At 65.1% G+C, this 57,671-nt stretch carries 46 protein-coding genes and 3 tRNA genes (1 of these 49 running past the window's edge); 39 read left to right on the top strand and 10 right to left on the bottom strand.

Going from position 1 to position 57,671, the window contains the following annotated elements; all coding sequences use genetic code 11:
- The 3 genes from NH448_RS04905 to NH448_RS04895 form a co-directional block, all read right to left on the bottom strand.
- Window positions 1-401, bottom strand: partial view of an SPOR domain-containing protein gene (locus NH448_RS04905; protein ID WP_253028466.1) — the 5' portion only. Its footprint begins 334 nt before the window's first position; the window shows 401 of its 735 coding nt (coding positions 1-401); the start codon lies at window positions 399-401; its stop codon lies beyond the left edge, outside the window.
- 3 nt (window positions 402-404) lie between these two features.
- Window positions 405-2,090, bottom strand: a complete 1,686-nt coding sequence (gene argS, locus NH448_RS04900; RefSeq protein WP_253028465.1) for an arginine--tRNA ligase — start codon at window positions 2,088-2,090, stop codon at window positions 405-407.
- A 139-nt stretch (window positions 2,091-2,229) separates the two neighbouring features.
- On the bottom strand, window positions 2,230-4,455 hold the full coding sequence (locus tag NH448_RS04895) for a primosomal protein N' (RefSeq protein WP_108449763.1): 2,226 nt from the start codon (window positions 4,453-4,455) through the stop codon (window positions 2,230-2,232).
- Between the two features lie 169 nt (window positions 4,456-4,624).
- On the opposite strand from NH448_RS04895, the gene rpmE reads away from it, so the two are divergent.
- A complete protein-coding gene (rpmE, locus tag NH448_RS04890; RefSeq protein ID WP_045991147.1) occupies window positions 4,625-4,837 on the top strand; it encodes a 50S ribosomal protein L31 in 213 nt (70 codons plus the stop codon).
- Between the two features lie 502 nt (window positions 4,838-5,339).
- Complete coding sequence (locus NH448_RS04885; RefSeq protein WP_045991146.1) at window positions 5,340-6,611, top strand: malic enzyme-like NAD(P)-binding protein; 1,272 nt, start codon at window positions 5,340-5,342, stop codon at window positions 6,609-6,611.
- Between the two features lie 219 nt (window positions 6,612-6,830).
- Here NH448_RS04885 and NH448_RS04880 read toward each other — a convergent pair whose 3' ends face one another.
- Together NH448_RS04880 and NH448_RS04875 are read right to left on the bottom strand one after the other, a co-directional pair.
- Window positions 6,831-7,535 (bottom strand): DUF481 domain-containing protein, encoded by a 705-nt coding sequence (locus NH448_RS04880; protein ID WP_231498599.1) that lies wholly within the window; start codon window positions 7,533-7,535, stop codon window positions 6,831-6,833.
- A 147-nt stretch (window positions 7,536-7,682) separates the two neighbouring features.
- Entirely contained in the window at window positions 7,683-10,211 is a 2,529-nt protein-coding gene (locus tag NH448_RS04875) for a penicillin-binding protein 1A (RefSeq protein WP_253028464.1), read from the bottom strand.
- 239 nt (window positions 10,212-10,450) lie between these two features.
- Here NH448_RS04875 and pilM point away from each other — a divergent pair, with 239 nt between their 5' ends.
- From pilM to eno, 12 genes are all read left to right on the top strand, one after another.
- Entirely contained in the window at window positions 10,451-11,503 is a 1,053-nt protein-coding gene (pilM, locus tag NH448_RS04870; RefSeq protein ID WP_253028463.1) for a type IV pilus assembly protein PilM, read from the top strand.
- Window positions 11,500-12,072, top strand: a complete 573-nt coding sequence (locus NH448_RS04865) for a PilN domain-containing protein (protein ID WP_108132309.1) — start codon at window positions 11,500-11,502, stop codon at window positions 12,070-12,072. Before pilM ends, NH448_RS04865 begins: the two co-directional genes overlap by 4 nt.
- The gene (gene pilO / locus NH448_RS04860; RefSeq protein ID WP_045991141.1) at window positions 12,069-12,737 is read left to right on the top strand and encodes a type 4a pilus biogenesis protein PilO; all 669 of its coding nucleotides are present in this window, start codon (window positions 12,069-12,071) and stop codon (window positions 12,735-12,737) included. Before NH448_RS04865 ends, pilO begins: the two co-directional genes overlap by 4 nt.
- Window positions 12,734-13,225, top strand: a complete 492-nt coding sequence (locus NH448_RS04855; protein WP_222570018.1) for a pilus assembly protein PilP — start codon at window positions 12,734-12,736, stop codon at window positions 13,223-13,225. The genes pilO and NH448_RS04855 overlap by 4 nt, the downstream gene beginning before the upstream one ends.
- Entirely contained in the window at window positions 13,222-14,637 is a 1,416-nt protein-coding gene (gene pilQ / locus NH448_RS04850) for a type IV pilus secretin PilQ (RefSeq protein WP_345840324.1), read from the top strand. The genes NH448_RS04855 and pilQ overlap by 4 nt, the downstream gene beginning before the upstream one ends.
- Window positions 14,637-15,185 (top strand): shikimate kinase AroK, encoded by a 549-nt coding sequence (aroK, locus tag NH448_RS04845; protein ID WP_045991139.1) that lies wholly within the window; start codon window positions 14,637-14,639, stop codon window positions 15,183-15,185. The genes pilQ and aroK overlap by 1 nt, the downstream gene beginning before the upstream one ends.
- Window positions 15,182-16,300, top strand: a complete 1,119-nt coding sequence (aroB, locus tag NH448_RS04840; RefSeq protein WP_253028462.1) for a 3-dehydroquinate synthase — start codon at window positions 15,182-15,184, stop codon at window positions 16,298-16,300. Before aroK ends, aroB begins: the two co-directional genes overlap by 4 nt.
- Before the next feature lie 554 nt (window positions 16,301-16,854).
- Entirely contained in the window at window positions 16,855-21,300 is a 4,446-nt protein-coding gene (gltB, locus tag NH448_RS04835) for a glutamate synthase large subunit (protein ID WP_108449771.1), read from the top strand.
- A 34-nt stretch (window positions 21,301-21,334) separates the two neighbouring features.
- Window positions 21,335-22,753, top strand: a complete 1,419-nt coding sequence (locus tag NH448_RS04830; protein WP_045991136.1) for an FAD-dependent oxidoreductase — start codon at window positions 21,335-21,337, stop codon at window positions 22,751-22,753.
- A 175-nt stretch (window positions 22,754-22,928) separates the two neighbouring features.
- Window positions 22,929-24,584: a CTP synthase gene (locus NH448_RS04825; RefSeq protein WP_045991135.1), complete on the top strand. Its 1,656-nt coding sequence runs from the start codon at window positions 22,929-22,931 to the stop codon at window positions 24,582-24,584.
- A gap of 5 nt (window positions 24,585-24,589) precedes the next feature.
- Entirely contained in the window at window positions 24,590-25,441 is an 852-nt protein-coding gene (gene kdsA / locus NH448_RS04820; RefSeq protein ID WP_108449773.1) for a 3-deoxy-8-phosphooctulonate synthase, read from the top strand.
- 103 nt (window positions 25,442-25,544) lie between these two features.
- The gene (gene eno, locus NH448_RS04815) at window positions 25,545-26,840 is read left to right on the top strand and encodes a phosphopyruvate hydratase (RefSeq protein WP_108132316.1); all 1,296 of its coding nucleotides are present in this window, start codon (window positions 25,545-25,547) and stop codon (window positions 26,838-26,840) included.
- A 760-nt stretch (window positions 26,841-27,600) separates the two neighbouring features.
- Here eno and fdxA read toward each other — a convergent pair.
- Window positions 27,601-27,924, bottom strand: coding sequence for a ferredoxin FdxA (gene fdxA, locus NH448_RS04810; protein ID WP_045991132.1), 324 nt, complete (start codon window positions 27,922-27,924; stop codon window positions 27,601-27,603).
- 251 nt (window positions 27,925-28,175) lie between these two features.
- A complete protein-coding gene (gene mutS, locus NH448_RS04805) occupies window positions 28,176-30,767 on the bottom strand; it encodes a DNA mismatch repair protein MutS (protein WP_253028491.1) in 2,592 nt (863 codons plus the stop codon).
- Window positions 30,768-31,118: 351 nt separating this feature from the next.
- Between mutS and NH448_RS04800 the strand changes: the two genes are divergently transcribed.
- From NH448_RS04800 to NH448_RS04750, 11 genes are all read left to right on the top strand, one after another.
- A complete protein-coding gene (locus tag NH448_RS04800; protein ID WP_045991131.1) occupies window positions 31,119-31,277 on the top strand; it encodes a YqaE/Pmp3 family membrane protein in 159 nt (52 codons plus the stop codon).
- Window positions 31,278-31,467: 190 nt separating this feature from the next.
- Window positions 31,468-31,968, top strand: a complete 501-nt coding sequence (locus NH448_RS04795) for a CinA family protein (protein ID WP_045991130.1) — start codon at window positions 31,468-31,470, stop codon at window positions 31,966-31,968.
- A gap of 293 nt (window positions 31,969-32,261) precedes the next feature.
- The gene (recA, locus tag NH448_RS04790; RefSeq protein ID WP_045991129.1) at window positions 32,262-33,332 is read left to right on the top strand and encodes a recombinase RecA; all 1,071 of its coding nucleotides are present in this window, start codon (window positions 32,262-32,264) and stop codon (window positions 33,330-33,332) included.
- Between the two features lie 145 nt (window positions 33,333-33,477).
- Window positions 33,478-33,951 carry a regulatory protein RecX gene (locus NH448_RS04785; protein ID WP_108449774.1) on the top strand — a complete coding sequence of 158 codons (474 nt, stop codon included), beginning with the start codon at window positions 33,478-33,480 and terminating at the stop codon, window positions 33,949-33,951.
- Between the two features lie 183 nt (window positions 33,952-34,134).
- Window positions 34,135-36,741: an alanine--tRNA ligase gene (gene alaS, locus NH448_RS04780; RefSeq protein ID WP_253028461.1), complete on the top strand. Its 2,607-nt coding sequence runs from the start codon at window positions 34,135-34,137 to the stop codon at window positions 36,739-36,741.
- 113 nt (window positions 36,742-36,854) lie between these two features.
- Complete coding sequence (locus NH448_RS04775) at window positions 36,855-38,105, top strand: aspartate kinase (RefSeq protein ID WP_045991126.1); 1,251 nt, start codon at window positions 36,855-36,857, stop codon at window positions 38,103-38,105.
- Between the two features lie 188 nt (window positions 38,106-38,293).
- The gene (gene csrA, locus NH448_RS04770) at window positions 38,294-38,488 is read left to right on the top strand and encodes a carbon storage regulator CsrA (protein ID WP_045991125.1); all 195 of its coding nucleotides are present in this window, start codon (window positions 38,294-38,296) and stop codon (window positions 38,486-38,488) included.
- A gap of 85 nt (window positions 38,489-38,573) precedes the next feature.
- Window positions 38,574-38,666, top strand: a tRNA-Ser gene (locus NH448_RS04765).
- Window positions 38,667-38,749: 83 nt separating this feature from the next.
- Window positions 38,750-38,826 (top strand) — tRNA-Arg (locus NH448_RS04760).
- A 66-nt stretch (window positions 38,827-38,892) separates the two neighbouring features.
- Window positions 38,893-38,969, top strand: a tRNA-Arg gene (locus NH448_RS04755).
- A 315-nt stretch (window positions 38,970-39,284) separates the two neighbouring features.
- On the top strand, window positions 39,285-40,151 hold the full coding sequence (locus NH448_RS04750; RefSeq protein ID WP_253028460.1) for a DUF1989 domain-containing protein: 867 nt from the start codon (window positions 39,285-39,287) through the stop codon (window positions 40,149-40,151).
- A 52-nt stretch (window positions 40,152-40,203) separates the two neighbouring features.
- Here NH448_RS04750 and NH448_RS04745 read toward each other — a convergent pair whose 3' ends face one another.
- A complete protein-coding gene (locus NH448_RS04745; protein WP_253028459.1) occupies window positions 40,204-41,235 on the bottom strand; it encodes a tRNA-dihydrouridine synthase family protein in 1,032 nt (343 codons plus the stop codon).
- Window positions 41,236-41,422: 187 nt separating this feature from the next.
- Between NH448_RS04745 and NH448_RS04740 the strand changes: the two genes are divergently transcribed.
- The 4 genes from NH448_RS04740 (at window position 41,423) to NH448_RS04725 (ending at window position 46,979) form a co-directional block, all read left to right on the top strand.
- Entirely contained in the window at window positions 41,423-41,671 is a 249-nt protein-coding gene (locus tag NH448_RS04740) for an OadG family transporter subunit (protein ID WP_045991122.1), read from the top strand.
- A gap of 72 nt (window positions 41,672-41,743) precedes the next feature.
- Window positions 41,744-43,555, top strand: coding sequence for a sodium-extruding oxaloacetate decarboxylase subunit alpha (gene oadA, locus NH448_RS04735; protein WP_253028458.1), 1,812 nt, complete (start codon window positions 41,744-41,746; stop codon window positions 43,553-43,555).
- Window positions 43,556-43,564: 9 nt separating this feature from the next.
- On the top strand, window positions 43,565-44,887 hold the full coding sequence (locus NH448_RS04730) for a sodium ion-translocating decarboxylase subunit beta (protein WP_108449929.1): 1,323 nt from the start codon (window positions 43,565-43,567) through the stop codon (window positions 44,885-44,887).
- A gap of 313 nt (window positions 44,888-45,200) precedes the next feature.
- A complete protein-coding gene (locus NH448_RS04725) occupies window positions 45,201-46,979 on the top strand; it encodes a lysophospholipid acyltransferase family protein (protein ID WP_213228544.1) in 1,779 nt (592 codons plus the stop codon).
- Between the two features lie 95 nt (window positions 46,980-47,074).
- Here NH448_RS04725 and NH448_RS04720 read toward each other — a convergent pair whose 3' ends face one another.
- Together NH448_RS04720 and lexA are read right to left on the bottom strand one after the other, a co-directional pair.
- Window positions 47,075-47,701 (bottom strand): YigZ family protein, encoded by a 627-nt coding sequence (locus NH448_RS04720; protein WP_253028457.1) that lies wholly within the window; start codon window positions 47,699-47,701, stop codon window positions 47,075-47,077.
- Window positions 47,701-48,177, bottom strand: a complete 477-nt coding sequence (gene lexA / locus NH448_RS04715) for a transcriptional repressor LexA (protein ID WP_045991117.1) — start codon at window positions 48,175-48,177, stop codon at window positions 47,701-47,703. The genes NH448_RS04720 and lexA overlap by 1 nt, the downstream gene beginning before the upstream one ends.
- A gap of 276 nt (window positions 48,178-48,453) precedes the next feature.
- On the opposite strand from lexA, the gene ccmA reads away from it, so the two are divergent.
- The 10 genes from ccmA to smc form a co-directional block, all read left to right on the top strand.
- Complete coding sequence (gene ccmA, locus NH448_RS04710; protein WP_045991116.1) at window positions 48,454-49,095, top strand: cytochrome c biogenesis heme-transporting ATPase CcmA; 642 nt, start codon at window positions 48,454-48,456, stop codon at window positions 49,093-49,095.
- Entirely contained in the window at window positions 49,092-49,826 is a 735-nt protein-coding gene (gene ccmB / locus NH448_RS04705) for a heme exporter protein CcmB (protein ID WP_108449932.1), read from the top strand. Before ccmA ends, ccmB begins: the two co-directional genes overlap by 4 nt.
- 51 nt (window positions 49,827-49,877) lie before the next feature.
- On the top strand, window positions 49,878-50,618 hold the full coding sequence (locus NH448_RS04700; protein WP_045991114.1) for a heme ABC transporter permease: 741 nt from the start codon (window positions 49,878-49,880) through the stop codon (window positions 50,616-50,618).
- Entirely contained in the window at window positions 50,615-50,827 is a 213-nt protein-coding gene (gene ccmD / locus NH448_RS04695; RefSeq protein WP_231498600.1) for a heme exporter protein CcmD, read from the top strand. The genes NH448_RS04700 and ccmD overlap by 4 nt, the downstream gene beginning before the upstream one ends.
- Window positions 50,817-51,287, top strand: a complete 471-nt coding sequence (gene ccmE / locus NH448_RS04690) for a cytochrome c maturation protein CcmE (protein ID WP_045991113.1) — start codon at window positions 50,817-50,819, stop codon at window positions 51,285-51,287. Before ccmD ends, ccmE begins: the two co-directional genes overlap by 11 nt.
- Before the next feature lie 221 nt (window positions 51,288-51,508).
- Complete coding sequence (locus NH448_RS04685; protein WP_124803422.1) at window positions 51,509-53,509, top strand: heme lyase CcmF/NrfE family subunit; 2,001 nt, start codon at window positions 51,509-51,511, stop codon at window positions 53,507-53,509.
- Window positions 53,510-53,570: 61 nt separating this feature from the next.
- Window positions 53,571-54,119 (top strand): DsbE family thiol:disulfide interchange protein, encoded by a 549-nt coding sequence (locus NH448_RS04680; protein ID WP_045991111.1) that lies wholly within the window; start codon window positions 53,571-53,573, stop codon window positions 54,117-54,119.
- Window positions 54,120-54,202: 83 nt separating this feature from the next.
- Entirely contained in the window at window positions 54,203-54,658 is a 456-nt protein-coding gene (locus NH448_RS04675; protein ID WP_108132542.1) for a cytochrome c-type biogenesis protein, read from the top strand.
- Complete coding sequence (gene ccmI, locus NH448_RS04670) at window positions 54,655-55,875, top strand: c-type cytochrome biogenesis protein CcmI (RefSeq protein WP_253028456.1); 1,221 nt, start codon at window positions 54,655-54,657, stop codon at window positions 55,873-55,875. The genes NH448_RS04675 and ccmI overlap by 4 nt, the downstream gene beginning before the upstream one ends.
- 3 nt (window positions 55,876-55,878) lie before the next feature.
- On the top strand, window positions 55,879-57,671 hold a 1,793-nt coding region (smc, locus tag NH448_RS04665; RefSeq protein WP_253028455.1), incomplete at its 3' end, for a chromosome segregation protein SMC.

Below are 57,671 nucleotides of genomic sequence, written 5' to 3'. Positions count from 1 at the left end.
TCGTCCTCGCTCGGCTGGGCCGCCTCGGGGCGCTTGGCGGTGGACGCCGGCATCTCCTCGTCGGAGGCGATGACTTCGGACTCCGGCAGCAGGGTATAGAACTCGAACGTCGGCATCGGCGGCTCGCTTTCGCTGGCCTGTCCGCCTTGTGCACTGCCACTCGCATTGGAGCCCTGCTGCTCGCCGCTGGAGGGCTTGGGCAGTACCGCCGCCACCGGTGAACGGGGATCCTGCCAGGGGGCGGTGCCGTTCTGGTGGTGAGCCAGCAGGAAGCCTGCGGCCACGCCGACGGCGGCCCACAGCCAGCCGGGGATACCCCCGCGGGCCTGCTTGGGCGCTTGCCTGCGCTTCTGGCTGGTGGTTGCTCCGCGCTTGCGCGGGGGCGCCTTGCGAGTGGCCATGGCTTACATCTCCTCCGGTGCGCCGACGCCCATCAGGTCGAGTCCATTGCGCAGCACCTGACGCGCGGCCAGGCCCAGCGCCAGGCGCGCATTGCGCAGGGCGTCGTCGTCGACCATGACTTTGCAGGCGTTGTAGCAGCTATGGAAGTCGGCTGCCAGATCCTGCAAATATTGGGCGATCTGCTGCGGCTCGCGGGCCTTGGCGGCGTGCTCGACCACCTCGGGATAGCGCGCCAGGCGATTGAGCAGGGCCTTTTCCTGGCCTGCCTCAAGCAGGCCCAGGTTGGCCATGGCGGTGGCGTGGTCGAAGGCCAGGCCTTCGCTCTCGGCCTTGCGCAGCACGCTGCACACCCGGGCGTGGGCGTATTGTACGTAGTACACCGGGTTGTCATTGGACTGCGAGCGCGCCAGATCGATGTCGAAGGTCAGCTGGGAATCGGCGCGACGGGCGGCGAGGAAGAAGCGGGTGGCGTCGCGGCCGACCTCGTCGATCAGGTCGCGCAGGGTGACGTAGCTGCCGGCCCGCTTGGACAGCTTGACCTCGACCCCGGAACGGGTGACCAGCACCATCTGGTGCAGCACATAGTCCGGCCAGCCCTGGGGGATACCGACATCCAGCGCCTGCAGGCCGGCGCGTACCCGGGTCACGGTGGAGTGGTGGTCGGCACCCTGCTCGTTGATCACGCTGGTGAAGCCGCGCTGCCACTTGTCGAGGTGGTAGGCCACGTCGGGCAGGAAGTAGGTGTAACCGCCTTCGCTCTTGCGCATCACCCGATCCTTGTCGTCGCCGAAGTCGGTGGTGCGCAGCCACAGGGCGCCGTCCTGCTCGTAGGTGTGGCCGTTATCGGTCAGGCGACGGGCGGTCTCCTCGACCTTGCCCTGCTGGTACAGCGAGGACTCGAGGAAGTAGACATCGAAGCCGACGCCGAAGGCGCGCAGGTCCAGGTCCTGTTCGCGACGCAGGTAGGCCACGGCGAACTCGCGGATGGCGTCGAGATCCTCCGGGTCACCCTTGGCGGTGACGTGGCGGTCGTCGGCGTGGATGGTCTCGCCGGCCAGGTAGGCCTTGGCCACGTCCTCGATGTAGCCACCGCGGTAGCCGTCCTCCGGCCAGCCGTCGCTGTCCGGGCCCAGCCCCTTGGCGCGGGCCTGCACCGACAGCGCCAGATTGGTGATCTGGGCGCCGGCGTCGTTGTAGTAGAACTCGCGGGTGACGTCGTAGCCGGTGGCCTCGAGCAGGCGACACAGGCAGTCGCCCACCGCGGCGCCTCGGCCGTGGCCGACATGAAGGGGGCCGGTGGGGTTGGCGGAAACGAACTCCACCTGCACCTTTTCGCCAGCGCCGGCCAGGCTGCGGCCGAAGGCGTCGCCGGCTTCCAGCACCTGGCGCACCACCTGGGCCGCAGCGTCGGTGGCGGCAAAGAAGTTGATGAAGCCGGGGCCGGCGATCTCGACCTTGGACACGGCGGCGCTTTCGGGCAGGGCCGCGACCAGTTTTTCCGCCACCTGGCGCGGTGCGGCCTTGGCCGGCTTGGCCAGCATCAGGGCGAGGTTGGTGGCGTAGTCGCCGTGGGCCTTGTCCTTGGTCGGGTCGACCTTGTAGGCCGGGGAAAGCTCCTGGGGAACGACTTCCTGCTGCTTGAGCTCGGCAAGAGCGGCATCCAGCAGCGCAACGATGGTGTCTTTCATGAGGCGTCTATGTCCTGTGGCACGGTGGCCGAGCGTGGCGAATCCTGGGGGGAGCACCTGTCGGCGGGCAGACCGCGTATTATCGATGATTGCGCCTGGCCTTTAAAGGCCGGGGCGGCAAAGCTCAGCGTATCGGACCTCAGCTCAGGGTCTGCGGATCGACGTCAATGGACCAGCGGATACGCCGCGCCTCGGGCCAGGCTTCCAGACGGTGGGCCAGCCATTCGAGCGCGGGATGCAGTTGGCTGCGTCGCTCCGCCATCAGCGCGATCTGCAGGTGGTAGCGGTTCTGACGGCGCTCCATGGGGGCCGGTACCGGGCCGAGGCAGTCGAGATCCAGGGCCAGGCTACGTACCTGCTCGCGCAATTCGCCGGCGATCTCCCGGGCGAGTGCCGTCAGGGCGTCTTCCCGGGGGCCTTCCAGGCGGACCAGGGCCATGAAGCGCAGTGGCGGCAGGGCGGCGATGCGGCGTTCTTCCAGCAGCGACTCGGCCAGGGCGTCGTAGCCGCGCTCGGCCAATAGACGCAGGCTGGGGTCGTCCGGGTGCATGGTCTGCACCAGCACTCGGCCAGGGTGGGCGGCGCGGCCGGCGCGCCCGGCCACCTGCTCAAGCAACTGGGCCGAGTGCTCCAGCGCGCGAAAGTCGCTGGCGTAGAGGCCAGCGTCGGCGTTGACCACCACGACCAGGGTGACGTGGGGCAGATGGTGGCCCTTGGCCAGCATCTGGGTCCCGACCAGGATCGCTGGTTCACCACGCCGGACCTCGGTGAGCATCTTCTCGAGCGCGTCCTTGGCCCGGGTGCTGTCGCGGTCGATGCGGTGGACCGGGGTCTCGGCAAAGGTTTCGGCCAGGCTCTCCTCCGTACGCTCGGTGCCGCTACCCAGCGGACGCAGGTCGGCGCTGCCGCAGTCCGGGCATGCGTCGGGAATGACCCGGCGGCGGTCGCAGTGGTGGCAGGCCAGCATCGGCGGCTGGCGGTGCCAGGTCATGCGTGCGTCACAGTGGTCGCACTCGGCCATCCAGCCGCAGGCGTGACAGGCCAGGGTGGGGGCGAAACCGCGGCGATTGATGAACACCAGCACCTGGTGGCCGGCATCCAGCGTTGCCTTGATGGCGTCGATGACCGGCGGAATCAGACCGCCGCGTCGAGGGCGCCCCTTGAGGTCGACCAGCTCCAGTCGAGCGGGAGCGTGGCGAGTGGCCCGCCGGGTCAGCCGCAGGTGAGCGTAGTCACCGGTGCGCGCGCGGTGCAGGCTCTCCAGCGACGGCGTGGCGCTCCCCAGCAGCAGCGGAATGCCATGGCGCTTGGCGCGCACCACCGCCAGGTCGCGGGCGTGGTAGCGTAGCCCGTCCTGCTGCTTGAACGAACCATCGTGCTCTTCGTCGACGATGATCAGGCCTGGGCGAGCCAGCGGGGTGAAGATGGCCGAGCGGGTGCCGATGACAATCGGCGCCCTCCCGCTGGCCGCCGCCTCCCAGGCGTCCAGGCGCTCGTGGTCGGTCAGCCCCGAGTGCAGTGCCACCACCGGGACCCGGAAGCGCTGGCGAAAGCGCCCCAGGGTCTGCGGAGTCAGGCCGATTTCGGGAATCAGCACCAGCGCCTGGCGCTTCTTGGCCACCACCGCCTCGATCAACTGCAGGTAGACCTCGGTCTTGCCGCTGCCGGTCACCCCGTGCAGCAGGCAAGGGTGAAAGCGATCGAGCCCCTGGTGGAGCTGGTTCAGCGCCTTGGCCTGCTCGTCGTTCAGGGCCAGCGCCGGGCTCGCCAGCAGGCCCTGGCTGTCGTCGGGGGTGGGGCCGGTGAGGGTTTCCTCGTGGCAGCTCACCAGCCCCTTGGCTTCCAGCGCCTTGAGCTGGTCGCGGGTGAAGGATTGCGCCTGGATCACCTGGGTGGTGAGGCCCTGGGGATGCTGGCGCAGCATCTCCAGCAGTTCGGCCTGGCGCGGAGCTCGGCCCAGGCGGGCAGGATCGCCGTTCAAAGCGACCTGCCAGCGTTCGCGTACCCGCGCCTCCAGCGGGCGTCCCTGACGCAGCAACACCGGCATGGCATGGGCCAGGGTGTCGCCGAGGGCGTGCTGGTAGTAGCGCGAGGTGAATCGACATAACCACAGCCAATCGCCTGGCAGCGGCGCCTTGTCCAGACAGGCCTGGATCGGCTTCAGCTTGGCCAGCGGCAGGTCGCTGTCGTCACGACAGTCGACGATGACGCCCACCACCTGGCGGCGGCCGAACTCGACGCGCACGCGCAGTCCCGGCGACCAGCCCCCTGGCGGGGGCGCCCCCTGGGGGAGGTAGTCGAACAGGCGGCGAAGGGGGGATGGAATGGCGATCCGCAGCACGCGCGGGGCAGGAGAGTCAGCCAATTGGCCTCCACAATGAAGTCTGCTAGAATACTCCGCCGCTTCCTTGATGGGAGCGGATCACCGGCCGGCACAGGGGCTTGACGACGCACCAACGAGTGCCCGTGCCATTACCCGTATGCGGTGCCTGGCAATGGATCAGGTGGCGGCATACCGAAAAGTGAGGTTCACGATGAAACAAGGTATCCACCCGGATTACAAGACGGTCAATGCGACCTGTTCCTGCGGCGCCACCTTCGAGGTCGGTTCCACCGCTGGCCACGACCTGAGCCTGGACGTCTGCTCTCAGTGCCACCCGTTCTACACCGGCAAGCAGAAGCAGGCCACCACCGGTGGTCGCGTCGAGCGCTTCAACAAGCGTTTCGGTGCCGCGCTCAAGCGTTGATCGTACGGAGCTGAACGCGCCAGCGAGAAACGCTGGTCGACGATGCTCGGGCAATGTCCCCTTCGAACCCGCCTTCATGGCGGGTTCGTTGCGTCTGGGGTTGCGCAGAGGAACGTGGGGAAAGGACAGGGGGCAAAGGACAGGGCCCGCGACCGCGTGAGCGATCCCGTTATTGCGTTGCATCAATGCGCAACGCGCGGCGGGCGACTAGGCTTCAAGCAGCAAAGGGAGGCGATGGTCGGGCCTCATCGTTGTCACGGGGCGAACTCGCGCTTGCCCGAGCGGTGAGCTTCCAGCGTCACCCTTGGCCCATCTCTGCGCTCACCTTCCTTGCATCTTTCTTCATGACAAGGGTTGGTGCAATGCAGCAAAAGTTGTCGACATTGTCAGCGAAAATCCTGAAACGGGCGTATAACTGACGCTTTTCTCAATCATGTTGAGAAATGGAATATTTTTCTATATTGTGTTGCCACCGTTCCACAAGGACATCCGGACACCAAGCATGACGGACGCAAAGAAGCAGGCTGCGCTGGACTATCACGCTCTCCCCATTCCCGGAAAGCTGTCGGTCGAACTGACCAAGCCGACCGCCACGGCCAAGGACCTGGCGCTGGCCTACAGTCCCGGCGTGGCGGAGCCGGTGCGAGAGATCGCGCGGGACCCGGAAAACGCCTATCGCTATACCGGCAAGGGCAACACCGTTGCGGTGATCTCCGACGGCACCGCCATCCTTGGCCTCGGTAACCTGGGGCCGCTGGCGAGCAAGCCGGTGATGGAAGGCAAGGGTGTGCTGTTCAAGTGCTTCGCCGGCATCAACTCTGTGGATATCGAGGTCGACGCCGAGAGTCCCCAGGCATTCATCGATACCGTGGCGCGGATTGCCGACAGCTGGGGCGGCATCAACCTCGAGGACATCAAGGCACCGGAGTGTTTCGAGATCGAGCAGGCGCTGGTCGAGCGCTGCAAGATCCCGGTGTTTCACGATGATCAGCATGGCACCGCCATCGTCACGGCGGCGGGCATGCTCAATGCGCTGGAAATTGCCGGCAAGTCCCTCGATCAGGCGCGTATCGTGTGCATGGGCGCCGGCGCCGCGGCGATCGCCTGCATGAAGCTGCTGGTGGCCTGTGGTGCTCGCCCCGAGAACCTGGTGATGCTCGACCGCAAGGGCGTTATCCATACAGGTCGTGAGGACCTCAACCAGTACAAGGCGATGTTTGCGGTGGACACCGACAAGCGCACCCTGGATGACGCCATCGATGGAGCCGATGTGTTCATCGGTCTGTCCGGCCCTGGCCTGATGACCGCCGATCATATTCGCAAGATGGCCAAAGACCCGATCGTCTTCGCCTGCACCAATCCGGATCCGGAGATCCATCCCGACCTGGCGCGGGAGACCCGCCCGGACGTGATCATGGCCACCGGACGTTCGGACTATCCGAACCAGGTCAACAACGTGCTCGGTTTTCCCTTTATCTTCCGCGGTGCCCTGGACGTGCGCGCCACCCGCATCAACGAAGAGATGAAGGTCGCCGCCGTCCACGCGCTCAAGGACCTGGCGCGGGAGCCGGTGCCCCAGGCGGTGCTGGAAGCCTACGAGCAGGACGCCATGAGCTTCGGCCGTGAGTACATCATTCCGACCCCGGTGGACGTGCGTCTGCTGGAGCGGGTGACCTCGGCGGTGGCCCAGGCGGCGGTGGACTCCGGCGTGGCCAGAAAGCCCTACCCGTCGCACTATCCGCTCAAGACCATCGACGACGTCTACGGCGGCTGAGCCAGGCGCCGATAGATCCAGGCGCCGCTAGATCCAGACGTCTCGACAGCAACGACAAGGCCCTCCAGTGGAGGGCCTTGTCGCGTCTGGTGGCCGTAATCCGATCGGTCCTGGTCGCTAGAACTCGTAGCGCAGTGACGCCGAGGTGATGCGGTCGGTCTTGGCCTCAGCGTCCTCGGGGGGATCCCAAGGGATGGGAGCTGCTTGAGACCTCGCAGCTTAGAACTCGTAGCGCAGCGAGGCCGAGGTGATGCGGTCGGTCTTGGCCTCGGCGTCCTCGGGGGGATCCGAGTTGTGCTTGATCTCGTGGGACAGGCGCAGCGACATATGGGCGTTGATGCGGGTATCCAGGGCGGTATAGGAGCGCACCGTCGAGTTCTTGCGGGTGGTCTCCAGCGACAGTTCCTGTTCGAGGGTGGCGCTATCGCTCAGCGCATAGCCGGCCTCCAGGGCGCCGTAGGCCACCGCCAGACGCTGGTCGTTCTCGCCGGGCAGGATGTCGGCACGATAGCCGGGGCCTGCCTCCAGCGCCAGGTGGGCGCGATCGTCGTCGATCAGCTGGCGGCCGTAGCCGGTGATGGCGGTGAACTGGTGGTCGTAGCCGCTGAAGCGATCCTTCTCCCAGCGGCCGAAGCCGAACAGATAGTGCGGGCCGACCAGTTCGCGGCGTTGGCGAAAGGACACCAGATACTGCTCCGCACTGGTCTCGCTGTCCTCGCTGGCGTGGCGGGCCTCGCCGCGCAGGCGTGACAGCCAGGCCCCCTGCAGCCAGGTCAGCTGAGCCTTGCCGAGAAAGGTCTCGCTGTTGGAGTTGCCCGACAGATGGGTGTAGCCGAACTCGACATGGCCGAGAAAGTCCGGCGAGTCGTCATGGACGGGGATCGGGGCGTAGAAGGCGTCCGCCAGCGCGGCTTTTATCGGCACAAAAAGCCCGAAAATGCATAGTGCCGTCGCGGGCAAATAAAAACGGGAAATCACCATAAGGTGGTCTCTAGGAAGGTTCAAGGCGTGGTGGGTAGCGCGAAGTGACAAGGGACCCCTCCTTCCCGACGGGAAGGAGGGGTAATGGCCTTAGAAGATGGCTTCGTAGGCGCCGGTACCCTGGGAGCCGCTGTGGCGCTCGACGGCGCTTTCGACACGGCGGGGCTGTACGGTGGGCATGTGGTCTTCGTCGAACAGTTCCTCTACGCCGCCACCCTGGCCGTCGCGCAGCAGGCGACCGCTGTTGGCGTCGACCCTGGCGGTGATGATGCCGGGCGGCTGTTCGGGGATGTTCTCCGGCTTGCCGGCCAGCGCCTGGCCCATGAAGTCGACCCAGATCGGCAAGGCGGCCTGGGCGCCGTACTCGGCGGTGGGGGTGTTGTCGTCCTTGCCCACCCACACGGTAGTAGCGTAGTCGCCGTTGAAGCCGGCAAACCAGGCATCACGCTGGTCGTTGGTGGTGCCGGTCTTGCCGACGATGTCGGTGCGCTCGAGTGCCAGGGCGCGGCGGGCGGTGCCGCGCTCGACCACGTCGCGCAGCATGTCGCGCAGCAGGTAGACGGCACGCTCGTTGGCGACCCTGGGCGCCACCTCGTAGGTCTTGCCGTCGATTTCTGTGGTGGTCTGGCCTTCGCTGCATTCGCGGCAGGCCACGCGGGGGCTTGCCTCTTCCACCAGGGTCTGCTGCTCACCCTGGGTGATCTTCTCGATGAACCAGGGCGATACCCGGAAGCCGCCGTTGGCCAGCACCGCGTAGGCGTTGGTCATCTCCAGCGGGGTCAGGCTGGCGCTGCCCAGTGCCAGCGACAGGCCGTTGGGTAGACGATCACGGGAGAAGCCGAAGTCCACCAGGAAGTCGATGGTGCGACTCAGCCCGATGTTCTGCAGAAGGCGAATGGTGACCAGGTTGCGCGAGCGGGCAAGGCCGACCCGCAGTCGGGTCGGGCCGAGGAAGTCACTGCTGGAGTTAGACGGGCGCCACAGTTCGTTGCTGCCGTCGTTGAGCACCACCGGGGCGTCGTTGATGACGGTGGCGGGGGTCACCTCGCCACTGTTCAGGCCCGCCAGGTAGATGAACGGCTTGAAGATGGAGCCGGCCTGGCGACGGGCCTGAATCGCGCGGTTGAACTTGCTGGCGTCGAAGTCGAAGCCGGCCTGGAGTGCGAGGATCGCGCCGGTCTGCGGGTCCATCACCACCAGTGAGCCCTCGGCACCGGGCTGCTGGGACAGGCGCCAGCTGCCGTCCTCGCGCTGGAGGATGCGCACCAGGTCACCCCGGCTGGCGATCTCTGAGGCCGAGGACGGTGAGGCGCCACGATAGCGGGCACTCTTGTAGGGCGCGGCCCAGTCCAGCCCGTCCCAGGACAGGGTGATCAGCTCGCCCTCATGGGCCAGCACCTGCATCTCGCGGCCTTCGCTCTTCACCACGATGGCGGGTTCCAGCGGGCCGTAGGTCGGGGTGCGCTCCAGCACCTGCAGCCAGTTGCTGACGTCGCCGTCGACGCCCTCGACGCTGGTCTGACTGCGCTCGGCCGCGCGACGGGCGGTTTCCATGACCTCGGGAGACTCGGACAGCTCTTCCTCCAGGCCGGTGCGCTCGGTCTTTTCCTGGGCTTCGGCCAGACTCTGAGGAATCTCGGTGTCCTCAGGCCCGCGCCAGCCATGGCGGGTGTCGTAGGCGATCAGGCCATTGGCCAGCGCCTGGCGAGCCATGGGCTGGAGCTCGCTGTCGATGGTGGTGGTGATGCGATAGCTGCCGGTATAGGCCTCGTCACCGAAGCGATCGGTGGCGAACTGACGGGCCATCTCGGCGACATAGTCGGCCTGAACCTCGGCCTTGGCCACGTGGCGACTGGCGGTGATCGGCGCCTGAACCGCTTCGTCATAGGCGCTCCGGTCGATGTAGCCCAGCTCGCGCATGCGAAACAGGATCCAGTTGCGGCGAATCAGCGCGCGCTCGGCGTTGGCCAGGGGGTTGAAGGCCGAAGGCGCCTTGGGCAGGCCTGCGATCATCGCGTGCTGGGCCAGCGTCAGCTCGTCGAGCGGCTTGTCATAGTAGACCTCGGCGGCGGCGGCGATGCCGTAGGCACGGTGCCCCAGGAAGATCTTGTTGACATAGAGCTCCATGATTTCCTGTTTGCTCAGGATCTGTTCCATCTGCAGCGACAACAGGATCTCACGCAGCTTGCGGGTAAAGGTACGATCCAGCGTCAGCAGATAGTTGCGCGCCACCTGCATGGTGATGGTCGAACCGCCCGACTGGATATCGCCACCGCTGGACACCAGTTCCACTGCGGCCCGGGCCAGGCCCTTGGGGTCGACGCCGGGGTGTTCGAAGAACGCCGAATCCTCTGCTGCCATCAGTGCCTGGAGCATTGGTTCTGGAATGTCCTCGAAGTCGACCGGCATGCGGCGTTCCTCGCCGAATTCGCCGATCAGCTGACCGTCGCGGGTATAGATGCGCAGTGGTGTCTGCAGCTCGAAGTCCTGCAGTTGACGGACATCGGGAAGCCCAGGAGCGAAGTAGAGGGCGGCACCGACGACGCCCAGGGCCGCGGCGGCGCCAAGCGATATCACCAGCCACACGGCGGAGAAAATGAGCGTTCTGAGATACTTCATGAAATCGCGGTGTCCATGCTGAGAACGAAAAACGGCGGGGCGAAGAGATGGGGTAAGGCAGTCCTTTGCGTCGGCCATTATAGGAACTGGGAGGGCCTGTCACCACCATTGTGACGAATTGCCCGTCTTGTTGCACAAAGTGCCGTCATGGATCAGTAAGGCCCGGCCCGGTTTTGGCTAGGCTGGCGCCACAGCGTCGTGCATCGGGCGCGGTGCCATGGTGGCAGTGTGATGGGCTCATGTGGTTTTCCTCGAAGGACAAGGGTCTGGTCGGTGTCGATATCACCTCTGCCTCGGTCAAGTTGATCGAGCTGGTGGAGGACGACGCCGGCCACCGCGTGGCCGGCTACGCGGTCAGACCGCTGCGTCAAGGGGCCGTGGTGGAGCGCCGCATACGTGATATGGGCGAGGTCATCGAGGTGCTGTCGCGGGTGGTCGAGCTGGCCTCTCCAGGGAGTCGAAAGGCCGCCGTGGCGGTGCCATCCCGCGCGGCGATAACCCGGGTACTGCGCTATCCGGCAGCGCTCGATGATGAAGAGATCGAGGCCCGTATCGAATGGGAGTCAGACAAGCACATACCGTTTCCGTTCCGTGAGGTGGCCTTTGACTTCTATCGCCTGGGGCGCTGCTGCGACGATCCGCAGTGGCAGGAGGTACTGCTGGTGGCCTGTCGTCGCCAGGACGTCGAGCAGTTGACCCAGGCGCTGGAGGCCAGCGGGCTCATGCCTGCGGCGGTGGATGTCGAGAGCTTCGCCATCGAGCGGGCCATCGCTGGCCTTTGCCGTCGTCGCCGACTGGGGGACGGCGCCCTGGCCCTGGTGGACGTGGGCGCCTACCTCAACACGCTGCACGTGGTGGTGGCCGGGCGCATCGTCTACAGCCATGACAGCCTGTTCGGCGGCATGCAGCTCACCGAAGCGATCCAGCGTCACTACGGTATCGGCATGGATGAGGCCGGCTTTGGCAAGAAGCGGGGCGGTTTGCCGGACGACTATTCGCACACGGTGCTGGGGCCCTTCGTCGAGATCCTGGTGGAGCACATCCAGCGATCGTTGCAGCTGTATCAGGTGTCGGACCATGTGCGTCCGCTCGAGCGACTGCTGTTGACCGGAGGTGGCAGCCTGGTCGCGGGGCTTGCCGATCGTCTGAGCCAGGCCCTCGGCCTGCCGGTCAGCCAGGTGGACCCGCTGGAGGGGATGGCGCTCAAGCCATCGCTGGACGCGGCGGCACTGCGCGGCGAAGCGCCGGCCCTGCTGACCGCCTGCGGCCTGGCCATGCGAGGACGACCATGAAAGATGTGACGATCAACGAGGTCCAGGTCAATCTGCTTGACTGGCGCGAGGCCGCTCGCGCCAGGCGCACGCGACGCTTCTGGCTGGCGGTGGCGCTGTCGGCGTTGGCGGGTGTCGGGCTCGCGTTGATGGCGACGCTGTGGCTGCAGTGGGGGTTGAGGCAGATGGAGGCCCGCCAGCGACATGTCGCCGCTGCCGTCGAGCGTCTGGAAGAAAAGTCCGCCGAGATGGTTGATCTCGAACGCCAGCTCTCATTGCTGGATCAGGAACAGGCGTTGCTCGAGCGGCTGCAGGACGAGCGGCGCCAGACGCTTGCGGTGGTCAACGCCCTGGCAGCCACCCTGGCTCCGGGGGTTCGCTACCAGCGTGTCGAGCGCATCGGCGACAGATTGATGCTCGAGGGCGAGGCCGTCGACAGTGCCAGGCTGGTCGAGCAGCTGCGCTCCCTCGAGCGTGCGCAGGTCTTTGCCGAACCGCTGTTGTCGCGGGTGGGGGCCGAGCAGGGCTATCAGCATTTTGCGCTGGAGATGACCCTCGCGGCATTGCCGGCGCTGGAGGCCTTGCCATGAATTCAGAGCAGGGCGGTGACGTCAGCTGGCGTGAGCGCTGGCTCGATGAGTGGCGCCGGCTCAAGGCGCTGGACTGGCGTCGGCTGGAGCTGAGTGAGGCCGGGCGCTGGCCGATGTCGCTGCGGACCCTGGTGGCGATCCTGGCTTTCGTGCTCGCCCTGGTGGCCATGGTGGTGGGCTATCTGCATCCCCTGTCACAGCGTCTGGTGGAGCTGCAGCGTCAGGAGCGAGAGGTGGTCGCCGACTTCGAAGGCCGCGCACGCGAGTTGGCGGAGCTTGATCGCCTCAAGCGGCTGTTGGTGGATCTCGATCAGCGTGTCAGCGAGCGGAGGCGCATGTTGCCGGATGGTGCCGCCATCCCATCGCTGTTGGAAGGCATCGGCCAGGTGGCCAAGCGTCGCGGGCTATCGCTGGAGGAGCTCGAACTGAGGCCGGCGCGCCCCCTGGAGCTTTATGTCGAGCGGCCTTTTGATCTGCGGGTGCGGGGCGACTACCACGCCATCGGTGGTTTCGTGGCTGATCTGGCCAACCTGCCTCGACTGGTGACGTTGCACGATTTCAGCCTGTCGCCGGTCGAGGGAGGGCTTGAGCTGCACGCGCTGGCGCAGACCTACAGTATTGGTGACGGGGCGCGCGTCGCCGATGCGCTGGTGGAGGGTTCATGAGGCGGCGCCGGCTGGTGGGCGTGCTGATGGGCGCCTTGTTGGGTGTGGCCCTGACGGGTTGCCAGCAGGCGGACCTCGACGCCCTGGATCGGCGTCTGGCCGAGGCGCTGGCGCCGGAGCTCGATCGGCGGCCGGTAGCGTTGCCCGAGGTAGTGAGCCTGCCGGTGCTGCAGTATCGCTACGCCAACGCGAGAAGCCCCTTTCGCTTCGAGGGCCAGGGCTTCGGCGGTCAGCGGTTTGTGCAAGGCAGCGGTCTTGCTGCCTTTTCCCTGGACGAACTTGAACTGGTGGGAGTGCTGGGTCGAGGGCAGCGGCATTGGGCGCTGTTCGAGGCGCCCGATGGTCATCTCTATCGGGTGGCGCAAGGGGAGATGCTGGCCAATCCGCCCGCCAGGGTCGCGGCGATCAGCGCTGAGGCCGTCAGGCTGGAGGCGGTTGCAGGCAAGGACTATCGCTGGAAGGAGCGTGTCATGAGGGTAGGCGAGTGAGCAGGCGACCTGATATCGGTTCATGTCGGACAGGCGAGTCGGCGTTTTCGCCTGGGCAGGCGATCGCGCGGTGGCTGGTGGGGCTGGTGGTCGGTGTGCTGCTGGTGTCGCCGGGCTGGGCGCAGGGCGAGGGCTATCAGGGCGCGCCGATCACTCTGAACTTTCAGGATGTCGAGGTGCGCTCGGTGCTGTCGGTGTTGAGTGACTTCACCGGCCTCAATATCGTCGCCAGTGACAGCGTCGCTGGGCGGGTGACCCTGAACCTGGAGGCGGTGCCCTGGGACCAGGCGCTGGACATGGTGCTGGAGAGCCAGGGGCTTGATAGTCGTCGGCAGGGCGACATCCTGCTGGTGGCGCCGGCCTCGGAACTGGCCGAGCGTGATCGCCTCAAGCTCGAGGCAGCCTCGCGGCTGGACGAGCTTGAGCCCCTGGTGACCGAGCATATCGAAGTGCGGTATGCCAAGGCGGCGGAGCTCGCCGCCTTGCTGCGTGGCGAGAACGGTTTCGGGCTGTTGTCCGATCGCGGGCGCGTGGCCACCGATCCGCGCACCAATACCCTGCTGGTCCAGGACGTGGCCAGTCAGCTTGACGAGATTCGCTGGACCCTGGCGCGCCTGGATGTGCCGGTACGCCAGGTGCAGATTTCGGCGCGCATCGTGGTGGCCCGAGACAACACCGCCGAGGAGATTGGCGTCAACTGGGGGGCACGCAGCCGCCACGACAAGTTGCCTGTGGGGAGCGGGGACGGTGCCCTGTCCGGGGCGCTGGGTGAATCGGTACAGATCGGTGATGGGGTCTTCGGCAATCGAGGGGATGCCTACGGTGGCCTGGGGGTGGATCTGGGCGATGCCCTGGATCCGGGTAGCTCTTTCAAGTTCGGCTATCTGGCCGGGGATGTGCTGCTGGATCTGGAGTTGCATGCGCTGGAGAGCGAGGGCAAGAGCCAGACCATCTCCGAGCCGCGGGTGATTACCGCCAATCAGCACACCGCCCTGATCAAGCAGGGCAAGGAGATCCCCTACCAGGAGTCCACCTCCAGCGGTGCCACCAACGTGGAGTTCAAGGAGGCGGTGCTGGCGCTTGAGGTCACCCCGCAGATTACCAGCGATGACCGCATCGTCATGGATCTGACCATCAACAATGACACCCTGGCCGAGCAGAGCTTCGACGGCGAGCCGGCCATCGATACCAACGAGATCCAGACCCAGGTGCTGGTCGAGGACGGCGAGACCGTGGTGCTGGGGGGGATTCTCACCACCCAGCAGCTGCATACGCTGTACAAGACGCCCTGGCTTGGCGATATCCCCTGGCTGGGAAAGCTGTTTCGCTATACCGAGGACGTCAACGATAAGGTAGAGTTGTTGGTATTCATCACTCCCCGGATACTCGACGACGGCCTGGCGACTCACTGATGCAGGAAGTACCCAACCTGATTCTGATAGGCCCCATGGGGGCGGGAAAGAGCACCATCGGCCGCCTGCTGGCGGCCGAATTGTCACGTCCGTTCTACGACAGTGACCACGAGATTCAGTCACGCTGTGGCGCGGATATCCCCTGGATATTCGATGTCGAGGGCGAGAGCGGCTTTCGTGACAGGGAAAGCGCCATGATCAGCGAGCTGGTGGACTACGACAAGGTAGTGATCGCCACTGGCGGCGGCGCGGTGCTGCGCGAGGAAAATCGCCAGCGTATCCGCGAGGGCGGTACCGTCATCTATCTGTTCACTACCGTGGAGCAGCAGTTGAAGCGCACCGCCAAGGATCGCAACCGGCCGCTTCTGCAGCGCGGCGATCGCGAGCAACTGCTGCGCGACATGTTCGCCCTGCGTGACCCCTTGTATCGCGCCACCGCGGACCTGGTGATCCGCACCGACCGCCGCGGGCCGCGCTCGGTGGTCAACGATATCGTTCGTCGCGTCCATCGCCTCCTCGACCCTCTCACCTGCAAGGCCTCATCATGAGCACACCCACGTCCGTGAATCCCTTGACCCTGACCGTCGCCCTGGGCGATCGCAGCTACCCCATCCATATCGGACCGGGGCTCGTCGATGACGGTGAGCGTCTGGCCTCCTATCTCAGCGGTCGCCAGGTGATGGTGGTGACCAACGACACCGTCGCCGCGCACTATCTCGAGCGGCTGACCTCGGCGCTGGCAGCGGCCGACGACCGCCTCAGGATCGAGACCCTGGTGCTGCCGGATGGTGAAGCCCACAAGAATGTCGAAGGCGTCTCGCGCATCTGGAACGCCCTGCTGGAGGCCGGCTTCAACCGCAAGGCCACGCTGGTGGCGCTGGGCGGCGGGGTGATTGGCGATATGGTCGGCTTCGCCGCGGCGTCCTATCAGCGCGGCATCTCCTTTATCCAGGTGCCCACCACCCTGCTGTCCCAGGTGGATTCTTCGGTAGGGGGCAAGACCGGGGTCAATCATCCGCTGGGCAAGAACATGATTGGCGCCTTCTGGCAGCCCCGCGCAGTGCTGATCGATACCGCCACGCTCTCGACCCTGCCCGAGCGGGAGCTGTCCGCGGGTCTTGCCGAGGTGATCAAGTACGGACTGATCCATGACAGTGACTTTCTCGGCTGGCTGGAAGATGAGATGGCTGCGCTGCGTGACCTCGACGATGTTGTGCTCGCCAAGGCCATCGAACGTAGTTGCGCGATCAAGGCCGAGATCGTCGCCCTCGACGAGACCGAGCAGGACGTGCGGGCGCTTTTGAATCTGGGGCACACCTTCGGGCACGCCATCGAGGCCTACATGGGTTATGGCACCTGGCTGCACGGCGAGGCGGTGGGTGTGGGCATGCTGATGGCGGCGGACCTGTCGATGCGCCAGGGCTTTATCGAGCAGGCCGATGTGACGCGCACCCGTCGAGTGATCGAGCGGGCGGGTCTGCCGGTGGCGGCTCCCAGGGAAATGACGGTTGAGGATTTCGTGTCGCGCATGAAGCTCGACAAGAAAAATACCGATGACCGCATGCGCCTGGTGCTGATGCGCGCGCTCGGTGAGGCCTGCGTCTACGATCAGACCCCGCCGGCGCTGCTCGGCGAATGCATCGAGGCCTACCCGCGGGCCTGATGATGTCAGTCTCCAGCGTATCGACTGCGACGCCCGCCTTGCGCGGGCGTTGTCGTGTCTGGGGCATGCCGAGCGGCAAGGTTGGCTTCGGCACGGGTGGCTTTGGCGTGGCAAGAGGCAGGCGCTGGTATCGCCTGAGCACGGCTTTACGGAGTGCGCTACGAGGTGCTGTCGACGGCTTCGGGATAGGGGGAATAGGCGCCGCTCATGCGTGGATCTGTATGTCGTATGCCTGATCGGCATGGGGTGTCGACAGTTTTTGCGACTAAAGTCTAGTGGCGAAAGGCGTACAGCAAGACTTGCTGGAAACGGCTTCCAAGTCGTTGACCTGATAAGGTTTTTTTTCGAAGCCTTGGTGCAAGCATCAGATTTACGGTGTTTTTTTATCGGGCGTGCGCGGCGGGGAGATTGCGCGAGGGCGGGGGGCTGGCTATGCTGGGTACCCATTTTTCGTGCAGTTAGCGAAAGCCCTTAAGGGCTTAAAATCAAAAGAAAAACCGATAATAATATCGCGATTATGCTGTGACTACAACCCTTTCACCTGAGGCGCGCCCATGAACAGAGGTCTTCACCAGCCCGGCGAGTTCCGTGACAACTGCGGGTTTGGCCTGATCGCCCACATGGAAGGGCAGGCTAGCCATGAACTGCTCAGTACTGCCATCGAATCCCTGACCTGCATGACCCACCGTGGCGGTATCGCTGCCGACGGCAAGACCGGTGACGGCTGTGGCCTGCTGTTGAAGATGCCCGACGGCTTCATGCGCCACGCCGCCAAGGAAAGCCTGGGTATCGAACTGGGCGACAGCTATGCCGTGGGCGTGATCTTCCTGCCCGACGACGACCAGCGTGAGGAGCGCGCCCGCCAGGTGCTCGAGGCGAGCCTGACAGAGCGTGGTGTCAAGGTGCTCGGCTGGCGCGAGGTGCCGGTGGACCCCAGCGTGTGCGGCCCGATGGCGCTGGAGTGCCTGCCGCGTATCCGTCAACTGTTCGTCGAGCCCGGTGACGCCGAGGAAGCCTTTGACGTCTCGCTGTTCATGGCCCGCCGACTGGCCGAGCAGGCGCTGATCGACGAGCCGGACTTCTACGTCAGCTCGCTGTCCAGCGACGTCGTCTCCTACAAGGGACTGGTGATGCCGGTGGACCTGCCGGCTTTCTATCAGGACCTGGGTGACGAGCGCCTGGAAACCGCCATCTGCGTGTTCCACCAGCGTTTCTCCACCAACACCGCGCCGCGCTGGCCGCTGGCTCAGCCGTTCCGTCTGCTGGCCCACAACGGCGAGATCAACACCATCGAGGCCAACCGTGGCTGGGCCAACTCGCGCAAGGAGAACTTCGTCTCCGAGCGGCTGCCCGACATCGCCAGCCTCGACCAGATCGTCAATACCACCGGTTCCGACTCCTCGAGCATGGACAACATGCTCGAGGTGCTGCTGACCGGCGGCATGGAGCTGCATCGGGCGGTGCGCATGATGGTGCCGCCGGCCTGGCAGAACGTGGAGATCATGGACGGCGATCTGCGTGCCTTCTATGAGTACAATTCCATGCACGTGGAGCCCTGGGATGGACCCGCCGGTGTGGTCATGACCGATGGCCGTCAGGCCCTGTGCATGCTCGACCGCAACGGCCTGCGCCCGGCGCGCTGGGTGATCACCCGCAACGGCTTCATCACCCTGGCTTCCGAGATCGGTACCTACGACTACAAGCCCGAGGACGTGGTGGCCAAGGGCCGTGTCGGCCCCGGTCAGGTCCTCGCCGTGGACACCGCGACCGGCGAAGTGCTGCACACCAGCGACATCGACGAGCGGCTGAAGTCGGCCTATCCCTACAAGCGCTGGCTCAAGCAGGAGGCTCAGTTCCTGGAGTCCGCGCTGACCGAGCTCGCCGCCTTCAAGAACATGGACTCCGACACCCTTCAGGTGCAGCAGAAGATGTTCCAGGTCAGCTTCGAGGAGCGTGACCAGGTGCTGCGTCCGCTGGGCGAGAGCGGCCAGGAAGCGGTGGGCTCCATGGGTGACGACACCCCCATGGCGGTGCTCTCCGGCAAGCACCGGATGCTGTCGGACTACTTCCGTCAGAAGTTCGCCCAGGTCACCAACCCGGCCATCGATCCGCTGCGCGAAGCCATCGTGATGTCGCTGGAGACCTGCATCGGTGCCGAGCGCAACGTGTTCAAGGCGACCCCGGAGCATGCCCACCGTATCGTGCTGACGACCCCGATCCTGTCGCCGCGCAAGTTCACCGCTCTGGTAGGCCAGGACGACCCGGCCTTTGCCAGCCAGCGTCTGTCGCTGGGCTATGACCCGGAGCAGACAGGGCTCAAGGCGGCGCTGCTCGAACTGTGTCGCGAGGCCGAGGCGGCGGTTCACGAGAACAAGGTGATCCTGGTGCTGTCCGATGCCGACCTGCCCCAGGGGCAGGTGCCGATCCATCCGGCGCTGGCGGTGGGCGCGATCCACAACGAACTCGGTCGCAAGGCCCTGCGCCCGCGGGTCAACCTGATCGTCGAGACCGGCTACGCCCGTGACGCCCACCAGATGGCGGTGCTGTTCGGAGTGGGCGCCACCGCGGTCTATCCGTGGCTGGCCTACCAGGTGATGGCCGACATGCATCGCACCGGTGAGCTGTCAGGCAATCCGGCGGACGCCCGCGAGAACTACCGCAAGGGCCTGCAGAAGGGGCTGTTCAAGATCCTCTCCAAGATGGGCATCTCGACCCTGGCCTCCTACCGTGGTTCGCAGCTGTTCGAGGCGGTGGGTCTGTCCTCCGAGGTGATGGATCTTTGCTTCACCGGCATGGCCTCGCGCATCGAGGGCACCGGCTTCAACGAGATCCAGCTGACTCAGGTGGCGCTGGCAAAGGACGCCTGGAAGCCGCGCAAGGGCATCTCCCAGGGCGGCCTGATGAAGTACGTCCATGGTCACGAGTACCACGCCTACAACCCCGATGTGGTCAAGGCGTTGCAGGAGGCGGTGCAGGAGGGCGACTACGCCAAGTGGAAGAAGTTTGCGCAGCTGGTCAATGATCGCGCGCCCGCCACCATCCGTGACCTGCTGAAGCTGAAGCCCGCCGCCGAGGCGTTGCCGCTCGAGGAAGTCGAACCGGTCGAGGACCTGCTGCCACGCTTCGACAGCGCCGGCATGTCGCTGGGTGCGCTGTCGCCGGAGGCTCACGAGGCCCTGGCCCAGGCCATGAACGAGGCCGGTGGGCGCTCCAACTCCGGTGAGGGTGGTGAGGATCCGTCGCGTTACGGCACCATCAGAAGCTCCAAGATCAAGCAGATCGCCTCCGGGCGCTTCGGTGTCACCCCGGCCTACCTGGTCAACGCCGAGGTGCTGCAGATCAAGGTGGCCCAGGGCGCCAAGCCCGGCGAGGGTGGCCAGCTTCCCGGTGGCAAGGTCAACGAGTTGATCGCCCGGCTGCGTTATTCGGTGCCGGGGGTGACCCTGATCTCGCCGCCGCCGCACCACGACATCTACTCCATCGAGGATCTGGCCCAGCTGATCTTTGACCTCAAACAGGTCAATCCCGACGCCCAGGTATCGGTCAAGCTGGTCTCCGAGCCCGGCATCGGCACCATCGCCACCGGCGTGGCCAAGGCCTACGCTGACCTGATCACGGTGTCCGGCTACGACGGCGGCACCGCGGCGAGCCCGCTGACCTCGATCAAGCACGCCGGTTCACCCTGGGAGCTGGGCCTGCCGGAGGTGCATCAGGCGCTGCGCATCAACGGCCTGCGCGACAAGATCCGGCTGCAGACCGACGGCGGCCTGAAGACCGGCCTGGACGTGATCAAGGCGGCGATTCTTGGCGCCGAGAGCTTCGGCTTCGGTACCGCACCGATGGTGGCGCTGGGCTGCAAGTACCTGCGCATCTGCCACCTCAACAACTGCGCCACCGGTGTCGCCACCCAGATGCAGTACCTGCGCGACGAGCACTTCCGTGGCACCGTCGACATGGTCAAGCACTACTTCCGCTTCATCGCCGAGGAAGTGCGCGAGCTGATGGCGCTGGTGGGTGTGCGCAAGCTCACCGACCTGATCGGGCGCACCGACCTGCTCGAGGTGTTCGAGGGGCTGACGCCTTCGCAGCACAAGCTTGACCTGACGCCTTTGCTGGCCAACGACCATGTGCCGGCAGATGCCCCTCAGTATTGCCAGGTCAGCCGTAACGTGCCGCATGACCCGGGTGCCAAGAACCTCGAGGTGCTGGAGGCGCTAAAGGACGCCATCGAGTCCAAGGGCGGGGCCGACGTGTCCTTCACCATCACCAACTGTGATCGTTCGGTGGGTGCGCTGACTTCCGGTGCCATCGCCAAGCGTTACGGCGAGGCGGGTCTTGACGACGCGCCGGTGACCGCGCGCTTCACCGGTGTCGCCGGTCAGAGCTTCGGGGTGTGGAACGCCCGTGGTCTCAATCTGTACCTGGAAGGTGACGCCAACGACTACGTCGGCAAGGGCATGAATGGCGGCAAGATCGTCATCACCCCGCCGAAGAGCAGTCAGTTCGAGAGCCACAAGACGGCGATCATCGGCAACACCTGCCTGTACGGCGCCACCGGCGGCAAGCTGTTTGCCGCGGGTACCGCCGGCGAGCGCTTCGGCGTGCGCAACTCCGGCGCCCACGCGGTCATCGAAGGCTCGGGCGATCACTGCTGCGAGTACATGACCGGCGGCATCGTCTGCGTGCTCGGCGAGACCGGCGTCAACTTCGGTGCGGGCATGACCGGCGGCTTCGCCTACGTGCTCGACGAGGATCGCTGCTTCGTCGACCGTTACAACCACGAACTGGTGGAGATCCATCGGGTCAACACCGAGGCCATGGAGGCCTATCGGAGACACCTCAGGGAAACCATCGAGGAGTATGTGGCCGAGACCGGATCATTGCGCGGTCAGGCGATCCTCGAGGACTTCAGCGACTTTATCCGCCACTTCTGGCTGGTGAAGCCCAAGGCGGCGAGCCTGAATGGCCTCTTGGCCCAGTCCACGCGTCAGCCCGAATAACCCGACGGCGTCCCGAACAAGGCAGGAGAACATCATGGCAAACCGTTTGAACAACGACTTTCAGTTCATCGACGTCGGTCGTCAGGATCCGCAGAAGAAGGCGGCGCGCACCCGCGCCCGCCAGTTCGCCGAGATCTACGAGCCGTTCAAGCCCATGGAGGCGGCCAGCCAGGCGCATCGCTGCCTGCACTGCGGTAATCCCTACTGCGAGTGGAAGTGTCCGGTCCACAACTACATTCCCAACTGGCTGCAGCTGGTCAGCGAAGGCAACATCCTCGAGGCGGCGGAGATGTCGCATCGCACCAACTCGCTGCCCGAAGTGTGTGGCCGGGTGTGCCCCCAGGACCGCCTGTGCGAGGGTGACTGCACCCTCAATGACGGCTTCGGCGCGGTGACCATTGGTTCGGTGGAGAAGTACATCACCGACACCGCCTTCGCCATGGGCTGGCGCCCGGACATGAGCCAGGTGACCTGGACCGACAGGAAGGTCGCGATCATCGGCGCGGGCCCCGCTGGCCTCGGCTGCGCCGACATCCTGGTGCGCAACGGCGTCAAGCCGGTGGTCTTCGACAAGTACGCCGAGATCGGCGGCCTTCTGACCTTCGGCATCCCCGAATTCAAGCTCGAGAAGACGGTAATGGAACGTCGTCGTGCGGTGTTCGAGGAGATGGGCGTGGAGTTCCGCCTCAACGTCGAGGTGGGCAAGGACGTCGCCTTCGAGGATCTGTTGGCGAAGTACGACGCCGTGTTCCTCGGCATGGGCACCTATACCTATATGGAAGGTGGCTTCCCCGGCGAGGACCTGCCCGGGGTGCACAAGGCGCTCGACTACCTGATCGCCAACGTCAACCACCGCCTGGGCTTCGAGAAGAATCCCGAGGACTTCGTCTCGCTGGAAGGTCAGCGTGTGGTGGTGCTGGGTGGTGGCGATACCGCCATGGACTGCAACCGTACCGCCATTCGCCAGGGCGCCCGTGAGGTGACCTGCGCCTACCGCCGTGACGAAGAGAACATGCCGGGCTCCCGGCGTGAGGTGGCCAATGCCCGCGAGGAAGGCGTGGACTTCCTGTTCAATCGTCAGCCGGTGGCGGTGGTCGGTGAAGAGCGGGTCGAAGGCGTCAAGGTGGTGCGTACCCGCCTGGGCGAAGCCGACGAGAACGGCCGTCGCCGTCCCGAGGTGGTGCCGGGCTCCGAGGAGATCATCCCCGCCGACGCCGTGGTCATCGCCTTCGGCTTCCAGCCGAGCCCGGCGCCCTGGTTCGAGTCGGTGGGCATCGAGGTCGACGAGCGTGGCCGGGTCAAGGCGCCTGAGCATGGCAGCTTCGCCTTCCAGACCACCAACGAGAAGATCTTTGCCGGTGGCGACATGGTGCGCGGCTCCGATCTGGTGGTGACTGCGGTCTATGAAGGTCGCCAGGCCGGTGAGGGCATCCTCGACTACCTCGACATCTGAGGCTCTGCCGAGCCCCGTCCCCCGTTGTGAGAACCATGGCGGAGGGGCGGGGCGGTTTCTCCAGGATGACTTCCTGTTGTGCAAATTGAGCCGTTAGTCGATATCTGCTAGTCTGTCGTCCCATCCTGGCGCGGCTTCCTGCCGGGCCTACCGATCACGTTTCGACAGGTTCTCCATGACACGATATATCTTCGTGACCGGCGGCGTTGTGTCCTCTCTTGGCAAGGGCATTGCGTCGGCCTCGCTGGCGGCGATTCTCGAGGCTCGCGGCCTCAAGGTCACCATGCTCAAGCTCGACCCGTACATCAACGTGGATCCGGGCACCATGAGTCCCTTCCAGCACGGCGAGGTGTTCGTCACCGAGGATGGCGCCGAGACCGACCTGGACCTGGGCCACTATGAGCGCTTCATCCGCACCAAGATGACCCAGTCCAACAACTTCACCACTGGCCGGGTCTACGAGCACGTGCTGCGCAAGGAGCGTCGTGGCGACTACCTGGGCGGCACGGTACAGGTCATCCCGCACATCACCGACGAGATCAAGCGTCGTGTCTACGAAGGTGGCGAGGGCTTCGACGTGGCACTGGTGGAGATCGGTGGCACCGTGGGTGACATCGAGTCGCTGCCGTTCCTCGAATCCATCCGTCAGATTCGCAGCGAGAAGGGCGCCAGCAACGCCATCTTCATGCACCTGACGCTGGTGCCCTACATCCAGACCGCCGGCGAGACCAAGACCAAGCCGACTCAGCACTCGGTCAAGGAGCTGCGCTCCATCGGTATCCAGCCGGACATCCTGATCTGCCGTAGCGAGGTCGAGCTGGAAGAGACCGAGCGTCGCAAGATCGCGCTGTTCACCAACGTGGAAGAACGCGCGGTGGTACCGCTGCAGGACGCCGATACCATCTATCGGATTCCGCTGATGCTGCACGAGCATGGGCTCGATGACATCGTCTGCGACAAGCTGCGCCTCGAGGCCGACGAGGCCGACCTCAGCGAGTGGGTCAAGGTGCTCGACGCCAAGCTCAACCCGCTCAAGTCGGTGAACATCGCCATGGTCGGCAAGTACATGGAGCTCTTGGACGCCTACAAGTCGCTGAACGAGGCGCTGATCCACGCCGGCATCCAGACCCGCGTGAAGGTCAACGTCGACTACATCGACTCCGAGGACATCGAGCGTCACGGCACCGACCGGTTGGCCGGCAAGGACGCCATCCTGGTGCCCGGTGGCTTCGGTGAGCGCGGTGTGGAAGGCAAGATTGCCACCGCGCGTTTCGCCCGCGAGAACGACATTCCCTACCTGGGCATCTGCCTGGGCATGCAGGTGGCGGTGATCGAGTACGCGCGCCATGTGGCCGGCTGGAACGATGCCGACTCCACCGAGTTCACCCACGACACCCAGCACCCGGTGGTGGGCCTGATCACCGAATGGCTCAACCCCGAGGGCAAGATCGAGGTGCGTGACGAGGCCTCCGATCTGGGCGGCACCATGCGTCTGGGTGGCCAGGAGTGCCGTCTGGCCAAGGGGTCCAAGGCTCGCGAGGCCTACGGTGACGACATCATCGTCGAGCGTCATCGTCATCGCTTCGAGGTCAACAACCAGTTCATCGAGGACCTGGAAAAGGCAGGCCTGGTGGTCTCCGGACGCAGCGTCGACAACTCTCTGGTGGAAATGGTCGAGCTGCCGGACCACCCTTGGTACGTGGCCTGTCAGTTCCACCCGGAGTTCACCTCGACGCCGCGTGATGGCCATCCGCTGTTCACCGGCTTCGTCAACGCGGCCCTGGGTCACAAGGCCAAGCGCACCCGCGCCCAGTCCGCGCACCAGGAGTGATCGCCATGTCAGACGCCCAGCGTACCATCGAATTTGCCGGCCTGAGGGCCGGCAATTCATTGCCTCTGGTGCTGTTTGCAGGGATGAACGTGCTCGAATCTCGTGAGCTGGCCCTCGAGGTCGCCGAGGCCTACGTCGAGGTGACCGGCAAGCTCGACATCCCCTATGTGTTCAAGGCCAGCTTCGACAAGGCCAACCGCAGCTCGGTGCATTCTTACCGGGGCCCTGGCCTGGACAAGGGGCTCGCGATCCTCGATGAGGTCAAGTCGCGCTTCGGGGTGCCGGTGATCACCGATGTCCACGAACCGCACCAGGCGGCGCCGGCGGCCGAGGTGGCCGATGTCATCCAGCTGCCGGCGTTTCTGGCTCGCCAGACCGACCTGGTGGTAGCGATGGCCGAGACCGGTGCGGTGGTCAACATCAAGAAACCGCAGTTCCTGGCCCCCCACGAGATGCGCCACATCATCACCAAGTTCCAGGAAGCCGGCAACGAGCGGCTGCTGCTGTGCGAGCGCGGCTCGAGCTTCGGCTACAACAACCTGGTGGTGGACATGCTCGGCTTCGGCGAGATGAAGGACACCGGCTTCCCGCTGCTGTTCGACGTGACCCACTCGCTGCAGCGCCCGGGCGGGCGCAGTGACAGTGCCGATGGCCGCCGCGCCCAGGTGCTGGACCTGGCCAGGGCCGGGGTGGCAGTAGGCATCGCCGGGTTGTTCCTGGAAGCCCACCCCGATCCCGATTCAGCAAAATGCGACGGCCCCTGTGCACTCCCGCTTGATAAGCTCGAGCCTTTCCTGTCGCAGATCAAGGCGCTGGATGACGTAGTAAAAAAACTACCGTCGATCGAGATACGCTGACGCTACCTCCGTTGGATCGTGTGTTCTGGCCCTGGGGCCTATGGTGTCACCCGGGCGGATCGACAACGCTGACACGAGTTTTTCACCCACAAGGATCCTCAAGATGACCAAGATCGTCGATATTCGTGCCCTCGAGGTGCTGGACTCTCGCGGCAACCCCACCGTGCAGGCGGAAGTCCGCCTGGAAAGCGGCGCGATCGGTGTCGCCTGCGCACCGAGCGGCGCCTCCACCGGCTCTCGCGAGGCGCTGGAGCTGCGTGATGGTGACAAGAGCCGCTACCTCGGCAAGGGCGTGCTGAAGGCGGTGGACGCGGCCAACGGCAAGATCCGTGAGCGTCTGCTGGGTATGGACGCACGCGATCAGCGCGGGCTGGATGATGCCATGCTCGAGCTCGACGGCACCGACAACAAGGAAAACCTGGGCGCCAATGCCATCCTGGCGGTCTCCCTGGCCGCGGCCAAGGCCGCCGCCAACGCCAAGGGCGTGCCGCTCTACGCGCACATCGCCGAGCTCTACGGCCAGCCGGGCAAGTACCTGATGCCGGTGCCGATGATGAACATCCTCAATGGTGGCGAGCACGCCGACAACAACGTCGACATCCAGGAGTTCATGGTCCAGCCGGTCGGCGCGCCGAGCTTCCGCGAAGGGCTTCGCGTCGGTGCCGAGATCTTCCATGCGCTGAAGAAGGTGCTGTCGGCGCGTGGTCTGGCCACCGCCGTCGGTGATGAGGGCGGCTTCGCCCCCAACCTGGCCTCCAACGCCGAGGCGCTGGCGGTCATCAAGCAGGCCGTCGAGGATGCGGGTTACGCGCTGGGCAAGGACGTCACCCTGGCGCTGGACTGTGCCGCCAGCGAGTTCTACAAGGACGGGCAGTACCTGCTGGCCGGCGAGGACAAGAGCTTCGACGCCGAGGGCTTCGGTGACTACCTGGTGGGCCTCAGCGACGAGTACCCGATCGTGTCCATCGAGGATGGTCTGGACGAGTCCGACTGGGACGGCTGGAAGTCGCTGACCGCCAAGCTCGGCGATCGCGTGCAGCTGGTGGGTGACGACCTGTTCGTGACCAACACCCGCATTCTCAAGCGCGGCATCGACGAGTCCATCGGCAACTCCATCCTGATCAAGTTCAATCAGATCGGCTCCCTGTCCGAGACCCTCGATGCCATTCGCATGGCTCAGGACGCCGGCTTCACGGCGGTCATCTCCCACCGCAGCGGTGAGACCGAGGACACCACCATCGCCGACCTGGCCGTGGGCACCTGTGCCGGTCAGATCAAGACCGGCTCTCTGTGCCGCAGCGATCGTGTGGCCAAGTACAACCGTCTGCTGGTCATCGAGCAGGAGCTGGGTGAGCGTGCGAGCTATCCGGGCCGCTCCGCCATCAAGGGGCAGGCGTAGGCCCTTGGCAAGGCACCGATGGTGCTAGTGTCGACGCGTCTTGTAAGAGATTGACTACAGTTCTTGTAAGACATTGACTATTTTGGCGTCGAAAAGGCTCGCAACCGTGTTGCGGGCCTTTTTTATCGCCTTGATTTTTCAATGCTTTTTCCGACAGGCCCTCTCGGTCTGCGTCATGGGTGAGAAAAGCAGGGTGCTTGTGATGACCCCAGAAACTGACAGAATGGCCACACGAATCGAGAGGTCAGGCTTCGCGGCGGCAAGTCGCCCGTCTGTCCCACGGAAACTTCATTGTTTCGGCATCGTTTCCGCAAGGAGGTGGAGTCGACGTCGGCAGTGAAGGGGCATGGATGTCCTCGGTGGTTGACACCCGGATGGGCCGGACTTGCCACTCTTCGGTTCAGGTAGGTGTTTTCGGGATGCGTTCAGGAGTCAAGAGCGCGCCTGGTGCGACAGGAAGTCGCTTCTGGGCACGGAGGGCGCTCAGGGAGTAGGGCGGAGGGAGCCGCCCAAGGAAACGCTTGGAGCGGGCGGCCTACGGGCCGCCTTTTTTTATGCCTGCCTGTCGGGCACCTGCTTCGAAAGGCCATTGCACCACGTCCTTCCTGCGCCGATGTCAGGCAGAAATCCGCGCCGGTCGATGCTTGTCCGGGGGCGAGAGGGCCGGACACCCTCCTTCAAGATTGCCGTTACACAAACGCGACAGCCGCCCGGATAAGGCGGCTGTCGCGTTTGTTCAGGTACTGCCTGGCGGCTAGGCTCAGCGCTCGAGCTTTTCCAGCTTGCCCGGCTTGCCGTCCCACTGCTCGGCGTCTTCCGGCGGATCCTTCTTCTCGGTGATGTTGGGCCACACCTCCGCCAGCTCGGTATTGATCTCCAGGAACTGTTCCTGGCCCTCGGGCAGTTCATCCTCCGAGTAGATCGCTTCGGCCGGGCATTCCGGCTCGCACAGGGCGCAGTCGATGCATTCGTCGGGGTGAATCACCAGGAAATTGGGGCCTTCGTAGAAGCAGTCCACCGGGCAGACCTCGACACAGTCGGTGTACTTGCACTTGATGCAGTTTTCGGTGACGACGAATGTCATGCCAGTCTCCCTTCCTCGGGCCAGCGCCTTGCCGGCCTCTCTGTACAGTGGTGGCTTTCGCCCGGGTCGTTGGTGACGTGCGTGCGGCGTGGCGCCCATGCAGGCCATGCAACCTTCGCGTCCGGCGTAACATGCCGGCGCGTCTTAAGCCTTAATGTTATATAGAAATGGCTTTTTATAATCTACGGTCCTTGGGTGCCACATTCTAGTCCTCGCGCCGCTATCGGGCAAGAGTATGCCTCACAAGGGCCTCACAGTGCCGACTTCCAGCGGTACAGCAGTTCCAGTGCCTGGCGTGGACTGAGGTCGTCGACCGCCAGGCCGCCGAGTTCTTCCACCAGAGGGTGGGGGGCGCTGGCGAACAGGTCCGCCTGCTGGGGGGTGGACTGGTGGTGTCGGCTTCCGCCATCCGGATCAGCGCTCCTGCGGCCATGATCGATCTCCTGCTGCTCCAGGGCGGCAAGCTTGGTCCGTGCCTCGGCGATGACGGTCTGGGGCACACCGGCCAACTGGGCCACCTGCAGGCCATAGCTCTGGCTCGCGGGGCCGTCCTCGACCCGGTGCATGAAGACGATGCCATCATTGTGTTCGGCGGCGGTCAGGTGGACGTTGGTCACCGCCGGCGCCTCTGTGGCCAGCGCCGTCATCTCGAAGTAGTGGGTGGCGAACAGGGTAAAGGCGCGGGTACGGGTCAGGTGTTCGGCGCTGGCCCAGGCCAGTGACAGGCCGTCGAAGGTGCTGGTGCCCCGGCCGATCTCGTCCATCAGCACCAGGCTGTGGTCGGTGGCGTTGTGCAGGATATTGGCGGTTTCGGTCATCTCCACCATGAAGGTGGAGCGCCCGCCGGCCAGGTCATCGCTGGAGCCGATGCGGGTGAAGATGCGATCCACCGGGCCGATGGTGGCGGTGTCGGCGGGCACAAAGCTGCCGCTGTGGGCGAGCAGGGTGATCAGGGCCGCCTGGCGCATGTAGGTCGACTTGCCGCCCATGTTGGGGCCGGTGATCACCAGCATGCGGCGATCGTCGTCCATGCGCAGGTCGTTGGGCACGAAGGGGCCGTCGCTGACCTGTTCGACCACCGGATGGCGACCACCGCGGATATCGAAGCCTGGGGTCTCTGACAGCGTCGGGCGGACGAAATCCAGCGCCCGGGCTCGCTCCGCCAGGGTGCACAGCACGTCGAGTGCGGCCAGCGCCCTGGCCGTCGCCTGGAGCCTGGCAAGTTCGGCGTTGAGGCTGTCGAGCAGGCTGTCGTACAGCAGTTTTTCCCTGGCCAGGGCGCGGGACTTGGCCGACAGCGCCTTGTCCTCGAACTCCTTGAGCTCCGGGATGATGAAGCGTTCGGCGTTCTTCAGCGTCTGGCGGCGAATATAGTCGGCCGGGGCCTCCTTGGCCTGGGCACGGGGGATCTCGATGTAGTAGCCGTGAACCCTGTTGTAGCCGACCTTGAGCCCGGCAAGCCCGGTGCGCGAGCGTTCGCGGGTCTCGAGCTTCACCAGGTAGTCCCCGGCGTGTTCGGCCAGGCCCCGGTGCTCGTCGAGCTCGTCGTCGAAGCCTTCGGCGATGACGCCGCCGTCGCGGATCACCACGGGAGGATTGTCGACCAGGGCTCGGGTCAGCAGTTCGGCCAGCTCCGGGAAGGGGCGAATGTGCTGACGCAGGCCGTCGAGCGTGGTGCCGTCGGCGTAGCCGGCAAGGCTCGCCTCGAGTGCCGGCAGGGCGTTGAGGGCGTCGCGCAGCCGTGCCAGGTCCCGCGGGCGGGCACTGTTGAGGGCCACCCGGGCCAGAATGCGTTCGACGTCACCGATCGCCTTGAGGTCGTCGCGCAGAGGCTCATGGCCGTCATGGTCGAGCAGCAGGCTGATGGCCGCCTGGCGCCCCATGACCTGCTCGCGATCACGCAGCGGTCGATTGAGCCAGCGCTTGAGCAGGCGTGAGCCCATGGCGGTGGTGGTGGTGTCGAGCACGCTGGCCAGGGTGTTGTCGCCGCCCCCGCCAAGGTTGGTGTCGATCTCCAGGTTGCGCCGGCTGGCAGCGTCGATGACCACGGTGTCGTCGCGACTCTCGACGCCGATGGCGGTGACATGGGGCAGGGCGCTGCGCTGGGTGTCTCTGGCGTAGTCCACCAGTACCCCGGCGGCGATGATCGCCGCGTGCAGGTGGGCGCAGCCGAACCCCTTGAGGTCCTGCACGCCGAACTGGTCACACAGCACCCGATGGGCGCTCTCGTGGTCGAACAGCCAGTCGCTCTGACGACGCAGGCCCCGGCGTTCGCCAAGCGCCGGCGGCAGCTCGGTACTTTCCGGTACCAGCAGCTCCGCCGGGTCCAGGCGGGTCAGCTCCGACAGCATCTCTGCCTCGCTTTCCACCTCGAGCACGCTGAAGCGGCCGCTGGAAACCTCGAGCCAGGCCAGGCCGATGCGCTCCCCCTGGGGCGCGATCGCCACCAGCAGGTTATCGCGGCGGGCGTCGAGCAGGGCTTCGTCGTGGAGGGTGCCGGGGGTGACGATACGCACCACCTTGCGCTCCACCGGCCCCTTGGAGGTGGCCGGGTCGCCGATCTGTTCACAGATCGCCACCGACTCGCCGGCGCTGACCAGGCGTGCCAGGTAGCCCTCGGCGCTATGATAGGGAATGCCGGCCATGGGAATCGGCTTGCCGGCGGACTGCCCGCGCTGGGTCAGGGTAATGTCGAGGGCCGCGGCGGCGCGCTTGGCGTCCTCGTAGAACAGCTCGTAGAAGTCCCCCATGCGGTAGAACAGCAGCACCTCGGGGTGCTCGCGCTTGATCCGCAGGTACTGGGTCATCATCGGCGTATGGCTGGGGGCGCTGGGCTTGGCCATGTCGTTCATGGGATCTCGAAGCGATGTTGATGAGTCGTCGGCGGCGGGCCGGCATCGCGAGGGACGCTGGCGAAAGGCGTCAAGGATAGCATGGGCGCAGGGCGCGCCTGTACCGCTGTGCCGAGATCCGTCTCGGGCTTTCTTCCCGGGGGCCAGGCGTGTCAGCATGATGTATCCACGATGCAGCATTTGTGGGGCCAGAGGGTGTCCGTCTACCCTTGTGGGTGATCGGTCGACGCCTTTTCTGGTGAGTGCGGAGCGATTTTCAAGGAACTCTCTTCCCTTGCGGGACTCTCTCAAGGAGTCGCCTACAAGGAACTGTCTTTACGGACTATTCAAAGGAGCTGTCATATGGACGTTGTACGCATTATTCTCGCGATCCTGCTGCCCCCGCTGGGCGTCTTCCTGCAGGTGGGCTTTGGTCTGCACTTCTGGCTCAATATCCTGCTGACCCTGCTGGGCTATATTCCCGGTATCGTTCACGCCATCTGGATCATTGCCAAGCGCTGAACCTGCCTGGATGACGGGTATCACTGTCGCGGCGACCTCGGTCGCCGCGATGCGTTGGTGGGCGCTGTACCTGTCGGCTTGTTGTCGCGGTTGTCGTGGCAAGACGTTTCCGAGGCGACGACGAGCCTGTCATTGTTGTCGTGATGTCGTATCGTGACACCCTGTTTTCACCACAAGAGACGGGCCTGCGATGACAAATGCAGACGATCGTGTTCGTCGCCTGGCGATTCGGCTGGGTGAGTTGTGTGTCGAGCGTGGGGTCTCGGTGACCGCCGCCGAGTCCTGTACCGGTGGCGGCGTGGCCGCTGCCATTACCGATATCGCCGGCAGTTCACGCTACTTCGAGACCGGCTACGTGACCTACTCCAACGCCGCCAAGCAGCGGCTGCTGGGGGTGCCCGGCGAGACCCTGGACGCCCATGGCGCCGTCAGTCAGCCGGTGGTGGAGGCGATGGTAGAGGGTGCTTGTCGCGACAGTGGTGCCCGACTTGGCGTCTCGGTCAGTGGCGTCGCCGGTCCGGATGGCGGCAGCGCTGAAAAGCCTGTCGGTACGGTGTGGTTTGCCTTCGCCGTCGACGGGCGGCTCGAGGCCGATCGCCAGCGCTTTGCCGGCGGTCGCGATGAGGTTCGCCAGGCCGCCGTGGTCCATGCGCTCGAAGGCCTGATCAGGCGGCTCGAGAGCCTGACCTGAGCCCAGCCGGCGGTGCCCTTGAGGTGGCCGTGGGCGTAGCGCCCAGCGCCGTGCGCCGGGCGTGTGGCGCAAGCGTTCCGGCCCCGCGGGTGTGCCAGCGCAGCGATCAACCCCTCATCCACTATTGATTTGCCCTATGCGCTCGATTCGTCACCTCGAAGGGCTGGTCGTCGTCCGCAAATTTCGTCATACTACTGTTCAGTCATACAGTAATTGCCAGGGTCCGGCGCAGGGCCCGATGGGGACTCGGGCAAGGCGCTCGACCCCGATCCATTGTCTACAGGAGCTCCGTAATGGCGCAGGATCAGAACCGCAGCAAGGCGCTGGACGCCGCCCTTTCCCAGATCGATCGCCAGTTCGGCAAGGGTACGGTGATGCGTCTGGGAGACGCTCCCAGGGTGGTGATGCCGTCGGTATCCACCGGCTCGTTGGGTCTCGATATCGCACTTGGCATCGGCGGTCTGCCCTATGGTCGAGTGGTGGAGATCTTTGGTCCGGAGTCCTCGGGCAAGACCACCCTGACACTGTCGGTGATCGCCCAGGCCCAGAAGGACGGCAAAACCTGCGCCTTTATCGACGCCGAGCATGCCCTCGATCCCAGCTACGCCGAGAAGCTTGGCGTCAATCTGGATGATCTGCTGGTGTCGCAGCCGGATACCGGTGAGCAGGCGCTGGAAATCTGCGACATGCTGGTGCGTTCCGGTGGCGTCGACGTGATCATCATCGACTCGGTGGCGGCGCTGACGCCCAGAGCCGAGATCGAAGGCGAGATGGGCGACTCCCACGTCGGCCTGCAGGCCCGACTGATGTCCCAGGCGCTGCGCAAGATTACCGGCAATATCAAGAACGCCAACTGCATGGTGGTGTTCATCAACCAGATCCGCATGAAGATCGGGGTGATGTTCGGTAGCCCCGAGACCACCACCGGCGGTAACGCCCTGAAGTTCTACTCGAGCGTGCGTCTGGATATCCGTCGTACCGGCTCGGTCAAGCAGGGCGACGAGGTCACCGGCAACGAGACCCGGGTCAAGGTGGTCAAGAACAAGGTGGCGCCGCCCTTCCGTCAGGCCGAATTCCAGATCCTCTACGGCAAGGGCATCTACCACGCCGGCGAGGTGGTGGACCTTGGCGTTCAGTGCAAGCTGGTGGACAAGGCCGGCGCCTGGTACAGCTACCAGGGCAACAAGATCGGCCAGGGCAAGGCCAACGCCGCCCAGTTCCTCGAGGACAACCCGGCCATCATGGAAGAGATCGAGTCCCAGATTCGTGCCCAGCTGCTGACCCAGCCGGAGCCGAAGAAGAGCGAGAAGGAAGCGGAAGCCGCGGCGCCCGCTGGCGACGACCTTGGCGACGATCTGCTGTAGCAGGTCGACTCGCGGCAGGCCGGCACGCCGGCCTGTGACGTCGCAACGTACGATTTTCCTCGGGCCCCTCGACAGGGGCCCGAGGCGTTTGTGAAAGGGGACTCGCGCCGTCAGTGCTCGCCGTCCCGTGCCAACAGGAGATGACATGCACAAGGCTGCCAGCCAGATGTCCCCACGCGAGCACGCCATCGATCTGCTCGCTCGACGCGAATACGGCCGTGAAGAGCTGCGAGGGCGATTGCTGGCCAAGGGGCACGCCCTCGAGGACATTGAGCAGGCCCTGGAAGCGCTTGCCGATCAAGGCCTGCAGAGCGACCGGCGCTTCGCCGAGAGCTTTCTGCGCGGTCGGTTGATGCGTGGGCAAGGGCCGGTGAAGATGCTGGCGGAACTGGGCCAGAGGGGCGTCGATCGAGCGTTGGCCAGGGAGGCGCTGGCGGAACTGGAGCGCGAGGAGTCCGTCGACTGGTATCGACTGGCCAGTGAAGCGCTGGAGCGGCGCTTCGGCCGAGAGCTGCCAGCGGATCCCAGGGAACGTGCTCGACGTGAACGCTTTCTGGCCGGGCGCGGTTTCGACTTCGACCAGGTGCGCGAGGCGATACGGGCCCTCGGCGATCATTGAACCGCCGCCAGACGGGCCTTCTCGGATGCGGTTTTGCACGACCCACTTTAGTCGCTTGACAACTACGCTATAATGTCCCCTTTTGCGACAGCCCCGGGTCGCGGTTTCATGCTCGGATGCTCCGGCGTGCCACGGCAGTGGGCCGGTTCGACGCGCTCTATCGCTCATCGCCACGGATATTTCATGAAAAGCGCAGATATCAGACAGGCCTTTCTGAGGTTCTTCGAAGAACAGGGTCATACCCGCGTGCCGTCCAGTTCGCTGGTGCCGGGCAACGATCCGACGCTGTTGTTCACCAACGCCGGCATGGTGCCGTTCAAGGACGTCTTTCTCGGGCGTGACCCCAGGGACTATGTGCGGGCTACCTCCTCCCAGCGCTGCGTGCGCGCCGGTGGCAAGCACAACGATCTGGACAACGTCGGTTACACCGCGCGTCATCACACCTTCTTCGAGATGCTGGGCAACTTCAGCTTCGGCGACTACTTCAAGCGCGACGCCATCGGCTTTGCCTGGACCTTCCTGACCGAGGTGCTTGGACTGCCCAAGGACAAGCTGTGGGTCACCGTCCACGTCAGTGACGATGAGGCCGAACGCATCTGGAAAGACGAGATCGGTATCGATCCCGAGCGCTTCTCCAAGCTGGACGAAGACAACTTCTGGCAGATGGGCGACACCGGCCCCTGCGGTCCCAGCTCCGAGATCTTCTACGATCATGGCGCCGAGGTGTGGGGCGGCCCTCCCGGCAGTCCGGAGGAAGACGGTGATCGCTACATCGAGATCTGGAACCTGGTGTTCATGCAGTTCGATCGCGACGCCAGCGGCGAGATGAAGCCGCTGCCCAAGCCGTCCATCGATACCGGCATGGGGCTGGAGCGCATCGCCGCGGTCATGCAGGGGGTCCACTCCAACTACGAGATCGACCTGTTCCAGAATCTGCTCAAGGCCGCCGCCGAGGCGACCGGTGCGAGCGACCTGGAGGCGCCGTCGCTGCGCGTGATCGCCGACCATATCCGTTCCTGTGCCTTCCTGATCGCGGACGGCGTGCTGCCTTCCAACGAAGGTCGTGGTTACGTGCTCAGGCGGATCATTCGTCGGGCAATCCGCCATGGTCACAAGCTGGGCGCCCAGGGAGCCTTCTTCCATCGCCTGGTGGCGGCGCTGGACGCCGAGATGGGCGAGGCCTACCCGGAACTGCGCCAGGCTCGCGCGCAGATCGAGCGCGTGCTGCTGAAGGAAGAAGAGCAGTTTGCTCGCACCCTGGATCATGGCATGGGCCTGCTGGAACAGGCGCTGGCCGCGCTCGACGGTGACACCCTACCGGGCGAGACGGTGTTCAAGCTCTACGACACCTACGGCTTTCCCTATGACCTTACCGCCGATGTCTGCCGTGAGCGGGGCGTCACCCTGGATGCCGAAGGCTTCGAGCGGGAGCTCGAGGCGCAGCGTGAGCGGGCCCGGGCGGCCAGCCAGTTCGGCGCCGAGTACAGCGCCACCATCGAGCTCGAGGGCCAGACCGAGTTCACCGGGTACGATCGCCTCGAGGACAACGCCAGGGTGGTCGCGCTCTATGACAGCGAAGGCAATGCGCTCGAGCGCCTGACGCCTGAGCATCCCGCCGTGGTGGTGCTGGACCGCACCCCCTTCTACGGCGAGTCCGGTGGCCAGGTCGGTGATACCGGCTACCTGAACGTCGAGGGCGGACGGTTCCTGGTCAAGGACACCCAGAAACAGGCGGGGCATCACCTGCATCAGGGGGTGTTGCTCGAAGGTGAGCTGGTGGTCGGCAGCGAGGTCACGCCCCAGGTGGACGAGAGCCTGCGTGCGGCGACGGTGCGTAACCACTCGGCGACCCACCTGCTGCACAAGGCCCTGCGTCTGGTGCTGGGCGATCATGTCCAGCAGAAGGGCTCGCTGGTGACGCCTGAGCGCCTGCGTTTCGACTTCAGCCACTTCGAGGCAATGAGCGCCGAACAGCTCAAGGAAGTGGAGCGCCTGGTCAACCAGCAGGTGCTGGCCAATGCGCCGACCCGGATCGAGAGCATGACCCTCGATGAGGCCAAGGAGAAGGGCGCCGCTGCCCTGTTCGAGGCCAAGTACGCCGACAGCGTGCGGGTGCTGACCATCGGTGCCGATGACTTCTCCATCGAGCTGTGTGGTGGTACCCACGTGGCCCGCAGTGGCGACATCGGCTGCTGTCATATCGTCGCCGAGAGCGGCATCGCCTCAGGCGTGCGTCGGATCGAGGCGATCACCGGTGAGGGCGCGCTGGCCTACTTCGGCGAACAGGAGGCGCGCCTTGCGCGTGTGGCCGAGCGCCTCAAGGCCAAGCCCGAGCAGCTCGAGGAGCGCGTCGACAGCCTGGTCGAGCGTAATCGCGGCCTGGAGAAGGAGCTCGAGCGGCTCAAGGCCAAGCTCGCCAGCGCCGCCGGCAGCGACATGCTGGCAAGCGCCACAGAGGTTCAGGGCGTCAAGGTACTGGCGACGCACCTGGATGGCGTGTCGGGCAAGGAATTGCGTGGCGTGCTTGACCAGCTCAAGAACAAGCTTGGCTCCGGCATCATCGTGCTGGGGGTGGCCGACGAGGCCGCCGGCAAGGTCAGCCTGATCGCCGGGGTGACCGATGATCTGACCGCCAGGGTCAAGGCCGGGGAGCTTGTCAATCACGTCGCCGGACAGGTCGGCGGCAAGGGCGGCGGTCGTGCCGACATGGCCCAGGCCGGCGGTAGCGACGTCAATGCACTGCCGGCGGCGCTGGAGAGCGTCCCGGCCTGGGTGGACGCCAAATTGTGATCCCTCTGGGGTCGGGGGCTCGAGAGGGTCCCCGGCCCTTTTTTCTGCCCTGACAAAACTTCGCAGAGACAACAGTTTCATTCATTGAATCCAACGAGCGAGGAAGACGGCATATGGCACTATACGTACAGAAGTTCGGTGGGACGTCGGTCGGCTCGGTGGAGCGCATCAAGGCCGTGGCCGAGAAGGTCAAGGGCTTCCGCGACCAGGGCCATCAGGTCGTGGTGGTGGTCTCCGCCATGAGCGGCGAGACCAACCGCCTGATCGGGATGGCCAACGAGATCAACGACGAGCCGACCCCCCGTGAGATGGACATGCTGGTGTCCACCGGCGAGCAGGTGACCATCTCGCTGCTGGCGATGGCGCTGCACAAGCTGGACGTGCCGGCAACGTCCTACACCGGCTCTCAGGTCGGCATCATGACCGACAGCGCCCACACCAAGGCGCGTATCCAGCGCATCGAGACCGACGAGATGCGCGAAGACCTGGACGCTGGCCAGGTGGTGGTGGTCGCCGGCTTCCAGGGGGTCGATGAGGAAGGCAATATCACCACCCTGGGTCGTGGCGGCTCGGACACCACCGGTGTGGCGCTGGCGGCCGCGCTCAAGGCCGACGAGTGCCAGATCTACACCGATGTGGACGGCGTCTACACCACCGACCCGCGGGTCTGCTCCAAGGCCCAGCGCCTGGATTCGATCACCGTGGAGGAGATGCTGGAGCTTGCCAGCCTCGGCTCCAAGGTGTTGCAGATTCGCGCCGTCGAATTTGCCGGCAAGTACAATGTTCCGCTGCGCGTGCTGTCCAGTTTCGAGGACGGCCCCGGCACCCTGATCGTTGCAGACTCCGAACAAGACGAGGATTCCATGGAAGAACCGCTGATCTCAGGCATCGCCTTCACCGCCAACGAAGCCAAGCTGACCCTGCTCAACACGCCGGACGTGCCGGGCGTGGCCTCGCGCATCCTGGGCCCGATCGCCGACGCCAACATCGAGATCGACATGATCGTGCAGAACGTGGCGCCGGCCGGTGACTACACCGACTTCACCTTCACCGTAGCCAAGGGTGACTACAAGCAGACCATGCGCATCCTCGAGCAGCAGGTCATCCCCGATCTGGGCGGTGGCGAGTTGCGTGGCGACGATAATATCGCCAAGGTGTCTCTGGTAGGGGTGGGTATGCGCTCACACGCCGGGGTCGCCTCGAAGATGTTCCGCGTGCTGTCCGAGGAAAACATCAACATCCGCATGGTCTCGACCTCGGAGATCAAAATCTCCGTGGTGATCGACGAGAAGCAGATGGAATTGGCAGTACGTGCGCTGCACAAGGCATTTGGTCTCGACAAGGCCGATATCGAGAGCGAATAAGTTTCTCGGCGCGGCGCACACCTTCTACGCTTTAAGGAGTCCCCTCGCCAATTCGGCCGGGGGCTTCCCTTAAACGGCACAATCAGGTGTCATGAGTCGCTAGTGCTCGCCACCAAGAAAGAGGGCACGTCGTCCGGAAGCGTGACGGCGTAGCGACTCACGTAACAAGTCTGAGAAGGAGATCAGTCATGCTCATCCTGACACGCCGCGTCGGCGAAACCCTGATGATCGGGGACGATATCACCGTCACCGTTCTGGGGGTGAAGGGAAATCAAGTGCGTATCGGCGTGAATGCGCCCAAGGACGTTGCCGTCCACCGTGAAGAGATCTACCAGCGCATCCAGCGCGAGAAGGCTGACGATGGCGCTGCCGATGATGAGTGAAGGTGGTGGCCGAGCGGAGAACTTTTTTCGCCTCGGGCTGGACAAAGGCCTTACGTCTCGGTAGGATACGCACCGTGCCGATGAGGGAGAGGTGGCCGAGTGGCTGAAGGCGCTCCCCTGCTAAGGGAGTATGGGGTTTATAGCCTCATCGAGGGTTCGAATCCCTCCCTCTCCGCCATTTTACGATGCATGTCGTGAAGCGGCTTCATGGGTACCGATGATCAGGCATGTTGGATGCCTGGTGCATCAAGAGATTGATACGCGCCCGTAGCTCAGCTGGATAGAGTACCTGACTACGAATCAGGTGGTCGGAGGTTCGAATCCTCCCGGGCGCGCCATCTTCTCCCAGGTTGCATTCCGATAGTTTCCTGGAATACGACATCGCAATGAATTTCATTGCCTACGCGCCCGTAGCTCAGCTGGATAGAGTACCTGACTACGAATCAGGTGGTCGGAGGTTCGAATCCTCCCGGGCGCGCCAGATTCAGACCCGCTCTCTTCGGAGGGCGGGTTTTCTGTTTCCTGCCAAGTTTCCTGTCCAGTTTCGTGCTGACCGGCTGGCCACTACTGCCGGTTGCGATCGTTTAGGCGCCTGTCGCGAGATGGGCGCCTTTTTTTATGCTGTTTCCTGCCAAGTTTCCAGACAAGTTTCGTGCTGACCGGCTGACCGGCTGACCGGCTGACCGGCTGACCGGCGTCGATTCGTTATGAACGGTGCTGTGTCGAGCGTCGGTCGTTGTCTCCCCTGGCCTGGTCTAGGCTGAAGCCTGACATTCACGCATCGGGAGGGCGGCGCATGGGCGGCAAGGTGGCGGCGGCGTATCAGGCGACCAGGGGGTCAGTGCTCGACGTGGATCGCGCCTTCTATGACGGCCTGACCGAGCGGGCGGGGAGGCGGCGGCGAGTGGCCAGTCACCGGGTACCGATTCGTGATGGGCTGGCATGGGAGGTCAAGGCGGGGCAGGTCTTTCGCATCGCCATCGTCGATGGCGCCCAGGTCGGTGACTTCAACATGTGGCATCGCCATGACCCGCGCGAGCGCATGTGGGCCTCGCGCACCCGGCAGCTGCAGCGGGCCCATGTCAGCACCTACGACAGGCTGTGGTCGACGCTGCCCTTTCTGCGTCCCATGGCCACCATCATCGACGACACCCTGGCAGGCTACGGTGAGGACGCCGAAGGCGGGCGTGTGCATGACCTGCTGGGAACCCGCTGCGATCCCTACGTCAATCGCCTGTTGACCGGCGAGGACTTCGATTTTCACTGCCATTCCAACCTGGTGAGGGCGGTCGCGCCCTGGGGGTTGACCGAGTTTGACGTGCATGACGTGCTCAATGTCTTCCAGTGCACCGGGCTCAACGACGATGACCAGTACTTCATGAAGGCCTGCCCGGCGCGGCCAGGGGACTATCTTGAGCTGTTTGCCGAGATCGACCTGTTGTGCGCGCTGTCCTGCTGTCCCGGTGGCGATCTGTCGGTGGATCTATGGGGGCCGGAGGCCAGGGATCCGCTGTCCACCTGCCACCCCTTGGCGGTGGAAGTGTTCGAGGTCGAGTCCGAGCGGCTGGCGCAGTGGCAGCCGCCCGAATCTCCGGCCTATGCAGGCGCCCACGGGCGGCGTGATCCCGATGTGGATTGGGCCGATCTCAAGGACAAGAGCTAGGCGCTGCTCCGATCGGATTCCTTTCTGGGAGGGGAGGTTGGCCTGCCTATCCCTATTGGACGGCGGCGACCGCCTCGCTTCGGTGCTTGGGTGAGGCGAGATTCTGGCGCAGTGTGGCGTCAGGTGCGGTTTCTGGCGCTGCGTCTGATTCGATGCGCTGGGCGCCGAGCCCCGCAAGGAATTCATCGAGATCGGTGATGCGGCGCAGGGCCTGAAAGCGGGAGGCGGCCTCGCGGTCGCGCGCCTTCATGTGGTTCATCCACTGCTTTAGTAGCGATACCACCACTTTTGCCGGGAGTGTGGTACGCTGCATTGCAGCATAGGACGTCAGGATACCGGCTCGCTCGGCCCATGTCGTGGCCGGCAGGCGCTCTCCGGTGCGCTGCCAGTGGCGGATGCGCGGGGCGAGTTTCGGGTCGGCAAGGGCGCCGCGGCCAAGCATGACGTCGCGACAGCCGGACAGGGTGCGTGCCTTCCAGTAGTCCTCGAGGGTCCAGATGTCGCCGTTGGCGACGACCGGGATGCGCAGGCGCTGGTTGATGCGGCCGATCCACTCCCAATGAGCCGGCGGGCGATAGCCCTCGTCCCGGGTGCGGGCATGCACCACCAGTTGGGTGGCGCCGGCGGCTTCGGCGGCCAGGGCGCAGTCCAGTGCCCGGCGGCGGTCGGAGAAGCCCAGGCGGATCTTGGCGGTGACCGGGATGCTGTCGCCCACGGCACGGTGGACGGCGTCCACGGCACGCTCCAGGCGTCGCGGATCGCGCAACAATGAGGCGCCGCCGTCATGGCGGTTGACCAGCTTGGCTGGGCAGCCGAAGTTTAGGTCCAGGCTGATGGCGCCGAGGCGTAGCGCCTGGCGGGCATTGGCGGCCAGGGCGTCGGGGTCGGAGCCGAGCAGTTGCAGGTGCACCGGGATGCGGTTGGGGGTGATGACGCCCTCGGTCGCCAGTTCCGGGCAGTGCTTGTAGAACACTCGAGGCGGCAGGCGCGCGTCCACCACCCGTACGAACTCGGTGACCGTCCAGTCGAAGCCGGCGTCACGGGTCAGCAGGTCGCGGGTGTGGGCGTCGATCACGCCCTCCATGGGCGCGAGCCCGATACGACCTTCGTCTAACCCCTGTTTATGTAGTAATTTAACAACCAAAACTGCTACCTTTAGACCATGGTGCTGTGCCGGGGATGTGGCAGGGTATAGCATCAAATTTTTTGCGCAAGCCGTATGATCCAGAAAGATCAAGGCAACTTTGGCGCTACAACGCGGAGGATCCCGCATGCAAGACACTCAGTTGCTCAACGAGGGCCTCAGCCTGATGGCGCTCGGCATGGGTTTTGTTTTTGTTTTTCTTACGGTGCTGGTGATCACCACCACGCTGATGTCTCGTGTCATCGGTCGCTACTTTCCCGAACCGGTGCCGGTCGAGGCGCCCAAGCGCGGGGCGGCACCCGCCGCGCCGGGACAGGACGATGCGGTGATGGCGGCGATCTCGGCCGCGGTTCACCGCTACCGCCAGCGTCGCTGAGGTCGTCCGTACCAGGCGACGACCCTGACCGTGAATTTCGACAAAGCGCTTCATAACGATAAGGACCCAGCCATGAGCGAATCTGCACGCCCGCTAGGCATCACCGATGTCGTGCTACGCGACGCCCATCAGTCTCTGTTCGCCACCCGCATGCGTATCGACGACATGCTGCCCATCGCCGAGAAGCTCGACAAGATCGGCTTCTGGTCGCTGGAATCCTGGGGCGGCGCCACCTTTGACGCCTGTATCCGCTACCTCGGCGAAGATCCGTGGGAGCGGATACGGGCGTTGAAGGAGGCCATGCCCAATACGCCCCAGCAGATGTTGCTGCGGGGCCAGAACCTGTTGGGCTATCGCCACTACGCCGATGACGTGGTCGACCGCTTCGTCGAGCGCGCCAAGACCAACGGGGTCGATGTCTTCCGCGTGTTCGATGCGATGAACGACCCACGTAACCTTGAGCGTGCGATCCAGGCGGTCAAGGCCAACGATGGCCATGCTCAGGGTACCATCTCCTACACCAAGAGCCCGGTGCACACCCTGGACAGCTGGGTGGAATTGGCCAAGTCCATCGCCGACATGGGCGCCGACTCCCTGGCGATCAAGGACATGGCGGGGCTTCTGACTCCCTATGACGCCTTCGAGCTTGTCACCAAACTCAAGTCGGCGCTGAATATTCGCATCCATCTGCACTGCCACGCCACTACCGGGCTTTCGTCGGCGACCGCGCTCAAGGCCGCCGAGGCAGGCGTCGACAACGTCGATACCGCCATCTCCTCGATGTCGATGACCTACGGCCACAGCCCCACCGAATCGCTGGTGGCGATGCTCAAGGGCACCGAGCGCGATACCGGCCTGGATCTGGAAGCCCTGGAAGATATCGCCGCCTATTTCCGTGAGGTGCGCAAGAAGTACGCCGCTTTCGAGGGCTCGCTCAAGGGCATCGACTCGCGCATTCTGGTGGCCCAGGTGCCCGGTGGCATGCTCACCAACATGGAAGGCCAGTTGAAGGAGCAGGGCGCCGGTGACCGTCTCGACGAGGTGCTCAAGGAGATTCCTCGGGTCCGTGAAGACCTCGGCTATATTCCGCTGGTGACCCCCACCTCCCAGATCGTCGGCACCCAGGCGGTGATGAACGTGATGATGGGGGAGCGCTACAAGTCCATCTCCAAGGAGGTGCAGGCGCTGCTCAAGGGCGAGTACGGCGCTGCGCCGGCGGACTTCGACAGCGAATTGCAGAGCCGGGTGCTGGACGGTGCCTCGCCGATCACCGAGCGTCCTGCGGATCGGCTGGATCCCGAGATGTCGCGGTTGACCGATGAGCTGGCCGCCAAGGCCAAGGACGACAGCATCCGCCTGGCCGAAGGCGAGCGTCAGGTAGACGACGTTCTGACCTACGCACTGTTCCCGCAGATCGGGCTCAAGTTCCTCAAGAACCGTGACAACCCCGACGCCTTCGAACCTGCGCCTAGCGTCGAGGCGGCGACGCCCGCTGCGCCCGCCAAGGCGCCGGCGGCCAAGGCTGGTACCGCCGGACCCGAGACCTACACCGTCAAGGTCAACGGCACCGCCTACGTGGTCGAGGTCGCCGAGGGTGGCGACATTTCCCAGGTCAAGGAAGCGCCCGCCGCTGGCTCTTCTGACGCTGCACCGGCGGCGCCGGCAGCTTCCTCCGGCGAGACCATCGATGCACCGCTGGCCGGCAACATCTTCAAGGTCAACGTCAAGCCCGGCGACAGCGTGGCCGAGGGTGACGTGGTGGTCATCCTCGAGGCGATGAAGATGGAGACCGAGGTCCGCGCTGCTGCTGCCGGCACCGTGTCTGACGTCCAGGTCGCCGAGGGCGACAGCGTCTCCGTCGGCGACACCCTGATCGTGCTTTAAGGACCTCCCATGGAGAAGATTCTGACCCTATGGTACGGCTCCGGGCTGTACAACCTGACCCTGGGCCAGGCGGTGATGCTGGTGGTGGGCCTGCTGCTCTTGTGGCTGGCCATCTCCAAGAAGTTCGAACCGCTGTTGCTGGTGCCGATCGGCTTCGGCGGCATCCTGGCCAATATTCCCGAGGCAGGGCTGGCGTTGTCGGCGGCAGAGCAGGCGGCCCACCTGGGCCGTCCCGAGCTGCTGGCGCAGATGGCCCAGGCGCTCGGCACCAGCCTGCCAGCGGGCGCCGACGTGGATACCTGGCGCTACGCCATCAGCGAGACGCTGCACGGTGATATCTCGCCGGCGCTGCTTCGTACCGCCAACGACCTGGCCATGGATGGGGGCTATTCCCATGGCATGCTGTATCAGTTCTACAGCGTGGCCATCGCCTCCGGTATCGCGCCGCTGGTGATCTTCATGGGGGTCGGCGCGATGACCGACTTCGGTCCGCTGCTGGCCAACCCGCGCACCCTGTTCCTCGGCGCCGCCGCCCAGTTCGGCATCTTCGCCACTCTGATCGGGGCGGTGGGCATGACCGCCATGGGCTGGATGGACTTCAGCCTCAACCAGGCTGCGGCTATCGGCATCATCGGTGGAGCCGACGGTCCGACCTCGATCTATGTCTCGAGCATCCTGGCCCCCGAGCTGCTGGGTGCCATCGCGGTGGCGTCCTACTCCTACATGGCGCTGGTGCCGTTGATCCAGCCGCCGATCATGAAGGCGTTGACCACCCAGAAGGAGCGCAGCATCGCCATGACCCAGCTGCGTCCGGTGTCGAAGCTCGAGAAGATCGTGTTTCCGCTGGCACTGCTGATCCTGGTGGTATTGTTTCTGCCGGATGCGGCGCCGCTGCTCGGGATGTTCTGCTTCGGCAACCTGATGCGTGAGTGCGGGGTGGTCGAACGGCTCTCGGACACGGCGCAGAACGCCCTGATCAACATCGTGACCATCTTCCTCGGACTGTCGGTGGGCTCCAAGCTGATGGCCGACCGCTTCCTGGCGGTGGAGACCCTGGGCATCCTCGGGCTCGGCATGGTGGCCTTTGCCATCGGCACCGCCTGCGGTGTGCTGATGGCCAAGCTGCTAAACCTCATCAGCAAGCATCCGATCAACCCGTTGATCGGCTCCGCCGGTGTCTCGGCGGTGCCCATGGCGGCGCGGGTGTCCAACAAGGTGGGGCTCGAGTCCAATCCCCACAACTTCCTGCTGATGCACGCAATGGGACCCAATGTTGCGGGCGTTATCGGCTCGGCAGTGGCCGCCGGGGTGATGATCAAGTACTTGGGATGATGGTCCCGGGATGATGGTCAAGTACCTGGGCTAAACTCATCCGGGCGATGGGCCCACTCCCTATGAGCCACAGGCGTTCGCCGGCGTCATCGGCTTGGCGGTAGCCGCCGGGGTGATGATCAAGTACCTGGGCCAGGGTCATCCGGGCCCGTAGCCCAGGTTTGACCGAACGCAGCGCCCCCGCCGCAAGGTGGGGGCGCTGCTTTTGTAGCTGACTCTGGTCGAGCCCGTCATCCCGCTTACATGCGATCGCCACGGTGCTGTCATGCGCGCTTTCTAGTCTGGCGGCTATTGCCACCGACGGAGGACGGGCATGATCGATGTCGAAAAGGCCTTGATGGCCAAGGTGCCGAAGGCACAGAGCTGGCCAGCCTGGTGTCGCCGCCTGTTGAGCGCCGGCCTCAAGGGCCTGGTGCACGAGCGCGAGATCAATGCCTTTCTCGAGCGTCATCGCCGCGCCGGAGGGCTCGAGTTCATCGACGCGGTGCTCGATCAGCTGAACTTCGGCTATTCGCTGTCGTCGCGTGATCGCGACAACATTCCGGTCGCCGGCAGGGTGGTGATCGTTGCCAATCATCCCCTCGGTGCTCTGGATGGGCTGGCGCTGGTACGCATGGTGGCGGATGTACGCCCTGACGTGAAGATCGTCGCCAATGATCTGTTGATGCAGCTTTCGCCGTTGGCACCCTTGCTGCTGCCGGTGGACAACCTGTCGCGCCGGGGCTTTCGCAAGAGCCTGCAGGGCATCGTCGATGCCCTCGACGATGAACAGGCGGTGATCGTCTTCCCCGCCGGCGAGGTGTCGCGGGCGGGACCCAAGGGGGTAAAGGACGGCAACTGGCTGTCGGGTTTCCTGCACGCGGCCCGGCGCACCAATGCGCCGATCCTGCCGGTGCACGTGGGCGGTCGCAACTCCTCGCTGTTCTATTCGTTGGCCTCGCTGTACTCGCCGCTGGGCACGCTGCTGTTGCCCCACGAGATGTTTCGCCAGAAAGGGCGGCACATCACGCTCAAGGTGGGGGGCGAGATCCCGCTGTCACGCTTCGACCGCGAGGACCTGGCCACCGTCGCCAAGCTCAAGCTGTTGCGCAAGCACGTCTACCGTCTGGGGCGGGGACGCAAGGGCGTGTTTGTCTCCGAGGCCGGTATCGCCCATCCGGAAAATCGCCAGCACCTGCGAGAGGAGCTGGTCGACGCCGAGGTGCTGGGCAGGACGCCTGACGGCAAGCAGATCCTGCTGTTTGACCATCGTCCCGACTCTGCGGTGATGCGTGAGATCGGGCGGCTGCGTGAAATTGCCTTTCGCCGGGTCGGCGAGGGCACCGGCAAGAAGCGGGATCTGGACGAGTACGACGAGCACTATCGTCATCTGGTGCTGTGGGACGATCGTGACCTGGAAATCGCCGGGGCCTATCGTCTCGGTGAGGTCGGGCGCATCCTCGATAGCAAAGGCATCGAAGGGCTCTACAGCGCCACCATCTTTCATCTCGAACAGGCGCCGATGGATCGCTGGCGCCACGGGCTGGAGCTGGGCCGCAGCTTTGTCCAGCCACGCTACTGGGGACGTCGCAGTCTCGACTATCTCTGGCATGGTCTTGGCGCCTACCTGCGCCATCATCCCGAGGTGCGCTGGCTGTTCGGGCCGGTGACCATTCCCAATCATCTACCGCCCCTGGCCAAGGACCTGCTGGTCAGCTACTACCGGCACTACCACGGGGACGGTGACAGCCCGATCCGGGCCAAGGCGGTGTGCACGATGTCGCGCGCCGGGCGCGAGGAGGCGGATCGGCTGTTCGCCGGCAACGATGCCGGCGAGGACTTTCAGCGCTTGAAAGGCGCCCTGCAGGCCATGGGGGCGGGGGTGCCGGCGCTCTACAAGCAGTACGTGGAGGTGGCCGAACCCGGTGGCGTCAGCTTCAAGGCCTTCGGCGTGGATACCGCCTTCGGCTACTGCATCGATGGCCTGGTGGTGGTCGACGTGGCACGGCTCAAGGCCGACAAGCGCAGACGCTATATCGGTGAAGACGCTGTCTCGTCTGGAGAGGAGGCTCTCACCAAGGACGAACACGCCGTCCTGGAGAGGCCGCTTTAGCAGGGGCTGCGTCGGACCGGCCCCGGAGGCGGAACAGATGGGGCGGGAAGGATGGATAGGGCTGGAGGCTCCCTCGACGTTAGCATCGAGCGGGCCTAGCCTGCCTGATGGTCCAGGGCCTCGATGCGGCCCTTGAGGCGAGTGCTGAGCTCGCTCAGGTCGGTGGACCGTTCACTGGGCCAGCCCAGGGTCAAGGTGACGCCTTCGGCCCCGTAGTCCACCGCCTGCACCGGGATATCCTGCCCCTGGCACCACTGCCGGGCGTCGGCCTCGCCGGCAAAGTCGACCCGTATCTTGAGTGGGCGGCGCTCGATGCATTCGCCCCTGGGCAGGCTTTCCAGCGCCGTGACCAGCGCCTGGGTATAGGCGCGGGCGAGTCCGCCGGTACCGAGTTTGGTGCCGCCGAAGTAGCGGGTCACCACCGCGCCCACCTGGCCGATGCCATCGCCATCGAGTGCCTGAAACATCGGTCGGCCGGCGGTACCGCCCGGCTCGCCGTCATCGGAGAAGCCAATGTGCACCTGCTCCCCGGGTGGGCCTGCGATGTAGGCGCTGCAATGATGGCTGGCATTGGGATGCTGCCTGCGAGCCTCGGCCAGCAGCACTTCGAAGTCCGCCACCTTGGGGGCGTGGGCCACCCAGGCGATAAAGCGGCTCTTTTCCACCTCGATCTCGCTTTCGTGCCACTCACCGGGGGCAAGCTCGGGTATCGGGTAGCGCATCAGGCGGCCATTTCTTCCTGGCGGGCGACACCCATGACCAGGCCCAGCACACGGATGTCACTGTTCTTCAGGTAGATCGGGGGCATGGTCTCGTTGGCCGGCTGCAGGCGAACACCATTCTTCTCGATATAGAGCTTTTTCAGGGTGACCTCCTGGTCATTGATCATCACCACCGCCGTTTCGCCGTTCTCGGCGCTTTCCTGGCGTTCGATGATGATCACATCGCCGTCGAAGATATTGCAATCGATCATCGAGTTGCCGCACACCTTGAGGGCGTAGGTGTTGCGCCTGACCATGCGCGATGGCACCTGGAGGGTGGCGTTGTCCAGGCAGGCCTCGATCGGCATGCCGGCGGATACCTGCCCCAGCAGGGGGACCTCCACCAGGGCATCCGAGGTGGAGTCGACGGGTGCCCAGCTGTCGGCGATGGGCAGGTTGGGCAGGCGTTCGAGGAACTGGCAAGTCGCGATATCCATGGCGCGGGGTCTCCCTTGTTGTGAGGGTCGGGCTGTCACGGGATGGAGTAGCGGGTGGCGATTGGTGTCAACGTCGAGGGATCTTGATACTGTCGATTCATACAGTATGTGAAAGATAGCAGGCCTCGCCGCTCGTGCAAGTGCCATGGATCAACGAAAGGTGCATTGCCTGTGCGATTGCGGCTGTCAGCTGCGCTGGCTGTCTGGTTCGGGTAGTGCAATCGGTGTAAAGTCTGTGCGTGATTTGCTGCCCCGTCCCTGGTTGTGGAGTGCCCTTTGCGTCTGTGTCTTGAAGCCCGACAACTGGCCTGTGAGCGCGATGGCCGCTGGTTGTTTCGAGGATTGGATGTTGTCCTCAAGGCGGGGGAAGTGCTCCGAGTCGAGGGACCCAACGGCAGTGGCAAGACCACGCTGTTGAAGATCCTGTGCGGCCAGATCGCCGACGTCGATGGAGAGGTGCGCTGGCAGGGGCGGGCGCTGCCCCGCGCCCGCGCCGACCTGCTGGCCAACCTGCTGTATCTGGGCCATGCCCCGGGTATCAAGGCCAACCTGAGTGCCCTGGAAAACCTGCGTTGGTATCAGGCGCTGGGGGGCGAGGGGCGCCCCGATGCCGAGCTCGAGGCGGCCCTGGCCGAAGTCGGCCTGGCCGGCTTCGAGGACGTCCCCACCGCCCAGCTATCGGCCGGCCAGAAGCGCCGGGTGACCCTGGCTCGTCTGGTGTCGAGTCGCCGTGCCCTGTGGGTGCTGGACGAACCTTTTACCGCGATCGATGTGGCCGGCGTGGCCGCCCTGGAGCGCCGCCTGGCCAACCATGCCGCCAGCGGCGGCGCGGTGCTGGTCACCACCCACCATCCGCTGTCCAATGTGCCTGGCGTGCGCCGGCTGACCCTGGACGGACAACGACAGGTGGCTTCATGAACACGCCGACGTCTGGGTCGATCGAAGCCGCCGAGCCGGTCAGAGAGGCCGGTGATGGCCTTGGCCGCGCGATGGCTGCCACCTTCCGCCGTGACTTGACGGCGGTCGCCCGTCGACCGGGTGACGCCCTGACCCCGCTGGTGTTCTTCGCCATGGTGATCACCCTGTTTCCGCTGGGGATCTCGCCGGAACCCGAACGCCTGGCGCTGATCGCCCCTGGCGTGTTGTGGGTGGCCGCCTTGCTGTCGGCACTGCTATCGCTGGACGGCTTGTTTCGTGGCGACTTCGAGGACGGCACCCTTGAGCAACTATTGCTTGCACCGCACCCGCTGTCGCTGCTGGTGCTGGCCAAGGTCGCCGTGCACTGGTTGACCACCGGGCTGCCGCTGGCGTTGATGGCCCCCTTGCTGGGGGTGCTGCTGGCATTGCCCCAGGGCAGCTACCTGGCGCTGAGCGCGACCCTGGCACTGGGAAGTGGCTGCATCAGCCTGATCGGTGCCATCGGTGCAGGGCTGACGGTAGGGCTGGCGCGTGGTGGCATGCTGCTGTCGCTTCTGGTGTTGCCACTTTTCATGCCGGTGCTGATCTTCGGCACCGGCGCCATGGGCGCGGCGCTGGGCGGCGGGGAATGGCTGGGGCACCTGGCGGTGATCGGCGCGCTGTTGTCGGTAGCGCTGATGGCCGCTCCTGTGGCCATTGCCGCGTCGCTGCGCATCAGTATCCATGGTTGATCGGGCCGTCGTGGCCATCACGAATTCAAGGTTGATCGAGGTACAACGCTCATGTGGGCCTTCTTTCACAAGCTGGGATCGCCGCGCTGGTTCTACGGCATAGCCGCGCGTCTCTCTCCCTGGTGCTGGGCGCTGGCGCTGGCGCTGATCCTGGTCGGCAGCGTCTGGGGGCTGGCCTTCGCTCCGGCGGACTACCAGCAGGGCAACAGCTTTCGCATCATCTACGTGCACGTGCCTGCGGCCTTCCTGGCCCAGTCGATCTTCATGGCGCTGGCCGCCTCCGGCTTCGTGTTCATGGTCTGGAAGATCAAGATCGCCGACATGGCGGCAGCGATGATGGCGCCGCTGGGCGCCGCCATGACCGCCATCGCCTTGCTGTCGGGGTCGGTCTGGGGCAAGCCTACCTGGGGCACCTGGTGGCAGTGGGACGCCCGCCTTACCTCGATGCTGATCCTGCTGTTTCTGTATCTTGGCGTGATGCTGATCCGGCGCGCCTTCGCCCGCCCCCAGAGCGGCGCCAAGGCGGCGTCGGTGCTGGCCATGGTGGGGGTGATCAACATACCCATCATCAAGTACTCGGTGGAGTGGTGGAACACCTTGCACCAGCCCGCCAGCTTCACCATCACCGAGCGCCCGGCGATGCCGGTCGAGATGTGGATGCCGCTGTTGATCATGGTGCTGGGGTTCTACGCCTTCTTCGCGGCCTTCACCCTGACCCGCACCCGTACCGAGATCCTGCGCCGTGAAGGCCACAAGCGCTGGGTGAAAGAGCTGTTCGAGGAGCGTCCATGATGGCTTTCGAATCGCTGGCCGAGCTGGTCAGCATGGGCAGCCACGGCCCCTATGTGTGGACCGCCTGGGGTGCGACCCTGGGCTTTCTGCTGTTGAGCGTGATTCTGGTTCGCGGTGAAAGCCGCGGTGTTCGGCGCACCTTGCGCCGCCGGCTGAGGCGTGACGCCGCGGTCGCAAGTTCCCCCTCGGAGGATCAAGATGAGGGCTAAACGCCGAAATAAGATGCTGCTGGTGCTTGGACTGGTGGCGCTGTGTGCGGTGGCGGTGGGACTGACGCTGTACGCCCTGCGCTCCAACATCAACCTGTTCTTCAGCCCGGTGCAGATTGCCGCTGGAGAAGCCCCCGTGGACCGGCAGCTACGTGCCGGCGGGATGGTCAAGGAAGGCAGCGTCCATCGTGACAGTGACAGCCTGGACGTCAGCTTCGTGGTCACCGACTACGTCGACGATGTCGAGGTGCGCTACAGTGGCATCCTGCCGGACCTGTTTCGCGAGGGGCAGGGCGTGGTGGTGGTCGGCGAACTGACCGGCGACGGCTATATCGCGGCCGACAAGGTGCTGGCCAAGCACGACGAGAACTATATGCCGCCCGAGGTCGCCGAGGCATTGGAAGACGCCGGCTATTCGCCGGCAGACTACAAGCAGGCGGGCCCAGGCACGTCGCAGTAGGCTTCGTGCATCGACAAAAAAGGTATCCCGACAACAGGGCTCCGTGGTGCGGGGCCTTGTTTGCCCGAGGGGGCAGGGCCGAAGGCGTTTCTTCGGGCCAGGATGGGACAGGGTCAATCGACCATAACGCAGGCGTTCCGGGCCCATGGGCCCACGCGAATCAGTCGCAGAGCCAGGCGCCAGTGGACTGACGCGGACGGAAGGCGGGCCAAGGTGAATCCATGCTGATCAAGATGATTCCGGAAATCGGACACTACGCGCTGATCGTGGCGCTGCTGATGGCCTGCGTGCAGGCGGTGCTGCCGCTGGCCGGGGCTGCCACTCGGCGCCCGCTGTGGATGGCCTACGCGCGGCCGATGGCGGCGGGCCAGCTGGCCTTTCTGTTGATCGCTTATGGCTGTCTGACGGCGAGCTACATGCTCGATGACTTCAGCGTGGTCAACGTCGCCAACAACGCCAACTCGCTATTGCCCTGGTACTACAAGTTCAGCGCGGTGTGGGGCAACCACGAAGGCTCGGTGCTGCTGTGGAGCCTGATCCTCGGTGTCTGGACCTTCGCCGTGGGCTGCTTCTCCCGGGGGCTGCCACCGGATATGGTGGCGCGCGTGCTTGGCGTGATGGGGCTGGTCAGCGTGGGCTTTCTGGCCTTTGTGCTGATCACTTCCAACCCCTTCGAGCGTTCGCTACCGAATATCCCCGCCGACGGCGCCGACCTCAATCCGCTGCTGCAGGACGTCGGTCTGATCATCCATCCGCCGATGCTGTACATGGGTTACGTGGGCTTCAGCGTGGTCTTCGCCTTTGCCATCGCTGCGCTGCTGGGCGGACGCCTGGATAGCGCCTGGACCCGTTGGGTGCGCCCCTGGACCAATATCGCCTGGGCCTTTCTCACCGTCGGCATCGCGCTCGGTAGCTGGTGGGCCTACTACGAATTGGGCTGGGGCGGCTGGTGGTTCTGGGACCCGGTGGAGAACGCCTCGCTGCTGCCCTGGCTCGCCGGCACCGCGCTGATCCACTCCCTGGCGGTGACCGAAAAGCGCGGCACCTTCAAGAGCTGGACGGTGCTGCTGGCGATCACCACCTTCTCGCTGTCGCTGATGGGCACCTTCCTGGTGCGCTCAGGGGTGCTGACCTCGGTGCACGCCTTCGCCAATGATCCTTCGCGGGGCCTGTTCATTCTGGTGCTGCTGGGCATCACCGTGGGCCTGTCACTGTTGATCTTCGCCCTGCGCGCGCCACGGGTCAGCCAGCCCGGCGGCTTCAACTGGGTATCCCGCGATGCCCTGTTGCTGGTCAACAACATCCTGCTGGTGGTGATGACGGTGACGGTGCTGCTCGGCACCGTCTATCCGCTGCTGCTCGACGCGCTGAACCTGGGCAAGATCAGCGTGGGGCCTCCCTACTTCAACGCCCTGTTCGTGCCCCTGACCGTATTGCTTTGTGTGTTCATGGGGCTTGGCCCCAGCGCCCGCTGGAAGCGCATGGCCGGGCGCGAGCTGCTGACCCGCCTGTGGATCGCCGGTCTCGGCGCCCTGGTCATCGGCGTGGCGGCGCCGCTGGTCTACACCGGGCAGTGGAACCTGAAGGCGTCGCTGGGCCTGGTCGCGGCGCTGTGGCTGGTGCTGTCGCTGGTGCGCGACCTGTGGGGCAAGACCTCCCGAGCTGGCTCGCGCCTTGGCGCCCTCAAGCGCCTGACGCCAGCCTACTGGGGCATGGTGCTCGGCCATCTGGGGCTTGCCGTGACCATCATCGGGGTCGCCCTGGTGTCCAACTATTCGGTGGAGCGCAACGTGCGCATGAATGTCGGTGACCGCGTCGAGGTCAACGGAATCGGCTTTCACATGACGGCGCTGGACGAGCGCCGTGGGCCGAACTATGTCTCCGACGCGGCCACCATCGAGGTGACCCGAGAGGGCGCCAGCGCAAGCTTCGAGATGCACCCGGAGAAGCGCCTGTACATCGCGCGCGGCATGCCGATGACCCAGGTGGCGCTGCGGCCTGGCCTGTTCCATGACCTCTACGTGGCCATGGGCGAGGAGCTCGACGACGGCAGCTGGGCGCTCAGGGTGCAGATCAAGCCCTTCGTGCGCTGGCTGTGGCTGGGCGCACTGCTGATGGCCGCCGGTGGCATCATCGCCGTCGCCGACAGGCGCTACCGTCGCCGCTTGAGCGTACGTGAGCCCGAACCTGTCGTGACGGCCAGGGAGGCCAGTGCATCATGAAAGATCGTCAGCCGCTGGCCTTCGCTCCTGTCATTGTCGTCACGGCCAGGGAGACCCGTGCATGAAACGTCGACTTCTATTGCTGTTGCCGCTGGTGCTGTTTCTGGCGCTCGGGATCTTTCTCTATCAGGGGCTGTCGATCAACCCCTTTGAACGGGAATCCGCGTTGATGGCCAGGGAGTTCCCCGACTTCGAGCTGTCGACCCTCGAGGAACCCGAGCGCAAGGTGAGCCAGGACGCGCTGTCCGGCGAGCTTTCCCTGGTCAATGTCTGGGGCAGCTGGTGTCCGACCTGTCGTCAGGAGATGCCGCAGCTTCTGGATCTGGCCGAGCGCGGGGTACGCCTGGTCGGGGTCGACTACAAGGAAGAAGGTGCCAGCGACGGTGAGCGCAGGGCCAGGGGACGCGCCTTCCTGACCCAGTTCGGCAATCCCTTCGAGTTCAATATCTTCGATCCCGAGGGTACCCTCGGCTTCGATCTCGGCGTCTACGGCGCTCCCGAGACCTTCCTGGTAGACGCCGAGGGGATCATTCGCTACCACCACACCGGCTATATCACCGCCGACGATGTGGAGAAGATCATCTTGCCGGAGGTGGAAAAATGGCGTTGATCGATCTGTGCGGCGCTAGCGGCGACGACCGCAGCGCCCGTGCACGTAATCTGCCTGGCTCGGGCCTTGGCTGGCTGGCGGGCATGGTGCTGGCGCTGTTGATGCTTGTCGCTGCGCTCGACGCTCGGGCGGAAGCCATCGAGGTACGCGGCTTCGACAACCCGGTGACCGAAAAGCGCTATCAGGAGCTGACCGCCACCCTGCGCTGCCCCAAGTGCGAGAACCAGGCGATCGGCGACTCCAACTCGCCGATCGCCGCCGACATGCGCGAGCGGGTCTACGCCCAGCTTCAGGACGGCCGCTCGGACAAGGAGATCATCGACTTCATGGTCCAGCGCTTCGGCGACTATGTCCTCTACAATCCGCGTCTCGAGGGACGCACCCTGCTGCTGTGGGGGCTGCCCGGCGCGCTGGTCGTCATCGGCGCCCTGGTGCTGTGGCTGATCATCCGCTCACGGCGACGCACCCAGGTACGCAGGCTGTCCGCCGAGGAGCAGGCGCGCCTGGACGACCTGATCGATAGAGAGGGATCCGCATGACCCTGTTATGGCTGGCCTTTGCCGTTCTGCTGCTGCTCGCGGCCTGGCTGCTGATCCTGCCCCTGCGCCGTGCGGCGAAGGTGGAACGCTGGCAACGTGCGCTGGAAGACAGCGATGACGCCGCCGCCCAGAACGTGGCGGTCTATCGTCGTCGGGTGGCGTCGCTGGAAGCGGCCAAGTCTCGGGGAGACATCGACGCAGCACGCTTCGACGAGGATCTCAGTGAACTCCAGCGCAGCCTGCTCGATGACACCGAGCGGCTCAAGCGCTCGCCGCTGAAGTCTGCCGCTGCGGGCAAGCTGGCGGTGCCGCTGGTGCTGGTGGCGGTGGTGGTGGTCAGCGTGCTGTGGTACCGCTGGGAGGGCGCCGAGGGCGACCTGGTGCTGTATCAGGCCATCGAAGAGGTACGCAACGACCCCGAGGCCAGCCTCGCGCTGATGATCCAGCGCCTCGAGCAGCAGGCCGAGAGCCAACCCGACAACCCTCGCGTGTGGCAGACGCTGTATCCGCTTTACCGCGACAGCGGCGCCTACGCCCAGGCCAGCGATGCCATCGAGCGTGTGCTTGCGCTGGAGGGGCGTTCACCCTGGTGGATCGGCGAGTTGGCCAAGATGCAGTATTTCATCAACGAAGGGCGGCTCGACGATCGCATTCTGGCGCTGTCCCGAGAGGCCAGTCGCGAGGCGCCGAATCTGCCCTCGGCCATGTGGTTTCTGGGGGTCGAGGCCTTCCAGCAGGACGACTACCAGGGCGCCCTGGGCTTCTGGCGGCGCGGTCTGTCGACGGCAGACGACTCGCCGTTGTCCGAGGCCATGCGCCAGGGCGTCGCCCAGGCCGAGCAACGCCTGGCCCCTGCGGCGAGCGAGCGCAATGTGCTGGTCAGCCTGTCGCTGGCCGACGAACTGGTCGGGCGTCTGGCGCCGGAGACCACGGTGTTCGTGGTGGCACGGGACAGCGAAGGCAAGCTGCCGCCGCTGGCCATCGAGCGCCTGACCCTGGCCGACCTGCCGGCCAGCCTGACCCTTGACGCCAGCGATGCCATGTCGCCCATGGCAAGCCTCGCGCAGGTCGATGAGGTACGTCTGCTGGCACGGGTATCGTCCAGCGGCCAGGCCCAGCCCCAGGCCGGCGATCTCATGGGTGAACGACAAGGGGTTGCAGTAGGCGGCCCGGACATGGATCCTGTCGCGCTTATCATCGATCGAGTGATTGAATAGTCCATGCGTCTGACGTCGATCCGGCTGGCCGGGTTCAAGTCCTTCGTCGATCCGGTCACGGTGCCCTTTGACGGCAACATGACCGCCATCGTCGGTCCCAACGGCTGCGGCAAGTCGAACATCATCGACGCCGTACGCTGGGTCATGGGCGAATCCTCGGCCAAGACCCTGCGTGGCGAGTCGATGACCGACGTCATCTTCAACGGCTCCACCGGGCGCAAGCCGGTGGGCATGGCCTCCATCGAGCTGACCTTCGACAACCGCGACGGCACCATGGGCGGGGTCTACGCCCAGTACGCCGAGATCTCGGTCAAGCGTCAGGTCACCCGGGACGCCCAGTCCAGCTACTTCTTCAACGGCCAGAAGTGTCGCCGACGCGACATCGCCGACCTGTTCCTGGGCACCGGCCTGGGGCCGCGCTCCTACGCCATCATCGGCCAGGGCATGATCTCGCGGCTGATCGAGGCGCGTCCCGAAGAGCTGCGCGCCACCCTGGAAGAGGCCGCCGGTATCTCCAAGTACAAGGAGCGCCGTCGCGAGACCGAAAATCGCATGCGTCGCACCCAGGAGAACCTGGACCGGCTCGACGATATCCGTGAGGAGCTGGACAAGCAGCTCGAGCGGCTCAAGCGTCAGGCCGAGGCGGCCAGACGCTACCAGTCGTTGAAAGAAGAAGAGCACCGGGTCAAGGGGGAGCTTGCGTTGTTGCGCGGACGCGCCTTGCGTGCCGCCCAGACCGAGCAGGACACCCGGGTGCGCGAGCTAGAGACCGCGGTGGAGCGCGAGGTGCTCGGCATGCGCCAGTGCGAGACCCGGCTGGAAGAGGCCCGCGCCGAGCACGATGGCCTGGCCTCTGAGCTCGACCAGCGCCAGGCACGCTTTTACGAGACCACCACCGCCATCGCCCGCCTCGAGCAGGAGCTCGAACACACCCGCTCCCGCGATCAGCAACTGGCGCGGGATCTCGAGAGTGCCCGCCGCGAGCTCGAGGAGCTCGATCGTCTCGGCGAGGACGACAGTCAGCGCCTGCTGGCCCTCGAGGATCGCCTGGAGACCCTGGGCCCCGAGCAGGAAGAACTGGCAGAGCAACTGGCCGAGCTGGAAGCGGCGCTGGAAGAGGCCGAGCCCGCGGTGGAGGAGGCCGACGCCGAATGGGAGGCCTTCAACGAACGCTGGCGCAGCGACAGCCACGAGGCCGAACGCACCCAGGACCGCCTGCGTGAGCTGGAAGCTCGGCTCGAGCGCATCGCCGCCGACCGTGCCAAGCGCCGTCAGCAGCTCGATGAATTGCCGGACCTGGCCGGCCTCAGCGCCCAGCGCGAAGAAGTGAAGAGTCAGCTGGCCGAGCACGAGGCCCGCGCCGAGGAGCTCGAGGAGCGTCGTGAACGGCTGATCGAGCAGCGAGATGCCAACCGTCGCGAGGTTGTCGAACATGACCGCGCGCGCGAGCAGGCGCTCTCCCGTCACAGCGCCCTGGGTGGCGAGATCGCCTCGCTGGAGGCGCTGATCGAGGCGGCCCTGGCCGACCACGACGAAAGCCTGGACCGGCACCTGGCCGAGCATGGCCTTGCCGAGGCGCCACGCCTGGGCGAATGCCTGAATGTCGAGCCCGGCTGGGAGGAGACGGTGTCCTGGGTGCTGGGTCCCTGGCTCAGGGCCCGCATGGCGTCGTCGAGTCACTGTCGTGAGGTGATGGCCTCGCCGCTTGCCGCCGAACTGGCACTGCTCGATTCAGAGGCCAGCGTCGACGCTGCCGGCGACAGCCTGGCGGCGAGGGTCAAGGGCGCCGGTGCGGC

Origin of the sequence: Halomonas sp. OfavH-34-E, assembly GCF_024124525.1 — a bacterium.
GTDB classification, from domain to species: Bacteria; Pseudomonadota; Gammaproteobacteria; order Pseudomonadales; family Halomonadaceae; genus Halomonas; species Halomonas litopenaei.
The sequence above is the reverse complement of the archived record's forward strand: the minus strand, read 5'-3'. Positions and strand labels throughout refer to the sequence as shown.

What these genes read in the sequence shown, in the direction of transcription:
- argS (WP_253028465.1), bottom strand. Translation starts at nt 2,090, where the DNA reads ATGAAAGACACCATCGTTGCGCTGCTGGATGCCGCTCTTGCCGAGCTC.
- rpmE (WP_045991147.1), top strand. Translation starts at nt 4,625, where the DNA reads ATGAAACAAGGTATCCACCCGGATTACAAGACGGTCAATGCGACCTGT.
- NH448_RS04885 (WP_045991146.1), top strand. Translation starts at nt 5,340, where the DNA reads ATGACGGACGCAAAGAAGCAGGCTGCGCTGGACTATCACGCTCTCCCC.
- NH448_RS04875 (WP_253028464.1), bottom strand. Translation starts at nt 10,211, where the DNA reads ATGAAGTATCTCAGAACGCTCATTTTCTCCGCCGTGTGGCTGGTGATA.
- pilM (WP_253028463.1), top strand. Translation starts at nt 10,451, where the DNA reads ATGTGGTTTTCCTCGAAGGACAAGGGTCTGGTCGGTGTCGATATCACC.
- NH448_RS04865 (WP_108132309.1), top strand. Translation starts at nt 11,500, where the DNA reads ATGAAAGATGTGACGATCAACGAGGTCCAGGTCAATCTGCTTGACTGG.
- pilO (WP_045991141.1), top strand. Translation starts at nt 12,069, where the DNA reads ATGAATTCAGAGCAGGGCGGTGACGTCAGCTGGCGTGAGCGCTGGCTC.
- NH448_RS04855 (WP_222570018.1), top strand. Translation starts at nt 12,734, where the DNA reads ATGAGGCGGCGCCGGCTGGTGGGCGTGCTGATGGGCGCCTTGTTGGGT.
- aroK (WP_045991139.1), top strand. Translation starts at nt 14,637, where the DNA reads ATGCAGGAAGTACCCAACCTGATTCTGATAGGCCCCATGGGGGCGGGA.
- aroB (WP_253028462.1), top strand. Translation starts at nt 15,182, where the DNA reads ATGAGCACACCCACGTCCGTGAATCCCTTGACCCTGACCGTCGCCCTG.
- gltB (WP_108449771.1), top strand. Translation starts at nt 16,855, where the DNA reads ATGAACAGAGGTCTTCACCAGCCCGGCGAGTTCCGTGACAACTGCGGG.
- NH448_RS04830 (WP_045991136.1), top strand. Translation starts at nt 21,335, where the DNA reads ATGGCAAACCGTTTGAACAACGACTTTCAGTTCATCGACGTCGGTCGT.
- NH448_RS04825 (WP_045991135.1), top strand. Translation starts at nt 22,929, where the DNA reads ATGACACGATATATCTTCGTGACCGGCGGCGTTGTGTCCTCTCTTGGC.
- kdsA (WP_108449773.1), top strand. Translation starts at nt 24,590, where the DNA reads ATGTCAGACGCCCAGCGTACCATCGAATTTGCCGGCCTGAGGGCCGGC.
- eno (WP_108132316.1), top strand. Translation starts at nt 25,545, where the DNA reads ATGACCAAGATCGTCGATATTCGTGCCCTCGAGGTGCTGGACTCTCGC.
- fdxA (WP_045991132.1), bottom strand. Translation starts at nt 27,924, where the DNA reads ATGACATTCGTCGTCACCGAAAACTGCATCAAGTGCAAGTACACCGAC.
- mutS (WP_253028491.1), bottom strand. Translation starts at nt 30,767, where the DNA reads ATGGCCAAGCCCAGCGCCCCCAGCCATACGCCGATGATGACCCAGTAC.
- NH448_RS04800 (WP_045991131.1), top strand. Translation starts at nt 31,119, where the DNA reads ATGGACGTTGTACGCATTATTCTCGCGATCCTGCTGCCCCCGCTGGGC.
- NH448_RS04795 (WP_045991130.1), top strand. Translation starts at nt 31,468, where the DNA reads ATGACAAATGCAGACGATCGTGTTCGTCGCCTGGCGATTCGGCTGGGT.
- recA (WP_045991129.1), top strand. Translation starts at nt 32,262, where the DNA reads ATGGCGCAGGATCAGAACCGCAGCAAGGCGCTGGACGCCGCCCTTTCC.
- NH448_RS04785 (WP_108449774.1), top strand. Translation starts at nt 33,478, where the DNA reads ATGCACAAGGCTGCCAGCCAGATGTCCCCACGCGAGCACGCCATCGAT.
- alaS (WP_253028461.1), top strand. Translation starts at nt 34,135, where the DNA reads ATGAAAAGCGCAGATATCAGACAGGCCTTTCTGAGGTTCTTCGAAGAA.
- NH448_RS04775 (WP_045991126.1), top strand. Translation starts at nt 36,855, where the DNA reads ATGGCACTATACGTACAGAAGTTCGGTGGGACGTCGGTCGGCTCGGTG.
- csrA (WP_045991125.1), top strand. Translation starts at nt 38,294, where the DNA reads ATGCTCATCCTGACACGCCGCGTCGGCGAAACCCTGATGATCGGGGAC.
- NH448_RS04750 (WP_253028460.1), top strand. Translation starts at nt 39,285, where the DNA reads ATGGGCGGCAAGGTGGCGGCGGCGTATCAGGCGACCAGGGGGTCAGTG.
- NH448_RS04745 (WP_253028459.1), bottom strand. Translation starts at nt 41,235, where the DNA reads ATGGAGGGCGTGATCGACGCCCACACCCGCGACCTGCTGACCCGTGAC.
- NH448_RS04740 (WP_045991122.1), top strand. Translation starts at nt 41,423, where the DNA reads ATGCAAGACACTCAGTTGCTCAACGAGGGCCTCAGCCTGATGGCGCTC.
- oadA (WP_253028458.1), top strand. Translation starts at nt 41,744, where the DNA reads ATGAGCGAATCTGCACGCCCGCTAGGCATCACCGATGTCGTGCTACGC.
- NH448_RS04730 (WP_108449929.1), top strand. Translation starts at nt 43,565, where the DNA reads ATGGAGAAGATTCTGACCCTATGGTACGGCTCCGGGCTGTACAACCTG.
- NH448_RS04725 (WP_213228544.1), top strand. Translation starts at nt 45,201, where the DNA reads ATGATCGATGTCGAAAAGGCCTTGATGGCCAAGGTGCCGAAGGCACAG.
- NH448_RS04720 (WP_253028457.1), bottom strand. Translation starts at nt 47,701, where the DNA reads ATGCGCTACCCGATACCCGAGCTTGCCCCCGGTGAGTGGCACGAAAGC.
- lexA (WP_045991117.1), bottom strand. Translation starts at nt 48,177, where the DNA reads ATGGATATCGCGACTTGCCAGTTCCTCGAACGCCTGCCCAACCTGCCC.
- ccmB (WP_108449932.1), top strand. Translation starts at nt 49,092, where the DNA reads ATGAACACGCCGACGTCTGGGTCGATCGAAGCCGCCGAGCCGGTCAGA.
- NH448_RS04700 (WP_045991114.1), top strand. Translation starts at nt 49,878, where the DNA reads ATGTGGGCCTTCTTTCACAAGCTGGGATCGCCGCGCTGGTTCTACGGC.
- ccmD (WP_231498600.1), top strand. Translation starts at nt 50,615, where the DNA reads ATGATGGCTTTCGAATCGCTGGCCGAGCTGGTCAGCATGGGCAGCCAC.
- ccmE (WP_045991113.1), top strand. Translation starts at nt 50,817, where the DNA reads ATGAGGGCTAAACGCCGAAATAAGATGCTGCTGGTGCTTGGACTGGTG.
- NH448_RS04685 (WP_124803422.1), top strand. Translation starts at nt 51,509, where the DNA reads ATGCTGATCAAGATGATTCCGGAAATCGGACACTACGCGCTGATCGTG.
- NH448_RS04680 (WP_045991111.1), top strand. Translation starts at nt 53,571, where the DNA reads ATGAAACGTCGACTTCTATTGCTGTTGCCGCTGGTGCTGTTTCTGGCG.
- NH448_RS04675 (WP_108132542.1), top strand. Translation starts at nt 54,203, where the DNA reads ATGGTGCTGGCGCTGTTGATGCTTGTCGCTGCGCTCGACGCTCGGGCG.
- ccmI (WP_253028456.1), top strand. Translation starts at nt 54,655, where the DNA reads ATGACCCTGTTATGGCTGGCCTTTGCCGTTCTGCTGCTGCTCGCGGCC.